We start from the raw sequence: 57,671 nt of genomic DNA on the forward strand, positions 1-57,671 counted from the left end.
CTTGCTCATCGTCTCGCCCCTTCCTGGCCTCATCATACCCTTTTACACCAAAGAGCCCACGCCTCCACGCCGTGGGCCCCTCCGCGCCAACGCGGCTTTGGGTGGGGGGAGAGGGATTCGAACCCCCGCAGCTTACGCACCTAGTTTACAGCCAGGCCCCTTTGGCCACTCGGGCATCCCCCCACTGTACGCTGAGAGAGCCGATGGTGGGACTCGAACCCACAACCCGCGGTTTACAAAACCGCTGCTCTGCCAATTGAGCTACACCGGCTTGCGCCACCGCGCCGGTTCCAGCCGCAATTTTACGTGTCACTTCTGCCCCTGTCAATCCACGCGAGCCACAAGCCAGCAGCAAGTACATACAGCCATACGACGATCCACACCGGGGGTTCGATCATCACCCCACTCACTCCGGGAATTCGGAGTAACCACTCAGCAACCAACACAATCCATCGACCCAAAGCCCACGCCGGAATGGCTAACACTGTACCCAGCGAACCCATCAACGCTGCCAAAAGCGCCAGCAACCCGGCGACCAACAACCATGGCATGACGGGCTCCACCAGTGCATTCGCGAGCGGTGCAACGAGTGAGAATGTTCCCAAGCGCAACAGGAGAAGCGGCGTTACGGCAAGTTGCACCGCCACCGGGACGAGCAGGAACTCCTTCCACTGCCTCTCCTTTGTCTCCCCAAGTCGCATCGCACTTAGCGTAAACGTCGCAATCGCTGAGAGCTGAAACGCCAGGGAATACGCCAACTCTGGACGAACGAGCAACAATCCCACCACTGCCCAGCCGAGCGCCGAAATCGGCTCCCGCGGCCAGCCGCGCCAGCGGGCAAGAAGATAGAGTGTCGCCATCGCCGCTGCTCGTTGCACCGGCGGCTCTAGTCCGGTTAGGACCGCATAACCCCACACGGCTGTCCCGATACCCACCCAACGTAGCCACACCCAAGGGCTTAGCCGCGCCACAACCCCTTCTACCACCGCCGTCACAACCGCAACGTTCCAACCGCTGACAGCGGTGACATGTGAGAGTCCTGACCGACGAAGCACATCTCGGGTTGAGGCTGCCAAACCCCTGTCGTCACCAGTCAAAATCCCTAGCGTGAGCGAGCCGCTCGGTTCTGGCACCACGCGAAGCACCGCGTCCCGCACCCAACGACGCAACGCCAAAAGAGGCCAAAACGCCCGTTCCTGCTCGGCCTCGAAGGCCTCAATCTCGTACTGCCCGACGACCCCTATCCCAGCTACAGTGCTCCGCCCCGGGTGATAGACGCCCTGCCAGACAACACGTTGACCAACCTCCACTGCTGTAGGATCGTCCACCGTAAGGCCTACAAGTTGTCCATCATCACGGAGAATGACGACCTCCGATGTTTCGGAGTTACCGTCAGCCACAGTGAGCACCACGCCACTCGTGCTGGTCCCTAACGTTGAGGGAACAAGGAGCACGTGATAGCGAACAACCCCTAACACCAACCCCAGGACGAGAACACTAGCCATCCGAACCAGATGCCAGCCGTGACGCCCGAGCAGCCAGCTACTCGCCACAAGACTCAACAAGAGCACAAGAGATTCCAACGGATTGTTCTGGTCCGCCAATACACCGAGTACAAATCCCAGCACAAGCCAAGCACCGGTCATTCGGTAGAACTCCCAACCGTGACCAGGTTGGCCCATTCGGCAACCATTCGTGCGGAGATTCCGGGTACCTCGGCGAGCTCTTCAATCGATCGAAACGGTCCATGCTCCTCGCGGTACGCCACAATACGCTGGGCGAGCGCTGGCCCTACTCCAGGCAAGCGCTCCAGCTCCGCGACGGTGGCGCGGTTCACGTCTATCGTCTCATCTTGAGGAACAGGGCCAGCCCGGCTCGGTATACCCTCACTCGCTGCACCCGGTGTCACCTGCACATCGGGCCCTTGTCGGACCGGCACCTCCACTGTCTGCCCGTCCCGCAAGCGCTCGGCCATCGGAATCTTCGCGAGATCCGCCTCGACACGTGGACCAGCGAGCTCAACGGCTTGGGCCACCCTTGCATCGCTCGGTACGGTATAGAGTCCGGGTCGCTCAACCGCTCCGGTGACATAGACGATGATGACCGACGGGGTTGATATCGGCTCGATGCGAAGAATGAGATCCTCCTCAGAAGACCAGTGACGCGCAATATTGAACCCGATCAGCATACCCAGCGCCGCCCCAACCAAAAGGCCAAAACGCGCCGGCATGTCGCGGAATCGCATCTTCGCCCTATCCTCAATGTGGTATTGTTGGACGGTATCCCTTTTACCCCTCCCTGTGATGCGGGGCGGGGTGTTCGGTATTGTCCTACAAGGCACTGCCGATTGCCGAGATGATCCAGACCGAATTCCTTGGGAAGCTCATTTCTGCTCCTTCCATAGTCAGCCTTACTTCCACCTTGCGGGTGCGCCGGTGTGTGGTAGCTGATACGGTTCCCCCTGCAGCTCGGCCAGCGCTCATCGCAGCATTGGCCGTGCGGAGCGGCGAGCCTCTACTCGTCGTCGTCCCGCGGCAAAATCATGCGGATGATCTCGCGTATGCCATCGCTCAGCTTCTTCCGGAGTTCCCCGTCATCTCCTGGCAGGCTCCTGAAACGCTCCCCTACGATATCTTCACCCAAGACCGTTCGCTGGCCGCTGAACGTACCTGGTTCCTTACCCAGCTACGCAACGCGAGGTCAGGGGTATTCATCGTTCCTGCCCGTGGTCTTACCCAGCTCCTTCCTCAACCAACAACCGTCGACGCTCGTAGCCTGACGCTGCAGGCCGGTCGAGAGCTCCAACCAATGCTTCTGCTGGAGTTTCTCACAGAATGTGGTTATGCCGCGGCTCCACTCGTGCAACATCCGGCCTCATACAGTCGGCGCGGCGGCATCATCGATTTCTGGCCTCCTGGTAGTGAGGCCGCAATCCGTGTCGAGTTCTTTGGTGACGAGATTGACGCCATTCGTCGTTTCGATCCTGCCACACAACGTACCACGGACCGACTGGAAACGATCACGGTCCTGCCCATCAGCGATGTACCAATCAGCACCTACCGCCTGGCAGCTGCAAAGCTCCGAGAACTTGACACATGCTCCCTCCGCCCGGAGGTCCTGACAGAATGGACTCGTCTACTCGAGCGACTCGAGCGCGGGGAACTTGTACCACCCCCAGAATTCGTTCTCCCATTTCTTCTCTCTGACGCGGCGTTACTTCTCGACTACCATGCCCCAGACCGGCCAGTCGTCATCCTTGATCCTGGTGCAGTCCAGCTCGCACTCGAGCAGTTCGAGCGACAAGCCGAGGAATTCCGTGACATTAGCGAGTTGAGTGGCGAACTTCCTCGTGGCATGCCCCGCCCATATCACGCCTCAGCGTTGATCCTGCACACACTCACCCATCATCCTGTCCTTTGGCTTGGGGCGACCAGTGAACCCAGCGGATGTTCAGCTGAGTCATCGGATCTCGGCTTTACCGCAGGAGTTCCGACCGTCACTGGTCGCCTTGACACGCTTCCAGCCCTCCTCGAGCCATATCGTGCGGAGGGCTATACGATCGGCATCGTGACGGAGCAACCCGACCGAATTCTCCAACGTCTGACCGAATGGGCACAAACCTCACGTCCTGAAGTGTCGGACACGGCAGTTACAGTTGCCCGTGGTCGCTTGCCGGGCGGATGGGCACACCGAGAGGCGAAGGTGTTGATCCTGACTGATCGTGAACTGTATGGGCTCACCCGCCTGCCGAGCCCGCGCCGTCGCGGTCACCGTCCGGCCTCGACTGACCTTCTGAGCAAACTCACCCCTGGCGTGTTTGTTGTTCACGTTGACCATGGGATTGCCCGATACGGCGGATTAGTCAGTCTGGTTATTAACGGTGTCCATCGCGAGTATCTTCTCTTGGAGTACGCCGACAACGATCGGCTCTATCTTCCGGTCGACCAGCTGGATCGGATCACACTCTACGAGGCATTTGATGTTGAGCCGAAGTTGACGCGCCTCGGATCTCCAGAGTGGGCACGCGTGAAACGGCGCGTCCACGAGGCCGTGCGGGAGCTCGCATTCGAACTGCTCCAGCTCTATGCGGCGCGCAAGGCGACGTCTGGTATCGCGTTCGGTCCAGATACTGCATGGGATCGAGAACTCGAGGAATCGTTTCCGTACGAGGAAACACCAGACCAGTGGCGAGCAATCCAAGAAGTCAAAGCGGATATGGAACGCCCGCGTCCGATGGACCGGCTACTGTGTGGCGATGTCGGATTTGGCAAAACCGAAGTGGCAATCCGCGCGGCATTCAAGGCGGTAAACAATGGATACCAAGTAGCGATCCTCGTGCCGACGACGGTGCTTGCTCTGCAGCACTACAACACCTTCCGCGAACGTCTTGCACCGTATCCGGTTCGAGTGGAAATGCTCTCCCGTCTGTGCACGAAGGTCGAGCAACGAGAGATCATCGCCGGTCTCCGGACGGGTTCAGTAGATATCGTTATTGGCACACATCGCCTGCTCCAACGTGACGTTGAGTTCAAGCGCCTCGGACTTGTGATCATCGATGAGGAACATCGTTTCGGCGTCGCCCAGAAAGAGCACTTCAAACGGTTGCGCACAAACGTCGACGTCCTCGCCATGACAGCAACGCCGATTCCCCGTACCCTGTATCTCGCGCTCTCGGGAGTGCGAGACCTCTCCATCATTGCGACACCGCCGATCGAGCGCACACCAGTGCGCACCTTTGTGACACCGGCTCGCGATGCCATCATCCGAGAAGCGATACTGCGCGAGCTCGCACGCGGTGGTCAGGTCTACGTCGTCCACAACCGGGTACAATCTATCAATGCGTTTGCGGACCGGCTCCGAGCACTTGTTCCTGAAGCCCGATTCGCTGTCGCGCACGGGCAAATGCCGGAAGCGGAACTGGAACGGATTATCTTGGCGTTCATCGAACGAGAATTCGATGTCCTCGTGTGCACTGCGATCATCGAATCTGGTGTCGATATTCCTTCGGTGAACACCATTATCATTGACCAAGCACACCAGTTAGGCTTGACACAGCTTTATCAGCTCCGAGGGCGAGTAGGACGTCGCCACCAGCGAGCCTATGCTTACCTCCTCTACGATGATCGCCGACCTCTCTCCAGCGAAGCTCAAGCACGTCTGGAGGCGATCCAGGAAGCGACCGAACTGGGCGCTGGGTTGCAGATCGCCCTTCGCGATCTTGAGATCCGAGGCGCTGGGAACATTCTCGGTCCCGAACAGAGTGGACACATTGCTGCCGTCGGGCTCGAACTTTATACGCAGCTCCTGGCGCGCGCTGTCCAGGAGGTTCGCGAGGGCCGGCCAATAGAAGACGCTCCCAGCGTGACAGTCGATCTGCCGGTCGAAGCCACAATCCCGACCGACTACTGTGGTGATGAGGCGGTCCGTATGAGTCTCTACCAGCGTTTCGCAGCCATCCGCTCCGCTGCACAGCTTGACGATCTGGTTCTCGAACTCCGCGATCGCTTTGGTCCGCTTCCGGAATCAGTCCAGCGCCTTGTTGATCTTGCCCACCTGCGTCTTTGGGCCAATCGCCTCGGACTGGCGTCGATCGTGGAGCGCGACGGCGAAGTGTTTATCCGACCAGTCGTAGGAACCCGGCTTGATCCCGAGCGCTTGCGACGGATGATCGGGCCAGGGATCTATATCACCCCGAACCAAGTACGGCTTGTGACATCGCGCTTGACGTGTACCCTTTGGGACGCTCTCCAATGCGTCTTGCAAGAAATCAAAACACGACGCGCTACCGTTCTCCTCGGCGCACCAGCGGCTCCTGCCTCTGCACCTGCCCGGTAACCGGGGGTCTTACGGTTCCGCCTCTAATGCTTCTAGGAGCTCCCAAGCGCGGGCACTGTCTCGCCGGCGAACGTAGAGCGCATGCTCGGCTGCAAAGGCTGACCAATATGCGTGGCCAAGCCCGAGCACCTTGACAAGCGCCGGAATACCCGCCTCTTCCAGCACGCCGCGCCAGAGTGCGGCCACCACCTCGTTCGGTGCCACCGCGAGCTCGACAAGCTCATCATCTCCACGTGATGTCGCCACGCTGCTCCCTACCCTCGAAGATAGACCACCGTTACCCCATGACCCCCTTCGTAGGGTCCAGCAAGTTCCCAGCGCTCGACTAACGGATGATTCCGAAGGAAGTCATGTATCGCCTGCCGTAGCGCGCCGGTTCCTTTGCCATGCACAATCCGCACCCACGGAAGTCCAGCCCGCACTGCCCGATCCAGGTATCGATCGAGCCGCACCAACGCTTCTTCTACACGCAGTCCGCGAAGGTGGAGTTCCGGTTCCACCGTCGGTGTTGTCTGTGTGACCATCGTATACGGGGGTTGCCATGTCGCCTCAACAGGACGCGCCCCAAGGCGGCGCACCGCTGACAGCGGTTGCCGAACGCGGAATTGTCCCACCCGGATCTCGACCTCATCACTTTCGGCGATAACCTCGACCACCTCACCCTCAAGCCCCAGAGTAGGAATCTCAACACGATCACCGACCGCGACAGCTGGGCCCGAGGGGCCATTTCGGCCAGCACCGAAGCTCCGGACGCGTCGTCGCGCCTCCTCGAGCGCGCGGAGACTGGACTCGACAACTTGCGGCGGAGGATACGTCGATGATTCGGCCAGCCGCTCAAGCTTCCGTACGAGTTCACGAGCCCGACGAAGTTCGCTCTCCACTTCAGCGCGCGCTGCAGTCAGCGCCTGCTGCTTTTCGAGTTCTGCTTCGGCCAGAAGCCGTTCAGCCTCCTTGCGAAGCGCTTCAGCATCCTGACGGGCACGGGCAGCTGCTGCCGCTTGCGCCTCAGCCTCTGCGAGCCGTCGCTGAATCTCAGCGATCAAGAGATCGAGCTGTGGACTTCCTGAGCCGAGCAGCTCGCGCGCCCGCTCGATGACCGTCTCCGGCAAACCGAGCCGATGAGCAATCTGGAGTGCATGGGAACGCCCAGGAAGCCCGATGATAAGGCGATAGGTTGGTGTCAACGTCACGGGATCGAACTCGACACTCGCGTTTTCCAGCCCCGGTGTCCCTGCTGCAAACGCTTTGAGCTCTGGATAGTGTGTTGTCACAACACCAAGCACCCCGATCGCAAGGAGGCGCTCGAGAATTGCGCGAGCAAGCGCGGCTCCTTCCTGTGGATCCGTCCCGGCCGCCAGTTCGTCTAACAAGACGAGACTTAACGCATCAGCCTGTTTCAAGGTCGCCACGATGCGCCGCAAATGCGACGAGAAGGTCGAGAGGTTCTGCTCGATACTCTGCTCGTCACCAATATCGACGAAGAGTGCTGGGAAGACACTCAGTCCGCTTCCTGGTGCCGCTGGAATGAAGAGACCCGCCTGCGCCATGAGGACGAGCAGCCCGACTGTCTTGAGAGCGACCGTCTTCCCACCAGTATTTGGCCCAGTGATGACCAGGATCCGATAGCGTTCGCCGAGCTCGATGTCGATCGGAACCGCCGTCCGCTGATCCAGCAACGGATGACGCGCCCGCCGCAAACGGATGCGCAGCCGCGGGTGTCCAGTAGCGTTGGCAGGCTCCGTTACCTCCACAAGTTCCGGTTCCGTCGCATTCAGGTCCAAAGCAAACCGCGCCTTTGCCAGTGCGAGATCGAGCGCCGCTCCTGCTTCGACCGTGCGCAGGAGGGACGCCGCCTCCTCCGCGACGCCACCACTCAGGACTCGTAGAATGCGCTCGATCTCATGCGCCTCAGCCGCTTGCAGCTCCCGCCAGCGATTATTGAGTTCGATCACCTCGAACGGCTCAACAAACAGCGTTTGGCCACTGCCCGACACGTCGTGTGTAATGCCTGGCACGGCCGAACGACGATCTGCTCGTACGGGGATTACATAACGCCCCTCCCGTACTGTGATATACGCCTCCTGTACTGCGTCCTGCCGCTCCGCGACCAGGCGCCGCAGCCGCTCCAGCAACCGATCGTGTGCATCCTTCAGCTGTCGTCGAATTGCAGCCAGCTCGGGGGAAGCGGTATCCAGGATCTCGCCGCGCGGGCCAATGCTGCGCGCAAGGTCGCTTCGAAGGGCTGGCAAGTCGGCCAGTGCATCCACAAACTCAGCCAGTGCTGGATACCGTTCTGCCCAGCGATCTGAACTTGCAAACTGACGACGCAGCGTTTGCGCCGCTTCAAGGGTATCCAGGATCGTCCGGAGGTCCGTTGGTGCCAGAGCCGCCCTACGCTGAGCTGCTTCCACGAGCGGGCGAAGATCACGAAATCCGCCGACCGTAAAGCCAGGGCGTTCGCTGAGCAACCGCACGGCCTCTCGTGTCACTTGGAGGAGATACCGCACCTGCTCTGGATCAGCCGTCGGCGTAAGCTCGAGAGCTCGCTCGCGAGCGACCGAGTAGTGGCAGTAGCTCGCCAGCATCGAGCGTATCTTGTCAAACTCAAGAAGACGCAGCAGATCACTTGTCATACTCGTCTCACGCTCCTCCGAGGAGAGAAGGCGGTTCTCCCGGAACCCAGTCAATGACAATACGCTGCACCCAGGGTTCCGCGTCGCTGATGAGCGGTATCAGACGGGCACGGTCCATCTCGGACCGCAGTCGTATCCCAAACGCGTCACGAGGGAGCTGACCAATGGTGTTGGTCATAATCATGACGACTGACACCGTGACCGCGCCAGCAAACACCATCGCGAGGAGCGCCTGTAGCAAGAGACTGATAGGCCCGCTCCCTCGTCCTTGCCAACGCCATGTCGCAACTGGTACGGTGCGGAGGGACCAAATGCTACCCCAGATGCCAAGCAACCCGACCGAAACGACGACCAGCAGGAGTGCCAAGAACTCGCTTGCCCAACGGGACATCGCCGGTATGAACTCGCGCAGTCCCCCCGCAAGTGGACGAGTAAAGAATGCTGCTGCCACCATCACACCAAACCAGGTTATAAGGGCAGCGAGTGCCCGTCCGATCCCACTGAGGAAGGCCAGTGTGTAGAGCGCTAGAAACAGCGTAAAGACGAAGAGATCAACGATAGCCATCAAACTCTTCCAGGATATCGCCGATCGCGCCACTTGACACGAACGGATGTTCGCACCTATACTGACACCGACGGTTCGACGACGGAAGGCGACGGGAACCGATGGGCAAGCGACTCACGAAGCGCCAGCAGGATATCCTCGAATTCATCCGAACCTTCGTGGACGAACGCGGCTATCCGCCGACGGTGCGCGAGATCCAAGCCGGTCTCGGCATCTCGTCCACCAGTGTTGTTGATTATAACCTGAATGTCCTCGAGTATCTCCGTTTCATCCGTCGGAACCGCAATATTTCACGCGGTATTGAGCTGCTTGAGCGACGGACGACGAAGCACGACGATGTTGTCCGCGTGCCACTCATCGGCACAATTGCTGCAGGTCAACCATTGCCGGTTCTCGAGCCAGTCGAAACCGAAACCGCGACCGAATTTGTTGAACTCGGCGCGGGCCTCGTGGGACATGCGACACGGGATCTTTATGCATTACGTGTCAAGGGCCTCTCCATGATTGACGCACTGATCGATGACGGCGATATCGTTGTCCTCCGCCGACAGGGGACCGCAGAAAACGGTGATACGGTCGCAGCATGGCTGAAGCGCGAGCAAGAAACGACGCTCAAACGCTTTTACCGTGAAGGCAACATCGTACGACTCCAGCCGGCCAATTCCGCGATGCAGCCCATCTATACGACCATCGACAACATTGAGATTCAAGGGAAACTCTTGCTCGTCATCCGACGGCTGGAGTAAAGAGGCATCCCCTGTCAGCCCCTCGGGCGAGGCCTGCTCCAATGCTGGGTCGCAAGAGATCGTACCAGCCTTCTCAAGTGTCTTTGCGTCGGATGTGGAAATCACCGCCGAGCAGCAAGAGCGGCAGCCGTCACGGTGAGTCTTGAGTCTCCCGTCCGTTTCCGTTCTGGGTCGCCCCTCCTGGAGATTTACTGCAGAAATTCTTCGTCATCCGCTGCTCGTCCGCACAGTCAGCGGTAGACGTCACACCGTGGCAGAGGGATTCCCGCAAAGCCGTGCGAGCACAATACCCTAGAGAGTTCGCTGATCAATCACCCAGCAGAGTACGCCCCTGCAGACGGCGACCAGCACAGCGAATACCGCCGGTATTGAGCTGTTGGTCATGAGCGATGTCATGAAGAGTTCGCATTGACCACCAAGAAGACTCTCATTAGAATGCGGGAGGAGAGGAGTTTCATGGCAGGCGGGGAAGGGAGAAGGGGCATGGATCTTGGTCGTGCATTTTCTTATGTCTTTCAAGATGCCCAGTGGGTGAAAAAAGGGCTCATCGCCCTCGTGATGGTAATTATCCCGGTTGTTGGCTGGCTAATCCTCTTTGGGTACATGCTCCGCATCATGCGACAGACTGCTCTTGGCGACGACGTACCGTTGCCGGAGTGGGATGACTTCGGCGGAGACTTTGTACGAGGCGTAAAAGGCTTCGCCATACAGATCATTTGGTCCATTCCAGTGTTGATTCTGACCTTTTGTGTGGGAGTCCTCAGTGGGGTTCTGGGCGCCGTCGCTGAACGCGGAAGAGAGGCAGAAACAATCAATCTCATTCTGAGTTTGTGTGGAAACTGTCTTACCTGGATATTCTCCCTCGCAGTCATGTTCGTCACACCAATCTACCTCACACGCTTCGCAGTGAGTGATCGCTTCAACGCAGCGTTCGAGCTATCTCAAATCATCACAGAAATTCGATCAAGTCTCAGCAGTCTTCTTATTGTCCTTTTAATGTCACTCGTGCTCGGCTTCTTGGCTTTCCTTGGTATCATCATGTGCTTTGTTGGAATTCTTGTGACATCCCTCTACGCTTGGTTTGTGCAAGCGCACCTCTACGGGCAGATCCGTCGGCGTCTGTCAGCTGATGGGGAAAGCATCGTTGCACCGTCACCGCTGATGCCAACGGCGTAATCCCTTCAGCACCGGTGATTCGGTCGTTTCAGCGCGTCATTCCACCGTCGGCTGAGCAAGCGATATACCCTTTGATCGAACCATACGATGATCCAGCGGGAATGTATCGCCCGACACGATACAGCGGGTCGCTCTACAACCTGATTGTGGACACGTCACGCAGTGCCGAGGGACCTCAAAATGGACATTGGGCGAGCCTTCACTGCACCTTTCCGGGATCGTGAATGGCCTGAAAAGGGAATCATTGCAGCTCTCCTGCTTCTTCTGCCACTGCTTGGGTATCTCATCGTCTTTGGCTGGGTTCTTCGGTACGCAACGGCTGTTCTTTCTGGCAATGACACAGAACTTCCCCCATGGAACCGGTGGGGACAGGATTTCCTGCTCGGCCTCAAAGCAACCCTCGTTGCCATCGTGTGGTTTGCCCCAGTCTACGCCATCCTCTTCTGTGGTGTCTTTGCGCTGCTTCCCGAGCTGCTCAACCAACGACGCCTTTCTCTGCCCTCATTAGGCATCTCGCTTGTCGCATTGCTTTGTCTCGTTCCTCTTCTCACTGCGATCGGTAGCATCGTTCTTCCTCTCCCGCTGACGCGTTTGGTCGTGAGCGGTCGTTTTGCCGATGCTCTTGCCCTTCGTTCGACTCTAAACGAACTTGGGAAAGCGATCAGTGATCCTATGGTCGTCTGGGTTGCGAGTTTCGGGTACGCCCTAGGGATCGCGGTCGCTGTACAATTCGCCTCCCAGGCGGCCATCCTCCTGTGCTTGCCTGGTATCGCTGCCAGCATCCTCATGACACTAGGCGCTCAGGTCCATTGGCTCCTCGTCACTGTTCACCTCTGGGCGCAAGTTCGATCACGCCTTGGGCAGTCCAGTGCATGATTCACTTCCGCATCGCTCCCTAGTTCATGCACGGACCTGCGCCGCTGAATCTCACCAGGGTTGCTACAAGTCGGCTCAAGAGGTATACTGCTGCTGGAGCGCGGGTGATTTCGAGGTGATGGGCAACGATGGAATTCAAGGACTACTACAAGATCCTCGGTGTTCCGCGCGATGCGGATCAAGAGACGATCCGAAAGGCCTACTTGCGCCTCGCGCGCAAGTATCATCCTGATGTCAACAAGTCGCCCGAGGCCGAGGAAAAGTTCAAGGAGATCAACGAGGCATACGAGGTTTTGCGGGACCCCGAAAAGCGTGCCAAGTACGATCGCTTCGGTGCTGATTGGGAACGCTACCAGCAAGCCGCCGGCGCACAGGGCGGAGCTGCCGACTTTGCTGAGTGGTTCTTTGGCGCCCGAGAGCGGGCACAGCAGCGTCGCCACCGACGTAGCAGTGACTTCTCGGACTTCTTTGACATGCTTTTTGGGGATCTGGGAGACCTTTTCACTACTGGTACAGAACGCGTTCGGACACGGGCTCGCCCAGAGCGCGGACAAGACTACGAGCATCCAATTGAAGTCACCCTCCGTGAGGCTTTCCGCGGTGCAACGCGGCGAATTGATGTGAAGATTGACGAGCGCTGCACAGCTTGCAATGGTACCGGTCTCAATGGGCGCGGCATCTGTCGCGTCTGTGGCGGAAGTGGATATGTCACGCGCACCAAGACACTGGAAGTGAAGATTCCAGCGGGTGTGCGGGAAGGGTCACGCATCCGCATCGCCGGGCAAGGGGCGCCAGGCCTCAATGGAGGGCCGCCAGGCGACCTCTATCTCCGGGTGCATCTCGTTCCTGATCCACAGTTCACCCTTGACGGTGATAATCTCCGCACCGAGGTCGAGGTGCCACTCTACACCGCGATTCTCGGTGGCGAGGTGACGATACCCGCACTTGATCGCCCTGTCGTCCTGCGGATCCCGCCCGGTACCCAAAATGGGCAGGTTTTCCGCTTGCGCGGAAAGGGGATGCCTTCCCTTCGTACCGGCGAACGTGGTGACCTCCTTGTCAAGGTGAAGGTTGTTCTGCCAACTGATCTCACGGAGGAGGAGCGCCGCTTATTCGAGCGGCTGCGTGACCTGCGAGAAGCGCGTATCCGCGCTTGAATGGGCCCGTAGTGCTATAGTTCACAGGGCAGCTTGCCCACGATTGGGAAGCACGACGAGGAGTTGGATCGATGCCAGTGACCATCGTGCTGGGTGGCCAGTGGGGTGACGAGGGTAAGGGGAAAATCACCGATGCTCTGGCCGCCACCGCTGATATCGTCATCCGCCCGAATGGTTCGACGAATGCCGGGCACACAGTCGTAACCGATGACGGTATCTTTAAGCTTCACGTGATCCCATCCGGAATCCTTTATCCACATTGCACCTGCATCATCGGTGCGGGCGTCGCTGTCTCTCCCCCCGACCTCCTTCGCGAGATTGCCGCGCTGCGCGAGCGCCATGCACGGCTCGGTCAGCTCTACTTGAGTGACCGGGCGCATGTGATCATGCCGTACCATCCACTTCTGGACCTGTACGAGGAGCAGCGTCGCGGTGCAGCAGGTATCGGAACGACGCTCCGGGGCAACGGTCCAGCCTTCACCGACAAGGTGGCACGACGTGGCATCCGCGTGGCCGATCTGCTTCCGGGATCCGAGGCACACTTACGGCAAAAGCTCGAGATGCTGCTTCCCGAGAAGAATACGCTCTTCGTGCATCTCTATCATCAACAGCCGCTGGATCTTGATGAACTCCTGAAGGAAGCACGCACCTGGGGTGAGGCACTCGCGCCGTTCGTCATTGCCGCCGAAGTCTTCGTGCAAGACGCGCTTGCTGCGGGCAAGCACGTCATTGTTGAAGCTGCGCAAGGCACCATGCTCGACCTCGACTACGGAACGTACCCCTACGTCACATCCAGCTCCCCAACGGCCGCAGGCGCTTGCCAAGGAGCTGGCATCGCCCCCACACAAGTCGAGCGAGTGGTCGGTGTCTTCAAGGCCTACACCACACGCGTCGGTGCGGGCCCGTTCCCAACAGAGCTGACCGACGAGACTGGTCAGCTGCTGCGTGAGCGAGGACGTGAGTACGGGACAACCACTGGTCGACCACGCCGCGTTGGTTGGTTCGATGCGGTCGCGGCCCGGTACACCGCGCGCTTAAATGGCATGACCGAAGCAGCTCTCACAAAGCTGGACATGCTCGATCCACTACCCGAAATTCGTGTCTGCGTTGGATACCGCCTCGGCGATCGAGAACTCACTGCCCCACCCGCCCAACTTGACCAATGCATGGCCGTCGAGCCGGTGTACGAGATCCTCCCCGGATGGCAGACAGACACGAGTCAGGCTGCATCGTTCGCCGATCTGCCACCTGCCGCCCAGCGGTACGTCGAAAGGATTGAAGAACTCATCGGGGTTCCGATCACGATGATCGGTATCGGCCCGGCGCGACGCCAGATCGTCTGGCGCCATGCCAGTGCGCTCGCCTGAAGCTGGTCGAGGAGTGGATGATGCTCGAGGCATGGCAGATCCAAGAAATCATTCCGCACCGTTATCCCTTCCTCCTTGTCGATCGGATCATTGAAGTGGAATGGGGCCAACGGGCTGTTGGCATTAAAAATGTCACGGTGAACGAACCGTTTTTCGTCGGTCACTTTCCCGGTAACCCAGTGATGCCGGGAGTACTGATCGTCGAAGCCCTGGCCCAGGTCGGAGCTGTCGCGCTCCTTGGTCATGAAGACTTCCGCGGAAAGATGGCGTTCTTCGCTGGTATCGACCGCGTCCGCTTCAAGCGCCCCGTCCGACCCGGCGACACACTCCGCCTCGAAGTCCAAATCGGGAAGCTCCGCCGGAACATCGGAACGGGGACCGGTCGCGCGACGGTCGACGGCGAACTCGCCGCCGAAGGTGAAATCCTGTTCGCGATCCTCGATCCTGACGCTGCTCGGACAGCGCGTTGAAGAATGCGACGCATCCTCGTCGTCAAACCCTGTTGCCTGGGTGACGCTCTCATGGCGACACCAGTTCTGCGTGCCCTGCGTACGACTTTCCCCGACGCAGAAATTGATGTCGTTGTGACCCGTTGGGCAGCACCCGCCTTTGACGGTCATCCAGCCATCCGTCGTCTCATCCCGTATCCAGAGCAGGCCACGTTGCCGCAAATTGCCCGGCTCGCCCACCAACTCGCGCGTGAGCGCTATGACTGGGGCCTCGGGCTCGATCGCTCTCCGCGTGTTGCGCTCCTTCTCTATCTGAGCCGTATTCCAAAGCGCGCTGGTGTCAACGTTGCCGGACGCGGGATTCTCTATACCCATCGCGTGCGCCCACGGCCGAGCCAGCACGAGACCGAGCTCTATCTGGCAGTCGCCGCGATGCTTGGCGTTTCCCCACAGGGACTCGAACCGGAATATGCCGTTCCGCCGGACGTATGCGCGAGTGTCGCAGAGCGACTTGGCTCCGTCACTCGTCCACTCGTCGTCATCCATCCAGGAGGAGCCGTGAACCCGGGCAGCACGCTCCTGGCGAAGCGCTGGCCACCCGAGCGCTTTGCTGCACTGGCAGATCGGTTGCATGCTGAGTTTGGTGCCACCATTCTGCTCGTCGGCAGTTCGAGTGATGCCGAGGCAGTAAGTGGGGTACTCCATGCAGCCAGGAGTCCTCTCCTCGATTGGTCGAACCGATTAACATGGACAGAACTCGCCGCGCTCCTCTCCCTGGCAGATCTTTTCGTCGGGAACGACAGCGGAATCGGTCACCTCGCTGCTGCAGTTGGGACCGCGACGGTGTCGATATTCGGGCCGACGAGTCCTCTCCTCTACCGGCCGCTTGGGCCCCGAAGCCTCGTCTGTGCCCCACCAGGGAGTTGGTCACTCCACGAGGCACGAGACTTGCGCCGCCCCTTTCCCATTCCAGACACACTGGATATTCGGCACGTGACGGTGAATGAGGTCGCACGCGCCTGTGCCGCACTTCTTGGCCCAGCGGGAGCATCAGATGTTCCGTGACCGAGCACGTACTGCCGTTCGATGGGTTGGGCAGGCAATTCCGGTGCCGATTTGCACACCCAGTGTACGGCGCGAAGTGATACTGGTTCGGCCAGATCACCTTGGAGATGCAATCCTGACCCTGCCTGCCCTGCAGCTGGTACGCCAGGTCGCACCGGGACTCACGACAACGTTGCTTGCTGGCCCCTGGACTGCAGAGCTGTTCACAATCACGCGTGTGGTCGACCGCGTTGTGCCAGTGGTGTTTCCCGGTTTTACGCGGCGACCATCGACCGACTTCACCCAGCCCTACCGAGTACTTGTCCATGAGGCTGCTCGGCTCCGTCGACATGCTCCACTTGCGATGGTCATCCTCCGTGACGACCACTGGTGGGGAGCATGGCTCGGCTACCTTGCAGGGATTCCGATTCGCGTTGGAGCCGATCATCCTACTCTGCGCCCATTTCTTACCCATCCGGTGCCCCTGAGGAGCGAGCACGTTGCTGCACGCAACATCGAGCTCGTCCGCGCGCTTTTACGCCTCTTTGGATATGATCTCCCGGAGTCCCCACCCAACCCGGACGATCATCCAATCGTTTGGCCTGTCGATCGAGCCGCAGAGAGCCGTGTGAGGGCACGTCTCGTCGCTCAGGGTATCCACGCTCCCTTCGCTGTCGTTCATCCAGGATCCGGTGCCGCTGCCAAATGCTGGCCTGAGCAGCGTTGGGCCGCCTTCATTGATGTACTGTCCGAGCTCGGTTTCGCAGTTCTCCTCACCGGCTCTCGGAGTGAACAACAGCTGTTAGAAGCTATCGCGAAGACAGCACGCGCCACCCCGGTGGTCCTGGCTGGTGATCTCTCGCTTGGAGAACTGGCCGAACTCCTACGCGCTGCGTCTCTGGTCGTTGGGCCGGACACAGGCCCCCTGCACCTGGCTGTCGCCGTCGGAGCACCGACCGTTCACCTCTTCGGCCCAACACGGCCCGAGCGATTTGGCCCATGGGGGCCTGCCTCTCGCCACCGTGTGGTCCGCTCGCCGCTCGAGTGCCCGCGCTGCGGAGACATTGGCCCCACTCGTCGGTGTGGTGTGGGCTGTATGATGGCATTGAGTGTCGAGCGTGTCGTGGCCATGGTGCAAGATTGCCTCTTGAAAGGCCTTTCTGGATGACAGAGTCAATTATCGGCATTGACGCCAGCCGCGTTCGGGCGGAGGGTATCACGGGGACTGAGCGCTACGCTAGCCGCGTGATTGAGCATCTCCTTCGGCGACCGGGTCCGTATCGCTTTCGGCTCTATCGAAACACTCGCGGTGAGTTTCCGTTCCCCATCGATCGCGCCGAAATCCGTGTCATTCCATTCCCACGACTCTGGACGCATGTCCGTCTTGCCTTCGAGCTTGTGCGTCGCCCGGTGGCACTTTTGTTCGTCCCGGCACATATTCTCCCACTTTGGTGTCCTGTTCCAGCAGTCATCACCGTACATGATCTTGGCTACCGCTACGAACCCCAAGCACATCCCCTCCGACAACGGCTCTATCTCGAACTAGGGACCTGGTGGAGTGTCCGTCGGGCCCGCCGGGTCATTGCGATCTCACGAGCAACCGCGAACGACCTCCTTCGGTTCTACCGCGCCGCACCAGAGCGCATCGCCGTGATTCCGCACGGTGTTGATCTGCAGTTCTTCCCTCGTTCACCGCAAGAATGTGCGGCTGTTCGTCACCGTTACGGCTTGCAGCGCCCCTATCTCTTGCACGTCGGGACCCTCCAGCCACGAAAAAACCTTGTGCGGCTCGTGCAGGCTTTCGAACTCCTTGCCCGGCATGATTCCGAACTCGAGCTCGTTCTTGTCGGCAAGCGTGGCTGGCTTGCAGAGCCAATAGAGCGAGCAATCACCGAGAGCCCGTTTCACGGGCGAATCCGCTGGCTTGGGCACGTAGACGATCGTGATTTGCCAGCCTTGTACAGCGCGGCGGAGGTTTTCGTCTTCCCGTCGCTCTACGAAGGTTTCGGTTTGCCAGTGCTCGAAGCCATGGCTTGTGGCATCCCGGTCGTCGCCAGCCAGCGGGGTGCACTCAAAGAGATCGCCGGACCGGCACTCGTGTGCGATCCGTTGGATCCTGGAAATATCGCCGAAGCGATCGCTGCAGCGCGCCAGCCCCACCAGAAAATCGCACTCAGCGAGTCTGGGCGAGCATACGCGGCCCAGTTCAGTTGGGAACGCACGGCAGAAAAGACGCTTGCTGTCCTAACGGCCGCTCTCGGAGCTCCTGATGCCAGCACGATTTCGACGTATCCTTGTCATAAAGATCGCTGATCTTGGCGACGCCGTCCTTACCCTTCCGGCACTGCGCGCCTTGCGCAGAGCCTACCCGGATACAAGCATTGATGTCTTGACTTCGCGAGTGGGGGCTGAACTCTATGCGCTTTGCCCAGCCATTGATCATGTGTACGTTCTGGAAAAGTCTCGGTTGCGTCGTGGGCAAGTCCACCACCTTCTTCACCTACTCATCACGCTCCGACGCCACCAGTATGATGCGGTCCTCCTCCTGCACCACCTGACAACGCAACCGGGACGCCTCCTCTACCGGATTCTTCTTGCTTCCACCGGCAGCCCCGTTCGCGCGGGGATTGACAATGGCACCGGTCACTTTCTAACCCATCGCGTCACCGATCGGGGATTTGGGGCAGTACCCGAATGGCGATACGCCCTGGAAATTGCACAGGCACTGGGAGCTTTAGAAGCACCTGATCCACCATTCCTGCAGGTTCCTGTGGAGGCTCGACGGCAGGCGCAGCGCCTCCTCAAATCTGCCTTTCGCCCATACGTGGTGATCCATCCGGGAGTTGGTCCCTTTGCACCTGCTCGCCGATGGCCAGCCGAGCGGTTCGCTGCTGTGGCCCGCGAACTCGCGCGCCACCAGTTGGGTATCGTGGTGACCGGTACTACTGCCGAAAAACCGGACGCAGCTCCCCTCCTCAACATCGAGGGCGTCCATGACCTGATCGGGCGCACGGACATCGCGACGCTGGCAGCAGTTCTGGAGCAAGCGAGCCTTGTCCTTGGGAGTGACTGTGGCGTAGTCCACCTTGCTGCGGCTCTTGGTCGCCCCACCCTGGCACTGTTTGGGCCGACCAATGTGGAAGCGTGGCGACCATTGGGATCGTCAATCGCCAACCCGCTTCAAGCGGCCCATGTCACCAGCCCCGTACTTGCGCTGACCGTGCAACTGCCTTGCTCGCCCTGTTGTTATGTTGGCTATCGGGTAGGGCGCCCGGAAGGCTGTAGCCTTCGGACATGCCTCACCCTGCTCACGCCTGAGCTGGTCACGGACGCGGCGCTGCGACTGCTTGACCACTGCTAAAGTCAGTGCAGCTTGGCCGGAGTCACCAGGGATGCCAAGAGTCGCATGACGCACTGGTAGTCCCGGCCTTCAACGTCTTGTGGAGGGTTCGCTCATGCGACCAGCCACGCCACAGGGGATTGGTGAGAGCCGAGCACATTTTGGCACGCGGAAGACGTTTGTCGCCTCGACCGCTCATCGTGCGATCACCCTGCTACTGCCCGGTTGCTTACGTTATGCCATTGACGGTCTCTTTTAGCACCTCTACAATCGCCGCAGGAGCTAGTGGCTCCTTCTTCTCTGTTGGTACCGGCCTTTTGAGGAGAGGAACGTACGCTGCCGTGGGAGATCGAAAGATTCGCGTCGCCATCATCGGTGTTGGAAATTGTGCTTCAGCGCTCGTCCAAGGTGTGCATTATTACCGCAATGCTGATCCCAACCAGTTCGTTCCTGGGCTAATGCATGTCGATCTGGGCGGCTATCACGTCGGCGACATCGAGTTCACCGCCGGGTTCGACATTGACATCAACAAAGTCGGAAAGGATCTCTCCGAGGCGATCTTCGCGCCGCCCAACAACACCTACAAGTTCACAGATGTTCCCTATCTTGGGGCGCCGGTCTATCGTGGCATGACCCATGACGGTCTTGGAAAATACCTTTCGCAGGTGATTACCAAAGCTCCCGGACCAACAGCAGACATCGTTGGTATTTTGAAAGAGACAAAGACGGACGTTGTCGTCAATTTCCTGCCGGTCGGTAGTGAGATGGCAACCAAATGGTATGTTGAACAGGTACTGGATGCAGGGTGCGCATTCGTGAACTGCATCCCGGTGTTTATCGCCCGGGAGGAGTATTGGCAGCGCCGCTTCCGCGAGCGTGGATTGCCGGTTATCGGAGACGACATTAAGAGCCAGGTCGGCGCAACGATTGTGCACCGTGTTCTCGCTCGGCTCTTCGCGGATCGCGGTGTGCGCATCGACCGGATGTACCAGATCAATTTCGGGGGCAATACGGACTTCTTGAACATGCTTGAGCGCGAACGACTTGAATCGAAGAAGATCTCGAAGACGAATGCCGTGACAAGTATCCTCGACTATCCGTTGCCGGAAGAAAACGTCCATGTCGGTCCGAGCGACTACATTCCATGGTTGAAGGACCGCAAGTGGTGCCACATTCGTATCGAAGGAACAACATTCGGTGATGTGCCGATCAATCTTGAATTAAAACTGGAGGTCTGGGACTCCCCAAACTCGGCTGGTGTCGTGATCGATGCGATCCGTTGTGCTAAGCTTGCGCTCGACGCCGGAATCAGTGGTGCACTGATCGGCCCCAGTGCGTACTTTATGAAGTCTCCGCCCGTCCAATATCGGGACGAGGAAGCGCGGGAGATGGTCGAAGCCTTCATCCGCGAGACGGTAGCACAGCGCGAGCGGCTGGCAGCGAGCGAAAGCACCTGAAACAATGGGCGTCTGCGAGGGTGACACCAGGGGCGGGCGCGTCATACGCCGGCCCCTCTTTTTCCTCCAGAATCGGCTCTCAGGCACGCCGAACCCCGATGTGCTCCGGGCTCTCCACCTCAACCTCTCTTACGTCCTCCATGAACCTTCGACAAGTCCTCTGGTGGATCGGTTCGCCCAATCTATCGTGGCCCAGCATCGTCGTGCAAAACACGCAACCGAGCGCATGGTTCGCTGGCGTGACGAGGAGTTCCTCCCACGGATCGTCTTTCGCGATGAAGCGGCCGTCTGGGCATTCCAACGTGACTGCGCCTCCACGGTCTTGACGATCGACATTGGGGCAACCGAACTCCTCGTGCGAACGTTACGCCTTCTCATGCCATCAAACCGGCCACCGCTTGCAGTTTGGCAGGTCGACCACCCCGGCAAAGAGAAGATCCCTACAGCCGTTCCACTCTTTCGCGGAACGGCGCTCCTCTTCCTCCCAAGTCACGCCTGCATACCGCGCTGGTTCGCTATACTGATCTTCCGTCCTGGCTGGCGGTCCGTGTTGCTGGATCTGATCCAACTCGCTGGTAATCACCCGGTGACGGCCCTCGCCAAAGCGATCGAGCACGTACTGCGTGACTACACAAATCAATGGTGGGGATGGCGAGCATGGTGGGACCAGCCAGCCGAGAAGGTATTACCCGAATTCCGGGAGGGTCAATGAGCCTTCTCTGGGCACTCCGTATTGGAGCACTCCTGACGCCGCTGGTTCCAGCACGCGTTGGTTACTGGCTTTGTCGGATCATCGGTGTCGCTGTCTTCCTTGGCCACCATCGGGCTCGTCGCCACGTCCTTGAGAACCTGCGGCACGTTTGTCCGCAGTGCTCCCACCGTTGGCGTGTTTGGCATGCGGCTCGGGTCTTCATCACAGCTGTCATGAACTACTACGACCTGGTACGCATCCGGTCGGTCGATCGCCATCGCTTGCGTGAGCTCATCGAAGTTCGCGGGTGGACACACGTCGAAGAAGCCTTATCTCGCGGCCGCGGTGTGATTGTCATCTCGGCACACCTAGGAAATTTCAACGTTGTAGCACAGTACCCGGCAGAACTCGGATTAGAAACGGCTATCGTCGTCGAACGGGTTCAGCCGCCGCAGCTCTTTGTCTCTCTCTGTCGCTTGCGGAGTGCAACTGGGGTTCGCGTCTTACCATCGGGCCCCGAAGCCGTTCCTGCAATTCTCCGCTTGCTCCGCCGCAACGGTATTCTGCTGGTTGCTGGCGACCGCGATGTGACTGGTCACAGTCGCCCCGTCCGCTTCTTCGATGCTCCGGCACCGTTACCGATCGGCCCGGTGGCACTGGCTCAGCGCACGGGTGCAACGCTCCTTCCTGCGTTTACCATCCGCTTAACACCTCGTCGCTCGCTTGTTGTTGTCGATCCGCCCTTGCAGCTCGTGCACACCGGCGATCCAGAGCGGGACCTTGTTGACAACCTTCAGCAGGTCGCACGTTGCTTAGAACGAATGATCCGCACCGATCCCGGACAATGGGCCGTGCTACAGCCTGTCTGGGCAGTCGAGACCCGCCGAACTCCGCTCGCTGAGGCCCTGGGCACGATACCTGCACCTGATCACCTGGTGTCGCCTCCTGTCGAAACGGACGGATCGACCAGGACAGCCCCGTCCCCTTCCGATCCCCCCAACACCCCACGTAATCGGCCTTTCCCAAAATAGGGGGGACTTTGCCTCCACACCCCTCATAGTCAAGCGAACATTCGCTCCAATCATCGGCGAATCCCAGCCATCTGGTAGGATTGGAGGGGAAAGCCAAGGGACGACGGAGCCATGAGCGAAAGTCAGATCGGGCGCGTGCAAATCGTCACAATTGAAGAAGAAATGAAGCGCTCATATCTTGATTACGCGATGAGCGTAATCGTGCAACGAGCGCTTCCTGATGTGCGCGATGGTCTGAAACCCGTCCAGCGCCGCATTCTGTACGGCATGCACGAGATGGGCCTGCGCCCGAATGCCAAGTACCGCAAGAGCGCTGGTATCGTTGGCGAGGTACTCAAGTCATACCACCCGCACGGTGACAGCGCTGTCTACGACGCGCTGGTGCGCATGGTTCAACCGTTCACCATGCGCTACCCGCTCATCGATGGGCAGGGAAACTTCGGCTCCATTGACGGTGATGGCGCAGCCGCAATGCGCTACACCGAAGCGCGCTTGGCTCCCATCGCAGAGGAACTGCTGGCCGATATCGAGAAGCAAACTGTCGACTTCGTTCCGAACTATGACGACAGCACGCGCGAACCGGCTGTGCTGCCTGCCAGGCTCCCGAATCTCTTGCTCAATGGTGCGAGCGGCATCGCCGTCGGGATGGCGACAAACATCCCACCACACAATCTCGGCGAGGTGGTCGATGCCCTCGTCTACCTGATTGATCATCCAGAAGCCACAGTCGAGGAGCTCGTTGAGCGACTTCCCGGCCCCGATTTCCCGACGGGCGGCATCATCCTCGGCCGCGAGGGCATTCTGGCAGCCTATGCGACTGGCCGCGGGCGCATCGTTGTCCGCGCCCGAGCGCACATTGAAGAACACGGACGCGGGCGCACGAGTATCATCGTCACCGAGCTGCCATACCAGGTCAATAAGGCTGCGTTGATCGAAAAGATAGCCGAGCTCGTCAAGGCAGGGCGACTGGAAGGCATTCATGATCTTCGGGACGAATCTGATCGCGACGGCATGCGCATCGTCATTGAACTGAAGCGTGATGCGCAGCCACGAGCCGTGTTGAACAATCTCTTTAAGCAGACACAGCTGCAGACCACCTTCGGTGTCAACATGCTGGCGCTGGTGGATGGAACCCTACCGCGGGTGCTGACCCTCAGGCGCATGTTGCAGCTCTATCTCGAGCATCGCCAACATGTGGTCCGCCGCCGCACAGAATTCGAACTGCGCCAAGCCGAGCGCCGTGCACATGTCCTGGAAGGGCTCAAAATTGCGTTGGATCACCTCGACGAAGTGATCGCGACAATCCGGAATGCTCGCTCAGCCGATGATGCACGGCAGCAGTTGATGAACCGCTTCAGCCTGACCGAGCTCCAGGCAAATGCGATTCTCGATATGCAGTTGCGGCGGCTGGCAGCGCTCGAACGCCAGAAGATCGAGGAGGAGTATCAGGAGCTCCTTACCCGAATCGCTGAATTGCGAGCCCTCCTCGCCGATCCGACGAAGATTCTCGCTGTGATTCGCCGCGAACTTCTGGAACTGAAGGAACAATACGGAGATCGCCGCCGTACACAGATTCAGGACGTCAGTGTCGAGCTCCGTGACGAAGACCTTGTGCCGAAAGTTGACATCCTTGTCACGCTCACCGCTCGTGGCTACATCAAGCGAAGCACCAACGGCCACTACCGCGTCCAGCACCGTGGCGGCCGAGGTGTGAATGGCATGACGGTGCGGGACGAAGACTATATCCAGCACGTGGTACTAACAAGCACGCACGATTCGTTGCTCTTCTTCACCAATCGCGGTCGAGTCTTCCAACTTCCGGCTTACGAGATTCCTGATGCGGGACGAACTGCCCGGGGTCTTCCCATCGTCAATTTCCTGAACCTTCAGCCTGGTGAAGAGGTAACGACTCTCTTACCAGTACGAGATTTTGGCGCAGCGACGTTCCTCTTCTTCTGCACCCGTCAGGGACGGGTCAAACGGGTTAGGCTCGACGAGTTTTCCAACGTTCGCGCGAGCGGGCTCATCGCGATGACGCTGGATGCAGGTGACGAGCTCGTCTGGGTACGACCCACGAGTGGATCCAACGAAGTGATCCTCGTGACAGCACTCGGGCAAGCAATCCGATTCCCTGAAGACGAGGTTCGCCCCGTTGGGCGACAAGCTGGGGGAGTTATCGGTATTCGCCTCGATACCAACGACTACGTTGTTGCTGCGGAGGTGGTCTCTCCGGACGCCGATCTCCTTATTGTCTCCCGCCACGGTTACGGGAAGCGAACGGCGCTCCAGGAATTTCGTGTCCAAGGCCGTGGCGGAAGTGGAGTCATCGCGATGAAGGTGACCGCTCGCACGGGACATGTCGCAGCAGCGACCGTCGCGCGTGAGGATGATACTGCGGTCCTCGTCAGCCGTCGGGGTCGACTCATTGTGATACCAGTCCGCCAGATCCCGCGTTTGGGGCGGAGCACTCAAGGCGTCGCTCTGATGCGCCTCCAAGACAACGACGAAATCGCTTCCATCGCGGTCGGACTGACGAGCGAAGCACTATCACCGACGCGGTCGGGTAAGGAAGACAGCGAATCGGATGGCCTGGAGGACTCGTAGCCACCATTGCCGAGCGGCAACGGAGAAAAGCGAGCAGGCGACGCCAACCTCAAGCACCCAGAGCACAGAAGCGAACAGCGGACGGTTCCAGAGGCTGGTAGCCCCAGTATTGATGAGTATGATCGTGCCATAGGCGAGCGTTCCCGCGGCAATCACCCAGCGGGCTGCTGCCGCGGGCGCAAGACGCGCAACAACTGTCACGAATGCCGCCGCGAGAAAACCACCACCGAGCGCAAGTGAGAGCGACCTGGTACTGCCATCCTGCGCGCTCGGCAACACGCTGCTGGGCACGACAAGGAGTGGCCAGAGAACCAGCGAGCGTGCGAGCGGGCTCCAAATGTCGCTATGTCGTTCGACGAGAGCAGCCCCCGCCATCATTGTGGCGGTGATCGCTATCCCGGTCTCGAGAGCGAGGAGAACTTCTCCTGTGGTCATCGTCGCACCGGACGATGCGACATACGCCTGCACGGCCGCAAACGGCGATACAAGGCCTATCGTCATTGCTTCGACCGCGCTTGCTCTTCGCAAACGCAAAGGCAACCGAAACCACGGCGAGGCGGCGAGTAAGCACACGCAAGCAACCCCGGTGACAAGCACGAGGAGCGTTAGCCGTTGCGGCCATGCAGCTGCCGCAAGGTAGAGGCTTGCCACCAAGAGGCGGGTGGCGATCAGCCACCCTACATCCAGGCGAAGACCAGCCGGCATCTGCCGCGCCGGCCGAGTCTGGCTGATCGCGGTCGAACTCCGCGGAGGTTCCCACCGTGCATCCTCGATCATCTCGTGTTGACTCATCCACCCCATGCACGCCGCCTTCATCCACGCTCAGTGTACGATTGCCGCGATACGGAGCGCAGGCACCGAGGAGGAGCAGAAGGTGGCCCGTGTCGGTATCTTTGGTGGAACATTCGATCCGATCCATCACGGTCACTTGATCGTTGCCGAGGTACTCATGGAGGAGCTTGGGCTTGAGCGCGTGCTCTTTCTTCCGGCCGGCCAACCACCCCACAAGATCGGCCGTGTTATCACGCCCGTTCCCCATCGTTTGGCAATGCTCGAGCTCGCGATTCAGGGGAATCCTCACTTCGCCATCTCGTACGTCGACGTCCAGCGACCCGGACCCTGTTACACCGCCGACAGCTTAGAGATCCTCCAGCGTCAGTATCCAGAAGATGAACTGGTTTTTCTCATGGGTGAGGATTCCCTGCACGATCTCCCAACCTGGCACGATCCAAATCGTGTTGCTGCTCAGGCGCTCCTTGGAGTCGCACTGCGGCCAGGCGTCCAGGTCGAACTCGAAACCGTCTTCCAGAAGGTCCCCGCAGCACGCGACCGCGTTATCCTGGTCCCTGTTCCGCTCATTCAAATCGCTGCAAGCGACATTCGCCGGCGGGTCGCTGAGGGACGAACTATCCGCTATCAAGTTCCTACGATCGTCGAGGAATACATTTATCGGCATCAGCTGTACCGCGTCCCTGCCCCCCTGACCGCTGAGGGGAGGAACCAGACTGCGGGAGTATAATCCCCGCGGCATCGCTCGGGCGCGGAGCGAGGAAGTGAGGGAAGCCGGTGCAAATCCGACCTTGGCAAACGCTGATCGTCATCATCCTCTTAAGTCTGGCTGCCATCTGGGTCGATCTTCCCGGACGCCCGCTGGATCCGTTTGGCTGGAAAGAGAACATTACCGTTCGTCAGGGACTTGACCTGCAAGGCGGCATCCAGCTCGTCCTCGAAGCACGTCCCCCTGCCGGCGTCCAGGTGACGCAGGAGGTTCTGCAGGGCACACGTGATACTATCGAGCGGCGAGTAAACGGTCTGGGAGTGAGCGAACCAGTCATTCAGACACGTGGCAATAACCAGATTCTTGTAGAACTTCCCGGTTTTCAAGACCCGGAGCGCGCCGTTCGCGTACTGCAACGGACCGCTCTTCTTGAGATCATCGACACCCAGGGTCAGTTCCTCCCGGTTGGCACCATTGTCAATACGAGCCTCGGACCAGCAACTGACCGAGACACTTCTCCCGCGACCCTCGAGGCTCCTCCCTCCGCGACTCCCGCACAGCAGACTCCGACTATAGAGACACCGACCGCCGGCAATGAGACACCTACGAGCGCGGAGCAAACTCCTGGCCCAGTGCAAGCGCAGACGACGCCATCCTCTGCTACGCCGATCCCCTCGGCTACCCCGACTCCCAGTGGCCCGGTCTACGAGACGATCGTGACCGGTGCCGATCTCAAGGATGCCTATCCAACGACCGACCAGTTCGGTAATCTCGTCGTCGGCTTTGAACTGAAACCTGAAGCAGCCGACAAGTTCTATCAATACACCAGTACGCACATCGGTCAGCCGATGTCGATTGTGGTGGACAAGGAAGTGATCAACACTGCCACGATCCGAGATGCGATCCGCGACCGCGGCATTATCCAAGGGCTCAGTGCCCAGGAAGTGCGCGATCTGGCACTGCAGCTCAAGTCAGGCGCGCTCGCTGTGCCGCTGGAAGTCGTGCAGAGTCGGACAGTCGGTCCCACGCTCGGTCAGGACTCCATTCAAAAGAGCATCATTGCCGGGCTTGTCGGACTAAGTCTGGTCGCGCTTTTCATGGTCCTGTACTACCGACTGCCTGGTGTCATCTCCGTGATCGCGCTCCTCCTCTACACGAGCTACGTTTTTGCGCTCTTCAAGCTCATTCCAGTCGTCCTGACCCTGCCAGGCATCGCCGGTTTTATCCTCTCGATCGGTATGGCCGTGGATGCGAACATCTTGATCTTCGCTCGTATTCGAGAGGAACTCCGGCTTGGCCGGCCGATTGCTCGTGCCATTGAGGAAGGCTTCAATCACGCCTGGCCATCGATCCGTGACTCGAATATCTCGACGATGATTTCCTGCATGATCCTCTTTTGGTTCGGCCGCTACGTGGGTGCGACGATTATTCAGGGCTTCGCGCTGACACTCTTCATCGGTGTTGCGGTTAGCATGTTTACCGCAATCGTCGTTACACGGACGCTGTTGCGCATCCTGCTGACTCGCCGCATCTTCCGTGACGTCCGGTGGTATGGAATCTCTCCATCCCAAGTCGCAACTGCACCAGCACCTGGTGATTGAGAGGAAACGGACTATGCTCGATCTCGTTGGGAAACGCTACTATTGGTTCCTTCTGTCGATCCTCGTCATCGTACCGGGAATGATTTCACTGGCAGTTCATGGCCTGCGACTGAGCATCGACTTTACCGGTGGCTCGCTCTGGGAACTCCAGATGAGCCGCCCTCTTCAGCCGGGCGAGGTTCGACAAGTGTTGGCCGAAAACGGTGTCGATGACGCCATTGTGCAGACGGCGGACAACAATGTCGTGTTAATCCGAATGCGCGAACTGAAAGAGGGTTCGCCTGAGAAGGATCGGTTGACCCAGGCCCTGCGAGACGCCTTCGGCGACTTTACTGAACTCCGGTTAGAGTCCGTCGGACCGACCCTGGGAACAGCCATCCGCAACCGCGCGATGATCGCTGTCGCCCTGACCACCATCGGCATACTCGCTTACATTGCCTGGGCTTTCCGTAATACGAACAACCCATTCCTCTACGGCATCGCAGCCATCATCGCCATGCTGCATGACGTTGCTGTTGTGGTGGGTATCTTCTCAATCCTTGGTTGGTTGCGTGGGGTTGAAGTGGATGCACTGTTCGTGACCGCGCTTCTCACCGTCATCGGGTTCTCGGTGCACGATACGATCGTTGTTTTCGACCGGATCCGTGAGAATCTGGCTCGCCGCGCGGCACCAACCTTCGAGCAGATTGTCAACTATAGCCTCGTGCAAACGCTTGTTCGCTCGCTGAATACGTCCCTGACAGTCGTCTTTACACTCTTGGCTTTGTACCTGCTCGGCGGTGAAACGATCCGAAACTTCGTCCTCGCCTTGTTGATCGGCATCGTCAGCGGAACCTATTCGTCAATCTTCAACGCCAGTCAGATCGTGGTCGTGTGGGAGAACCGGGAGCTCCATCGCCTGTTCGCACGCATTCGACGACAACACGCACCCGCCTGAGGAGCCGTGTTATGTCCACTCGGCTACGCATCGGCGTCATTGGTGGCGGAATCGCCGGGTTGACGGCTGCGTATCGGCTGGCCAGCCGAGGGCATGAAGTGATCCTCTGGGAACGTCAGCGCCAGCTCGGTGGCCAGGCAGCAGCTTTCCCGCTCCTCGGCACGGCACTCGAGTACTTCTATCATCACCTGTTCATGAGTGACCACGACATCGTAGCCCTGATGAAGGAACTCGGCATCGCCGATCGGCTGGTCTGGTTGCCCTCCCGTGTTGGATTCTATGCCGCTGGACGGATTTATCCTCTTTCGAGCGCTCTCGATGTTCTTCGTCTCGGAGTTGTCCCGCTCCACGATCGACTCCGCATCGGCCTCGTCACGTTTTACCTGCAGCACGTGCGCGATTGGCGACGTTTTGAAGAGATCACCGCCGAAGAATGGCTTCGGCGGTGGGTCGGTGCTCGTGCCTTTGACCGCGTCTGGGGGGCTCAACTCCGTGCCAAGTTCGGTCCACGTGCGAGTGATGTCGCGATGGTCTGGTTTTGGAACAAGATCTTTCTCCGCACCCAATCTCGTCGCTCATTGTTGGAGCGCGAGCGCCTGGGCTACATCATGGGCAGCTTCAATGCCCTTATCGATCGGCTGGCTGAAGCGATCCGCGAGCAGAGCGGCACCGTCCTTGCCGGCGTTGGAGTCGATGCAGTCGAACGAAGCGGGGACACATGGGTCGTTCGCGAGAGTACCGGCCGTGCCATGCCAGTTGATGTGATCGTCGCTACTGTCCCATCCCCGTTGATTGCAAAGCTCTTTCCGCAACTTCCTGAGATCTATCGGATGAAACTTTTAGGAACAGTCTACCAGGCAGCCGTCACCCTGCTTCTCCAAACCCATCGAGAGCTCAGCGATATATACTGGCTAAACATCGGTGATCCTGATCTCCCCTACACTGGCATCATTGAACATACGAACTTCGTGCCCGCGTCTTATTACCAGGGACGACACCTTATCTATGTCAGCAAATATGTCGAACAGACGCATCCGTACCTCGCGCTGCGCGACGACGAGGTTTTGGCTGCTGCGATCCAGCATCTTCCCAAGGTCAATCCTGCTTTCTCGGCTGACTGGATAGAAGACTATTGGGTCTTTCGCGAGCGAGCTGCTCAGCCGATCGTCACCGTCCGTTATCGTGCGCAAATCCCGGACCATCGGACCCCGTTGCCGGGAGTCTATGTGGCAAACACGGCTCAGATCTATCCTGAAGATCGTGGAACCAATTACAGTGTTCGTTTGGGAAATGTGGTCGCTGACCTCGTCTGCGATGACGTGAGAACGGGCCGCCTTGGTGTGGCTACATCGGCCGCACGCGATACAACCCCATGAGGCAACGACGGTTCATAACCGATACACAGTGAATCCATAAACACGAGCTTGACAACGGGGGTCGTCCTTGGGTATCGTGCGGGCTCGGGCTGCGTGAGCCTGCTGCCGAGAGGTGTCCATGGGAGGAAGCGGAACAAGAATGAAGTACGTCGTCACGCCGTCCGGCAAAAAACTGGTCACGCTGATTCCGGGTGACGGCATTGGGCCGGAGATCGTTGAGAGTGCCTGCCGAATCATCGAAGCAGTCGGTGCCCCTGTCGAGTGGGAGGTCCGGCGAGCTGGCGCAAGCATCTTCCGTGAAGGGATTGCGAGCGGCGTCCCTGACGACACCATTGAGTCCATTAAGCGGACACGTGTCGTACTGAAGGGGCCGCTCGAAACACCAGTGGGTTACGGTGAGAAGAGCGCCAATGTCACCTTGCGCAAGCTCTTCGAAGCGTTCGCGAACGTCCGCCCGGTTCGTGAGTTCCCGTCTATTCCCACCCCCTACCGGGGACGCAATATCGATCTTGTCGTTGTCCGAGAGAATATTGAAGACCTCTACGCTGCAATTGAATATCGGGAAACTCCTGGTGTGACAATCGCCCACAAGTTGATCTCATACAAGGGTAGTGAGAAGGTGATCCGCTTCGCCTTCGAACTCGCTCGATCGGAAAGTCGGAAGAAAGTCACCTGCGCGACGAAATCGAATATTCTGAAGCTGACGGAGGGTTGGTTCCAACACATCTTTGAGGAGATCGCCCGCGAGTACCCGGATATTGAAGCGAATCACCTCATCATCGATAACTGCGCGCACCAACTCGTCAAGGCACCCGAACAGTTCGAAGTGATCGTGACCACGAACCTCAACGGTGACATCATCTCTGATCTCGCGTCTGGACTCGTCGGGGGACTCGGCTTCGCCCCGTCAGGAAATTACGGTCATGAGGTTGCGATCTTCGAGCCAGTCCACGGCACTGCCCCAAAGTACGCCGGAAAGAATGTCATTAATCCAACAGCGATGATCCTCACTGCGGTAATGATGCTCCGTTACCTTGACGAGTTTGAGGCTGCTGAAACGATCGAACAGGCGCTCGTGGTGACACTCGAAGAGGGCAAGGCGCTCACTCGCGATGTCGTGGGAGATGAGCGGGCGGTTTCCACCACCGCGTTCACCGATGCAATCATTGCCAATCTTGGTCGCCGTTCAAAAACCTGGCACTCTCGACCACACAAAGAGATCCGCATTCCTCCCCAGCGCCCCGAGTTGGATCCCATTCGCCCGGGTCAGCGCCGGGTCGTTGGTCTCGACCTCATCATCGAGGGCACAGAACCACCGGAGGTTCTCGGCCCGAATCTGGAGGCACTCGTGGCTGATTTGCCACTGCGCCTCCACCTGATTTCCAGCCGCGGACTCCAAGTCTATCCGGATGTAGGCACTCGGATCGATTATGTCGACCACTGGCGCTGCCGTTTCCTTACTCGCGACGGCGACGTGACGACAAGGACGGTCACCGAGCTCCTCAGTCGCGTTAGTGCACGCTATCGCTGGAGCCGGGTTCAATTGCTCCATGAATTGGACGGCGAGCCGGGTTTCACGAGGGCACAGGGCGAAGACTGAATCACAGGAGTAAGAGCGATGCGTACGACGCCGAGCCAGCCGCTCGTCGGCATCATCATGGGCTCGCGCTCAGACTGGGAAACGATGAGTCATGCGGCGGAAACACTTGAAGCACTGGGCATCCCCTACGAAGTCCGTGTGGTTTCAGCACATCGCACGCCTGACCTGATGTTCGAGTATGCAGCGAGTGCCGAGCTTCGCGGTCTCGAGGTGATCATCGCTGGAGCCGGAGGTGCTGCGCATCTTCCGGGAATGACTGCGTCCAAGACCATCCTTCCAGTGTTAGGCGTACCGGTACAGAGTCAAGCACTGCATGGGCTGGATTCGCTGCTCTCGATCGTTCAAATGCCAGCCGGCGTACCGGTTGGCACGCTCGCGATTGGGCGCGCCGGAGCCATCAATGCAGCGCTCTTGGCAGCGGCGATTCTTGGAACGAAGTACCCGGAAATCCGCGAGGCGCTCCGTCGCTACCGTGAACAACAGACACAGTTTGTTCTTGAACGACCAGATCCGCGGCAGCCAGAATAGGAGGGCACGCTTGTTGATCGGAATCCTCGGAGGTGGTCAACTCGGGCGCATGCTCGCTCTTGCCGGCTATCCGCTCGGACTGCGGTTCCGAGGTCTCGATCCAAATGCGAATGCACCGCTGGGTCAGGTTGCCGAACTCGTCGTGGCTCCATACGACGATCGGCTCGCGCTGGAACGCTTTGCAGCAGGTCTGGACCTTGTTACCTACGAGTTCGAGAACGTTCCGGGATCGACGGCGGAATTCCTCGCTGCCCGCCTTTCTGTCTCACCACCCCCCGAGGCCCTGATTCGTTCCCAAGATCGGCTGGAAGAAAAGCGACTCTTCGAGGAATGTGGTATTCCGGTGCCACGGTATGCACCGGTCTCCGGCCCGGACGATTTCGCCCAGGCGCTGGACGCCGTCCCGCTCCCTGCACTGCTCAAAACGCGTCGCCTTGGCTATGACGGTCGAGGACAGGCGCAGATTCACACCGCAGAAGAGCTCGCTCTGGCTTGGGAACGCCTCGGCGGAGTACCGTGCTTGTTGGAAGAGTTTGTGCCATTCGAGTACGAAGTCTCGTTACTCGGCGTCCGCTCGCGCCGGGGCGAAATCACCTTCTACACCTTAGTCGAAAACCGTCACGTGGAAGGGATCTTGGCCATCTCTCGGGCTCCCGCTCCACGTGCAAGCACGGCACTGCAGACGTTAGCCCAGCAATATGTCGCAGCGATCCTGAACCGACTGGAGTATGTCGGGGTGTTGGCGGTTGAGTTCTTTGTTGTCGGCGATCGGCTGCTCGCCAATGAGATGGCTCCGCGTGTGCACAACAGCGGACACTGGACCATTGAGGGCGCAGAGACAAGTCAGTTTGAGCAGCATTTGCGTGCCATTCTCGGCTGGCCGCTCGGTTCGACTACACCCCGAGGTCACAGTGCAATGATCAACCTTCTTAGTGTCATCCCACCGATCGAGCCCATCCTTGGCTTGCCCAACACGCACGTCCATCTCTATGGCAAAGAACCCCGACCGCGGCGCAAGCTTGGCCACATTACTGTCCGTGCCGACTCCGCTCACGAACGAGACGAACTCCTCCGTCAGGTACTGGAGTTCGTCTCGTTCCCCTGACAAGCACTTCGAGGGTCGGGAGGAAATCACCAGCCCCGACCCTCCTTCCATGCACTCTCCGCCGTCACCGCGTCTTCCGCGGGTGTGATTACTGCCAGCGTGGCGTGCGGAGGACTGCCCCCTCGGACGCCGAACTCACGAGCGCCGCGTACCGGGCAAAGACGCCATTCGTGAAGCGTGGAGCTGGCGGCGACCAGCTTGCTCGCCGCTCGGCGAGTTCAGCATCCGATACCTCGAGATCAATGCGCCGGTTTTCCACATCGATGACGATCGTGTCCCCATCTCGCACGAAGGCAATGGGACCACCCACCGGGGCTTCTGGTGCCACATGCCCAACCATGAGACCCTTGGTGCCGCCAGAGAACCGCCCGTCGGTGACCAAGGCAACGTGTGGTCCGAGCCCTTCGCCGACAATCGCTGCAGTGATACCGAGCATTTCCCGCATGCCGGGACCGCCCTTTGGCCCCTCATATCGGATGACCACCACGTCTCCAGGTTTAATTTGCTGGTTCAGCACGGCTTGCATCGCCTGTTCTTCAGCATCGAAGACGCGCGCGGTACCGCGGAAATACATCTGCTCCGTTCCGGCGACCTTGAGGACCGCACCTTCCGGAGCCAGTGACCCTCGCAGAATCACAAGTCCACCGTGCGGCTTCAACGGATTGGACGGATGGTAGACGACTGGCTGGCCAGGCGCCTCCTGGGCATCCGCTACTGCCTCGGCGAGTGTCTCACCTGTAACAAGTCGCTGATTTCCATCGACAAGTCCAGCCTCGAGCAACCGCTTCACAACCAGCTTTGTACCCCCGGCCTTGTAGAGGCTCCATGCGACATACTTGCCCCAAGGCTTGAGATCAGCGATCACCGGTGTGCGCCGGCTAATCTCATCGAATTCGTCAATACTCAGCGGGATTCCGAGTTCGTGAGCAATCGCCATGAGATGGAGCACCGCATTTGTTGAGCCACCCGTCGCCGCCACCGCCGCGATCGCATTCCGGAGCGACGTCTTGGTGATGAAGTCACGCGGCATCCGGTTCGCTCGCACAACCTCCATGAAACGGCGACCGGCCTCACGCGTTGCTTCAGCCTTTTCCGGCGCCACCGCCGGAATCGCGTTGTAGCCCATCGGAGAAAGCCCTAGGACTTCTAAGGCCATTGCCATCGTGTTCGCCGTGTACTGGCCACCACAAGCACCGGGGCCCGGAATCGCTCGGCGCTCGATCTCCTGGAGCTCCTCGAGCGTAATCTTCCCAGCCGCGTATGCGCCGACCGCCTCGAAGACCTCAACGATCGTCAGCTCTCGGTCACGCCAATGGCCAGGCGCGATCGAGCCGCCGTACAGCACCATGCCCGGAACGCCAGCTCGGATCACCCCCATTGCTCCACCAGGGATCGTCTTATCGCAGGAGACGAGAGCGACGATCGCGTCGAACTGGTACCCAAACGCCATGAGCTCGATCGAGTCGGCGATTACCTCGCGGCTAATCAGCGAGGCTTTCATCGCCTCAGTCCCCATCGAGATCGCGTCGTTCACTGCAACTGTGTTGAACTCGACGGGCACCCCTCCCGCTTCACGGATCCCCTCCCGGAGGTGCTGCGCAAGTTCGCGCAAGTGATAGTTACATGGCATCGCGTCGGTCCACGTATTAGCGATAGCAACGATCGGCTTCTCGAAGTCCTCGTCGCGGAACCCGACAGCTCGTAGCATCGCGCGCGCTGGTGCGCGGTCGATCCCATGCGTGATCCGTTCGCTCCGCATCGTCCCTTCGACTCCTCTCCGGTCGTTCGTACGACGCTGGTTGGCATTGTACTGCTGGAGTCGCATTTTGTGCTGTTTGCCGCAAGCAGCTTCCGATGTCTACTATGAGCAGAGCAATCGTGTTTGTGCGCGGGAGGGAGAGGACAAGCAGTGGAGCAACAACCATCCGTTTGCCTGGTCGTTTTGGACGGCTGGGCCATCGGGCCCGACTATCCCGGTAACGCCATTCGCGCAGCACACACTCCGGTCATGGATCGCCTCCAAGCCACCTACCCTATGACGTCATTGCGCTGCTGGGGACTCGACGTCGGACTTCCTGACGACCAGATGGGGAATTCGGAAGTCGGTCACCTCAACCTCGGAGCGGGCCGAGTTGTCTACCAGCTCATCACCCGTATTGACCTTGCCATTGAGGATGGCTCCTTCTTCGAAAACCAAGCCTTCCTGAAGGCGATCGACCGAGCCTGCCAGCCAGGCAGAACTCTCCATCTGCTCGGGCTTATTGGGGACGGCGGCGTCCATAGCCACCAACGTCACCTCTATGCCTTGCTCGAGCTCGCAGCGCGCGCCGGCGTCCCTCGTGTCGCGGTGCATGCGTTCACCGATGGCCGTGACACCTCCCCGACCTCGGGTATCGAGCATCTGCGCGAACTCCTGAGCACGATGGAACGTCTCAAAACCGGCTTTATCGCCTCCATCAGTGGTCGCTATTACGCCATGGATCGGGACAAACGCTGGGATCGGACGCAGCAGGCCTACAACGCGATTGTGTGTGGGCAGGGCCGCACCGCTTTTAACCCTCTGCAAGCGATTGAACAAAGTTACGCCGCGGGGGTTACCGACGAATTCATTGTTCCCACCGTAATCGTCGACTCCACCGGACGCCCCCGAGCGACGGTCCAGGACGGCGACGCGGTCATCTTCTTCAATTTTCGCGCCGATCGAGCGCGACAGTTGACATCCGCCCTGACCGATCCGGATTTCCGTGCTTTCGAACGCTGCCGTTGGCCGCGCGATATCGTAATGGTCACCATGGCTGAGTACGAGCCGCATTTCCCAGTTCTGGTTGCCTTTGCACCGGATATCGTTCGGACACCGTTGGCGCGCGTCCTGTCAGAGGCTGGACTCCGACAGTTCCATACCGCAGAGACCGAGAAATATGCCCACGTGACGTACTTCTTCAATGGAGGGCGAGAAGAACCCTTCCCTGGCGAGGAACGTGTCTTGGTCCCATCGCCCAAAGTACCGACATATGACCTTAAGCCGGAGATGAGTGCCCCCGAAGTCACCGACGTGGCTGTGGAGGCGATCCGGAGCGGAAAGTATGCCTTTGTCCTCATCAACTATGCCAACCCAGACATGGTCGGGCATACCGGGGTCTTTGAGGCAGCAGTCAAAGCCGTCGAGTGTGTCGACCAGTGTGTTGGCCGGATCGAGGATGCAGTGCGATCAGTTGATGGATATCTCATCGTCACCGCCGACCATGGCAATGCTGACGAGATGCTGGTACCCGGAACGAACGAGGTGTGGACTGCACATACCAAGAATCCAGTTCCTTTCGTCCTCGTCGCACCTGAGCAGAGTCCTTATCGTCGCGTGACATTACGGAGCAGCGGTCGTCTCGCCGACGTCGCCCCAACGATTTTGCAACTCATGGGCCTTGAACAACCGGAGGAGATGACCGGGCAGAGCTTGATCCAACGGTAAGCTGGGTAACCGCTATCCATCGACTGACTCTGAAAGGCTGCTCCAAGCTCTCGAGGGCGTGGGATGCAACGAGTTACTGCTCTTCATCCACTGACCCCGAAAGGCCGTCGCAGGAACACGACGGTGGCTGCGACGGCCTGACAAGACTCATAAGTTACCGATCCGCCACGTAGCCATGAAGGGGAGCGGCGGCAGATCTCCTCGCCCTGCTCGCCGCTCCCACGTTGGCCCCACAGCGAGTTCCCCGACGTGGATCTGAGAGGGATCTTGCGGTCAGCAAAACCCGCTGAGTGGGCGACCCGACGCGCATTCCGCGGTCATGAGGCGGCCCGACTGTCATCCAAGCCGCCGCAAACGGGCCGGAAAACCGTTCCATCCAGCGTACGCTGCCGATGCACCGAGCTCCTCTTCAATCCGCAGAAGCTGGTTGTACTTTTCGACACGATCCATCCGAGCCGGCGCACCCGTCTTGATCTGTCCTGCATTCACCGCGACCGCAAGATCGGCGATAAAACTATCAGCAGTTTCCCCGCTCCGGTGCGAAATGATGGTCGCATACCCGTGCGAACGGGCCAGGCGGATTGTCTCCAGAGTCTCGCTTAACGTTCCAATCTGGTTCAGCTTCACCAAAACCGCATTCGCGACACCAAACGAGATACCATGGCGAACACGCTGCGGATTTGTGACAAACAGATCGTCCCCGACGAGTTGCACTCGACTCCCAAGACGCTGAGTGAGAATCCGCCAGTGATCCCAGTCGTCCTCGGCGAGCGCATCTTCGAGGGAAACAATCGGATAGCGCTCGACCCACTCACTCCAAAAGTCGATCATCTCGTCCGGCGACAACGTTCGTCCCTCACCAGGGAGCGTGTAGGCTCCATCCTGGTAAAGTTCGGTCATCGCTGGATCGAGTGCCAGAACGACGTCCTCACCCGGGCGAAAGCCCGCCCGCTCAATAGCGCTCAGGACAACCTCTACTGCCTGACGATTGCTCTCAAGGCGCGGCGCGTATCCTCCCTCATCTCCGACTGTTGTCGCAGCGCCTCGCTCAGCCAGTACCTTGCGGAGCGTATGATAGATCTCGGCTCCCCAGCGGATCGCCTCAGCGAACGAGGGGGCACCGACCGGAACGACCATAAACTCCTGCATGTCGACACCTGATCCCGCCGCGTGTTTGCCACCATTCAGAATGTTCAGCATCGGCGTTGGAAGGACATGAGCATCAGCGCCACCCAAGTAGCGGTAGAGCGGGAGTCCGAGCGCTGCTGCAGCGGCACGCGCAACCGCGAGCGAGACGCCGAGAACCGCATTCGCACCAAGACGCCCCTTGTTGGGTGTCCCGTCGAGTTCGATGAGTGTTCGGTCAATGGCGCGCTGATCGAGTGCGTCCATCCCACTGATTGCTTCAGCAATTGGACCGTTCACATGTCCAACCGCCTTGCGTACTCCTTTGCCCCCGTAACGCGTCTCGCCATCGCGCAGTTCCACCGCCTCGTGACGTCCGGTGGATGCCCCCGAAGGCACCGCTGCGCGCCCCACTGCCCCACAAGCCAAGCGAACCTCCACCTCAACTGTCGGGTTACCCCGGGAATCCAGGATCTCCCGCCCACGGACAGCAACGACCGTTGTCTCGCTCATCACTTGTCTCCCCCCTCAGGGTCACACTCTTGCAGCAACCCGCGGAAGTGTACTCACCAATTCCGAGTTTTGGGATCGCCCACAGCGTCGCGAGTGTCCTTGTACCTCAACGCAACCGAGCGAGAGGGTGCCGTTCAGGTTCTTGCTTGACACCTCCGATCGCGCATCCTTATGCTCAGGCCGCGTCCCGAAGGACGCGCCACCGAGGGTCGAACGAGAACGCCCCTATCGCAGGAGGCGAGTGAGTGAGCAGCGAACGAATCGAGGCACTCCTCCAACGAGCACTCGAGGAACTCCACGCCGCAACAACGCAGGACGCCCTGACAGAGTGGCATGCTCGATATCTCGGGCGGCGCGGTGACGTTACGGCTCTGCTTCGCCAGTTGGGTACACTCCCGCCGGAGGAGCGGCCCGCCTTTGGACGCGCCGCAAACGCGCTGAAGGAGGAGCTCCAGCGAGCCTACGAACAGCGAGAGCGAGAAATCCGCGAACTCGAACTCGCTGCGCGGATCGCATCCGAGGCAGTCGATGTGACACTTCCCGGACGTGTGCCGCCTATCGGTACACTCCACCCTGTGACACAGATGATCCGGGAAGTCACCGACATCTTCGCGCATCTCGGATTCCAAGTCGTCGAGGGTCCAGAGGTCGAATACGGATACTACGCGTTCGACGCTCTCAACATTCCACCGGAGCATCCTGCCCGAGACGTCTGGGATACGATTTTCATCGAATCCGACCAAAAGGAGATCGTTCTACGGCCACATACGTCGCCAATGCAGATCCGGGTCATGCAACGACGCCAGCCGCCCATCCGGGTGGTCGTTCCTGGACGCTGTTACCGATACGAAGCGGTCGACGCGACGCATGAATGGCATTTCCATCAAATCGAGGGGCTCGCAGTTGACGAGCACATCACAATGGCGGATCTCAAAGGCACCCTTGCTGAGTTCGCGCGTCAGCTTTTTGGGCGCGAACGTCGCGTTCGCTTCCGCTGTGATTTCTTCCCCTTCGTCGAGCCTGGGGTCGATTTCGCCATCGACTGCATGTTCTGTCGCGGGGAAGGTTGTCGTGTCTGCGGAAACAGCGGCTGGATTGAGATCCTCGGTGCGGGAATGGTGCATCCGCAAGTCTTGCGCAATGTGGGATATGACCCTGAGCGCTACTCTGGTTGGGCCTTTGGTATGGGCGTGGAGCGACTCGTCATGCTCAAGTACGGCGTCCCCGACATTCGCTATTTCTATCAAGGCGACCTACGTTTCCTCCAGCAGTTCGATCGAATACCGGTCTGAGCAACGAGCAACACGGAAGGTGGGCGAACACCGATGAAAGTGCCGATGCGGTGGCTGCGCGAACTCGTCACGACCGATCTCTCGGCCGACGAACTCGCGGAGCGACTGACACTGGCCGGACTCGAGGTCGAATCAATCGAGCGTATCGGGGCGCACTGGGACAACATCTATGTCGGCATGGTAGAGCGTATCGAGCCCCATCCCAATGCCGATCGGCTGGTTTTGGCTACGGTCAATGCCGGAGCACACCGTTTGACCGTTGTCACTGGCGCACCGAACATCGCGGTAGGGCAGAAGGTGGCATTGGCACTCGCCGGAGCCACACTTTATGATGGCCACAGCGCCGAACCGAAATTGACTACCCTCAAGCCGGCGACCATCCGTGGCGTGCGGTCGGAAGGCATGGTGTGCTCCGAGAAGGAACTTGGCCTGTCTGAAGAGCACGAGGGAATCATGGTTCTCGATCCCGATGCTCCCGTCGGTATGCCGCTTCGTGAATATCTGGGCGACGAGGTCCTCGAGCTCGCAATTACGCCCAACCGTGTCGACGCGTTCTCGATCGTGGGCGTGGCACGCGAGGTCGCTGCCCTGACCGGAGCCCCCTTCCAACTCCCGGCACTTGCCACACTCGAAGCTCCAGTTGATCCGATCCTCGGAACGATCGAGGCGACCGACCTCTGCGCCCGCTTCGTTGGTGTAGCACTCGAGGGTATCCGCGTCGAGCCCTCGCCGTGGTGGATCCGTCGGCGACTCCAGCTCGTCGGTATCCGACCGATAAACAACGTCGTTGATGTGACGAATTATGTGATGGTGGAATGGGGACAACCACAGCACGCCTTCGATCGGCAGCGCTTGCGCGAAGGGCGTATCGTCGTGCGGCGTGCCCGCCCAGGAGAGGAGATCGAAACGCTCGATCACATCCGACGCACACTGACGCCTGACACACTTGTCATTGCCGACGCCGAGCGACCAGTCGGCATTGCCGGCGTCATGGGGGGGCTCGACAGCGAGATCACTGAAGAGACGACAACTGTTCTTCTAGAAACTGCGAACTTTCACATGTTGAGTATCCGGCGGACCGCTCGCGCGCAGCGCCTTCGCACCGAGGCATCGGCACGCTTCGAGCGCGGACTCGATCCCAACCTCTGCTGGCTCGCAGCCCAACGCGCCGTGCGTCTGCTCACTGAGTTAATTCCCACCTGCCGTGTGGTTGCTTTTGTCGACCACTATCCGTCTCCTCGGTTGCCACGTCGTATCGAGCTGCCGCGCACTGAAATCCCGCGTTTGCTCGGCGTTGACTATCCTGATCACGAGGTGCTTCAGGTCTTCCAACGACTCGGCTTCGTGACCGAGACGCACCGGGAGGACGACCGATCGATCTGGATCGTCGAGGTACCGACCTATCGCAGCGACGTGACCATCCCTGCGGATCTTGTCGAGGAAGTCGCCCGGGTCATCGGGTATGACTCGTTGCCCGAACGTCTCCCGGTTGGACAGACCGTTCCGGTCGAGATCGATCCAGAATTGCGCCTCATTCGGCAGATTCAAAACGGCCTTGTTGCCGCTGGACTGCACGAGATCATCACCTATCCGATGGTTGATGACGAGACGCTCCTGGCACTCTCTCCAAGTGGGGGTTCGGTGCCAGAACGGCTTGGTTTCTACCAGCGACCGTGCCAGGAGTTCGTGCGGGCGCGTAACCCCATCCGTCCGGAGTGGTCGATCATGCGCCCATCCCTTATCCCGACCTTACTGCGAAACGCGGCGGAGCAACTCAAGTTCAACGATGCTGTGGCCGTCTTCGAAACTGGCAAGGTGTACCTGCCGCGCGGACGCGACGAGTTACCTGACGAGCGCCGCGCTGTCGGTTGTCTTCTCGCTGGCCTGCATGCACCGCGCGATCTGTACCACGAGGAGCGTCCTGTAGACTTTTTCGACCTCAAGGGTATCCTAGAGACACTTTTGCCACGCCTCGGTGCGCAGGATCTCGTCTTTCGCCCGATTGTCCATCCGACCCTCCAACCGGGTCGGAGCGCAGAACTGGTGTACCGCGGCATGCCCATCGGTATTCTTGGGGAAGTGCTCGTCACCATCGCCGAGCGGTTCGGTATCGCTCAGCACCACAGAGTGGTCATTTCCGAGTTCGATATTCCCTCGTTGATCGAACTCGGTCTGGAGCCGGTCACCATCCGTCCAATTTCTCGCCATCAACCGATTGAACAGGATTTCGCGATCGTCGTGGACGAGGCGACTCCAGCGGCTGACGTTGCTGCCGCCATTCGGGCTGGGGCTGGGCCACTCGCGGCGGCAATACGACTCTTCGATGTTTACCGCGGTCCGGCCATACCGCCCGGCAAGAAGAGCTTGGCCTTCCGTGTGATTCTCTCGGCACCTGACCGAGCACTCAGCGACACGGAACTGCAGCGTGTGCGCGAACGGATCGAGCAGCAAGTCCGTCGACGGGTCAAGGGAGAGTTCCGCCGGTGACATCGAACTCAACGCCTGAGAGTCTTCCTCCCCTTGAACGCCTGCGTGGAATGCAGGATGTGGGGCCAGCACTTTTCCGACGACGCCAGGCCGTTCTCCGGCGTATCCTTCGTATCCTCGAACGCCACGGGTACGCGGTGATTGAGACCCCGATCCTCGAACCGACCGAGCTTTTTCTCCGCAAGGCCGGCCCAGAACGTATTGCCCAACTCTACGCTTTTACCTTTCGGAATCGCGAAATGGCGTTGCGGCCAGAGCACACGGCGTCCGTTTTGCGCTATTACGTCGACGCCCGGCAGAATGATCCATTGCCGCTCCGTTTCGCTTATGCCGGGCCGGTATTCCGGTACGAGCGTCCCCAAGCGGGTCGCACACGCCAGTTCACTGAGGTGGGGTGCGAACTCCTCGGGGCCCCCGGTGCAAGTGGTGACGCTGAAGTGATCCATCTCGCGGTGGAGATTCTCCAGTCGCTCGGGATCGTCCCGCGGATCGTGCTCGGGCATGTCGGAATTGTTCTCGACTTTCTCCAGCGCTTACCGCTCCGCCAACGGGCGCGGGACTGGCTTCTCTGGACAATGGAACGGCTGCGCAAGGGACAAGACGTCGATCTCGAGGCGGAACTCCCTGCGCTCACCGGCAGTGCCCACGTCGCCCAGCTGACAAGGGAATTACGGGAGAAGCTACACCCCTTGCAGCCCGAGGAACTCGAGCGACTCGTCCTAACACTCCTCCAAGAAGTTGGCATGCAAACGTCTAATAGCTCCCGCACACCTGACGAGATCGTCCGTGGTGTCTTGGCAAAACTCGAGCGGAGCGCGGATCAGCAGGCACTCCGTCATGCCTTCGCTTTCGTCCGTGAACTTGCTTCCATTTCCGGCCCACCTGATGAGGTCCTGCCCGAGCTTCATCGGGTCATCGCACGCTACGAACTCGATGCAACCCCCTTGCGTCAGATCGATGATTTGCTCGAACTTCTTGCCGCGTACGGTGTCGCCTCGCAGCAGATCGTTCTCAACCCAGGCATGGCACGCGGTCTCCACTACTACACCGGCATCCTCTTTGAGGTTTATCCTGAGAACGATCTCGGCCGTCAGCTCTGCGGCGGTGGACGATATGACGATCTCGCTCAACTCTTAGGCGCACGGGCTCCTTTACCCGCGTGTGGTTTCTCCGGTGGGCTGGAACGTATCGCTGATCTGGCGTCCCTTCCGGACGTCCCGGCAGCACCGCGCCTGCTCGTGGCAGCGGCTCAGCCAGAGGCACTCGCACGAGCTGAACAGGTCGCGGAAGCACTGCGTGCACGAGGAGCCATTGTCGAACTCGACGTGCGGCAGCGTTCCGTCTCCGCGAATCGCCGCTACGCTCGTCGACGTGGATTCATCCAGTTGCTCGTCGTTGACGTTTCCGGCTCTGTCCTGCATTGGGACCTTCGGTCGAATGAGGAACGAGACACCGATGAGTGAACCGTTGCGGCTCGCTATTGCTTCTAAGGGTGCTTATGAGGAAGCGACCCTCCGCTTCTTGGAAGGTGCCGGGCTCAGTGTCTGGCGCCCCAACCCCCGCCAGTACGTCGGCCGATTGTCGGGTATTGATGGGATCGAGGTGCTGTTCCAGCGCACTGCTGACATCGTTCAGCAGGTTGCGACCGGCGGCGCTGACCTCGGCATCACCGGGTACGACCTCGTTGCCGAGTTGGCAGGAGATGATCCAGAGGTCCTCGTGGTCATGGAGGATCTCGGATTTCGCCGTTGCGAGCTGGTGTTGGCCGTGCCTGAGAGTTGGCTCGACGTGACGACGATCGCCGATCTCGCTGATCTTGCAGTCGAGTGGAAACGCCGTGGCCGCACGTTACGAGTTGCAACAAAGTTCCCGAATCTCACGAGGGAGTTCTTGCTTCGAAATGGCGTCCATTACTTTACGCTCGTTGAAGGGCATGGCGCACTAGAGGTCGCGCCAGCCCTCGGATATGCCGATCTCATTGCCGATCTGACCGAGACCGGTGTCACGCTCCGCGAGAACCGGCTCCGTGTTCTGGAAGGTGGCGTCATCCTCAGCGCTCAGGCGTGTCTCATCGCCAGCCGGAAATCGCTCTGCCACGCATCTGAGAAGCTCGAGCGCGCCCGCATCGTGATCGAGCTCATCGAGGCCCGCCTTCGGTCACGGCGTTATCGCCTCATCACGGCGAACATCCGCGGCCACGACGAAGAGGACGTCGTCCGCCATGTCACTGCTCATGTTGCGACCACTGGTGAACTCGGGCCGACGGTCGCCCGCGTCTACCCGAAATCGGGAGACACCCGCTCTGGATGGTATGAGGTCACGATCATCGTTCCTGCTCACCTCTTGCTGGAAGCGGTGGATCACTTGCGCCTGGCTGGCAGCACTGGCATCACCGTGACGTCGCCTGACTACGTGTTCGATTCCCGGTCGTTCGCGTTCGAGCGGCTTTGTCGAGCGCTGGAGGAGGGAGCATGACGGGAGTGATCCGGCTTTTTGAGGATCTCCATGCTGCGCGGGCCTTCTTGGGACGTCCGCGTCAGCTGCCAAGCGAGCTCCCTAATGCAGTACGCGAACGCATTCGCTCCGTGTTCGGTGCGGAGCTCTCACCGCTTCAGGTCGTCGAGCGGATCATCACAGCTGTGCGTGAAGAGGGGGACAATGCTCTGCGACGATTCACGCTCGCCTTCGACGGCATCCCAGTCGAGGACTTTCGTGTACCGGAGGATGAACTTGTCAGGGTCGCTGCCACGGTGCCTGCGGATGTGCTCACAGCACTGCGCTTTGCACGCGACCGTATCGAGCATTTCCACCAGCGGACACGTCGGCGTTCCTGGATCGAGTTCGATCGCGATGGTGCGTTTGGACAGCTCGTTCGCCCGGTCGATCGTGTTGGCATCTATGTTCCAGGTGGCCGAGCGCCGCTTCCTTCCTCGCTGCTTATGACTGCTATCCCGGCACAGCTCGCTGGCGTTCGTGAGCTCATCGTCTGCACCCCACCAGGACGGGATGGGCGGATCGCACCAATCGTCGCCGCGGCAGCACATCTCCTGGGCATTCGTTCCGTCTACAGACTCGGAGGTGCACAAGCAATCGCCGCGATGGCCTTCGGGACCGAGTCAATTCCCAAAGTTGACATCGTCGCTGGCCCAGGAAACCTCTTCGTTGTGCTCGCGAAGCGGCTCGTTTATGGCGAGGTCGGGATCGACCAGCTTCCCGGTCCCACAGAGACCCTGGTCATCGCTGATGACTCTGCCCATCCCGCACTCTGCGCAGCTGATCTCCTGGCGCAAGCCGAGCACGACCCGCTCGCCAGCGCTATTCTCATTACGACCAATCCCGGTCTCGCGCGCGCGACGATCGACGAAATTGAGCGGCAGCTCGCACGTCTCGAATCGGCAGACATCGCGCGGAGTGCGCTCGAACGCAACGGAGCGATCGTCATCGTCCCCGATTTGGAGCAGGCTTTCGAATTGGCAAACCTCTTTGCGCCGGAACATCTGTGTCTGTCAATACGGGACCCCTGGCGCTATCTCGATCGCGTCCGGAACGCTGGCGGCGTGTTCCTCGGTGAAACCTCACCCGAGGTGATCGGCGACTATACCGCTGGACCAAGCCACGTCATGCCGACAGGGGCAACCGCTCGGTTCGCCTCACCGGTGACGGTCGAGACGTTTCTCAAAGTCACGAGTGTGATCGCTGTCTCGCCTGAGGCCCTGGAGCGACTCGGTGTTCCCGCCATGCAGCTGGCTCAAGCTGAAGGCCTACCAGCACATGCCGCTGCGATCGAACAGCGGCTGGAGCGAGTACCGCCCCAATAATCGTCAAGATGGAGCCAGGTGGCGAAGCGCAGCGAGGATCCGCTGTTCAAGTGTTTCTGCAGCTCGGACGTCCGGCTGTACCGCAGCCATGCGCGCCTCCTGGGCGGTATAGCCGAGCGCTTGGAGTGCCGCCAGAAGCTCGCGGTCGAGCTCGTCCACTCCGCTCGATGGAACCGGTGACGGAAGTCGTCCACGGAGCTCCAACACGATCCGGCTTGCCGTTTTGCGTCCGACTCCGGGCGCACGTGCGAGTTGCTCTACCTGTTCCTCGCGGATCCACTCCGCAATCCGTTCCGGCGGCGCCAGAGACAAGACACTTAACGCTCCTCGTGGCCCCACCCCGCTCACCCCGAGCAACGAGAGAAAGAGTTCCAGCTCGGTTTCCGTCGCAAAACCGTAGAGAGCAAGTTCCTCTTCGCGAACCATCAGGTGAGTGAGCAGCGAGATGCATTCCCCAGGGTCACCAAGCTCCTGCAAGGTCGTCGCCGATGTCTGCACGCGAAAGATGACGCCTTGAACATCGACGAGCAGTTCACCCGGTCGTTTACTCACCAGTGTGCCGCGGAGGCCTCGAATCACGTGTCGCGCTCCTCGACGAGCGGCAACTGTACGCCGTAGATGCGCTGGGCATTCTCGCCCAGCACAGCTCTAAGCTCCGACTCGGTTAGACTCCCTTCACGCTGTACGCGCTCCAGGAAGCGTTTCTGCCGCAATACCGGATAGTCGCTCGCAAACAGCACACGCTGCTGACCCACAAGATCGACAACCAGGCGAAACACGCGAAACCGGTACAAGTACGTGCTCGCCGCAGAATCGTAGACGACGTTGTTTGTCGCCACTGCAACTTCAGGCATCAACTCATAGAAGGGGAGTCCACCGCCCCAATGTGCCGCCACCACTGTCACATCAGGAAAGCGCTCGAGGAATCGCACAAAACGCTGTGGCCATGCGGTTCCCTTGCCAGCATAGCGGTGGCCAAGCGGCTCGCTCACGTGCGCCATAATAGGACGGCGTGCGGAAATACAGGTTTCAACGAGGTCACTGAGTGCCCCAGGTTCATCCCAGGCGAACCCTTGAGCATCCGCATTGAGTTCTCCAACTCCGCTCGCACCGCGTTGGAAACAGCGCTCTGCTTCACTTGCTGCCTGCCGCTGATGCGGCACAACTGTTGCTAGCCATGCGATACGGCCAGCGCTCCGTTGTGCAGCCTCGGCCAGATACTCATTGTGATACGCGCAGAGTCCAGGGTCCGACCAGGGAAAGCCGGCGGCAATGGAGACTGTAATTCCAGCCTCGTCCATCGAAGCGACAAGATCCTCTGCCGTTGCGAGACGCGCGCGAGGATCCGAATACAGTTCGGCGAACCATCGATCTCGTTGGCAGAATTCAGCCCGTCGCTGGACGATTTCGGGTGGAAAGATGTGCACGTGAGCATCAATAACGGTTCTCATCCACCGTAACCCAGGCTCAGGATCACCCCGACGATTGCGATGAACAGGAGTAAGCCAATGACGATCAAGGCGACAATCCAACGACTGCCAGCCCCGTGACGTTCAGCCTCCGCTTCAACTGGGGTCGTCGCCGGCTTGAGCCACGCAACAATGGCGGAGGCGTTGTCCTGACTGCCCTGTTCGAGCGCGCGCTCGACCAACATCCGCGCTGCCCGCTCGGGTTCCGCAGACAGCGCGATCGCCGCGAGTTCCTCGTCACTCAGGACATCGTGAACACCATCCGACGTGAGGACAATGCGGTCGTCACTCATCAAACGGAGCTCGAAGACATCGACGTCCACTTTCGGGCGATAACCAAGTGCACGCGTGATGACATTCCGATAGGCACTCCCTCGCGCCTCTTCTTGTGTCAGCAGGCCTGCTTCTACCTGTTCAGCGACCAGCGAATGGTCGCGAGTAATCTGCGTTGGGCGACGAGCACGAATCAGATAGGCACGGCTATCACCAACATTTGCCACGGTCAGGTTCTCGCCGCGGACCACTGCCGCGACCAAGGTTGTCCCCATTAAGTTGGTCTCACCGTGTGGCTCCCATTCGCGGAAGATCCGCCCGTTCGCCAAACGAAACGCCTCCTCGAGCCGTTTCGCGACCTCAGTGGGCGGAACGGGTGACGCAAAGAAGTGCTCACGGAGTGTTTCCACGGCCATCTGCGCAGCAACTTCTCCTCCCCGATAGCCACCCATCCCATCGGCGACAGCGAAGAGAACGCCGTTCTCTTGCGCCTCCGGACTGGTTGGCTCGACCACGAGGACCGCATCTTCGTTCTGCTCTCGAACGGGACCAGGATCGGTTGCAGCCCCGACAAGGAACGTTGTCTCACGAACTCGCGCACGGGCAACCACGGCCTCAGGCCACCTTCCTCTCGTCCTTAGGCCCAAGTATGAGCCCTCGCGTCTCCTCCCGCAACACGCCGCTTGCGACTGTGCACACTGCACCGATTCCTTGGGAACCGACCACTCATCTTCTGTCACGATGCTGTAACACGCGGAGCCGCCAAACAGACTACTCTAGAGACAGCGGGAGATTCCCCGTGGGAGGGAGTGTCCAGATGGAAACCCGGTGGCAATCGCACCAGCGCACTGAGGAGTGGCGCGAGGACATTGTTGGTCCGTGGATGCTCCGATTCTACGTCATTCAACCTGCTCCCAGCCAGTGGGTCGCAGTCGGCTTGGTGGCGACAACACAGGGGTATGTGTTTCTTACGGGTTGCGGCCAGAGCGCGTCGGATGCCCTGTCCGAGCTACGTCACCGTCTCCTCCAGCGATTCTCATCCGACGTGGTGCGGGATCAGCGCGTCACTCTGGTCGGTTGTGCTGCTTAATCGCTCGGGGGACGCCGAGACGAATACAGCTCCTTACCCTCCCGATGCTTCGCGCCAGATGCGACACCGGTTGGCCTCGACGAGTAACTTGGTCTGGTAGAGGCCTAGACCGAGTCCGGATTTCCCCTGAGAACGCCCACGTTGGAACGGCTGGAAGAGACGTGAATGGAGTTCGGACTCAACGCCTAGTCCCATATCACGGATCTGGATACGAACCTCAGAACCTTCCCGATACGTCCCGATCTCGATCCGCTCCCCGCGAAGGCTGCATTTGGCAGCGTTGTGGATGATGCTCAGCAAGGCTTACACCACGTACAAGGGGACGATGCCGACCGCCAAATCAGGAGGGAGCTGAACTTCCAGTCGCAACGGCCCAAGCTCCTCGCCGAGTTCGCGCAACATCGCGGACACACGTTCGGTAATCGGAGTGGAACCTCTTCTCTGCTGTGTACCTGCCTTCTGCAATTCCGCCAGCTGGAGCAGGCGCTCGAGCATGTCCCGCAAGGAACGGTCGGTAGTCAGGAGAGCTCGTAGAAGTGTGGAGCGTTTCTTCACACTCAGCGCTTCCCACTTCGTCACGAGAAGCTGGGCAATCTGTTGGACGACCGTAAAGTGGATACGCGGTTCATGCCAGACAAAGGATGACCGATTCCGGTTCCCGAACCGGTATCACGACCGCCTCTGGTACCTGAACAACAATTTACCAGAGACGGCACCACTCTTGATGATCTCGGTGACTTCCTCCCACTCCCTACCCCACCTGGTATGCGGCCATCGCTCTTTGATCGTGAGGAAGGACAGCGGACCAAGACGGTCCCGCAAGTGGGCCATCCCGGTACAATGCCTGCAGACCTTAAGCGGATACTGCTATGGGTTCGGCCAGCTGATATCCAAGTCCGGGTCTGGTCACAATGACCCGATGTGGCTCCTCATCTCGGAGCTTCGAACGTAGGCGACTGACCCACGTACGCAGATAGTACGTCTCGCGCACGAACTCCGGTCCCCACACGTGACTGAGCAGCTCGGCATGCCGCATGACACGGCCGGGATTTCGCGCGAGCTGCTCGAGGAGTGCCCATTCCGTTCGACTGAGGCGAACTTCTTGGCCATCGACGTAGACGCGCCGATTCTGGAGATCAATCGTCACGTGATCATAGTGGAGAACTGTTTGCCGTGGTATGTTGCGGCATGCCCGACGAAGAACCGCAGCAATTCGGGCGAGAAGTTCGTCGAGATGAAACGGCTTCGTCACATAATCGTCGGCCCCGAGTTCAAGTCCCAAGACTCGGTCCTCCGGGGCAGCCCGTGCACTGATCAAGATGATTGGAATCGTGCTTCGCGAGCGGATATCCTGCAGGACCTCAAATCCGCTGCGGTCCGGGAGGTTACTATCCAGAAGCACAAGATCGGGTTCATGCCGATCCAGCGCCTCGAGCGCACCTTTCGCGGTTCCTGCGACCACAACACTGTACCCTCGCAAGGTAAGCGCTGCGCGCAACAGTCGTTGGATTGACGGGTCGTCGTCGACAAGGAGTACCAACCGCTTCTCCATGGATAGGCCCTCACAGAACGGTACGCACGCGCACCGCCGACTTCTCTTCGTCGACCTGACCCACAGCACCTTCATAGTAGGAAAGTTCTTCTTCCTCGTCAAGAGTGTTGACCGCCCAGCATGATGGATCAGTCGAACAACCACCGCAAATGAGAGCACTCCACGAGCACGCGCCCACTCGCGCCGAAAACCAACCTGTATTTCTGCAACTGAACCACGCCGGTTCGTGCAACGGAATCGTGCGCCTCTCGCGTCGCTACCGTGCCCAACTGGACCTTGGGCACGCTCGGCCAACCAGTGAAAGCAAGAAGGCCTCTTCACCGGGCAGAGACCGGGGCGCGTGTTCTCGCCCGACACCAAACAGATCCTCGGTGATTACGCGCGAATATCATCTCTTGTCTTGGGCGCGACTGTTGGCCATACTGAGAATGAGTAGGAGCTGAGAGTTGTGTCCGAGGACCCAAATGCGCTCAAGCTGCCAAATGAGGCGCAAATTGCCTTACGCTTGGCGGGCGCCCGGGAGCAACTGACGCTTGTCGTCGACGCACTGCGAACACACCGGCCTTCGCTCGCCGAGTCAGGGACCTGCGCAGTCATTGACCAGGCACTGAAGACGCTCACTGCAGCCTTGCATGGCTTCAATCTGCTCCTCCCGCAGCCTCTCCCCGCGGAACGAGTCAGCTGGCGTAACCTGCGCGCTCGGTTTGTCGCAGTTCAAGCTGAGAGCGCAGTCCTCGACTTGGTCGAGGAACATTTGCGTCCTCATGTCGGCTGGCTTTGGTGGCTCGACCGCAAAGAGCACGCGAGCGCGTTCGCGCCTCTCCTCCGCGTCGACAGCGAAACGAGTTCCGTTGCAATTTGGCGAGATCCTTTGAATCCGACAGCTGGTGTGGAAGAAGGCACTCCCGATGAGTACCTTGCCAGTGTTTTGGATCGCATCGAGGAGTTGACTCGGGAGATCGCCCGTCTTGCTCGCAAAGACGTGGAAACGTTTCGGAAAGCCGCCCGCCGTCAACCAGGACGGATGCTCTAATTGCTCAGGGGTGAAACAAGTGCGGTCTGGAGCCGATCCACCGCGCCAGATCGGTGGGAAGGCGCGTTTCCATAGCGCTCAATGCTGGGACTGCTTGCATCTGGACGCGCGTCCTACGCACAAGTGGACAATTTCAGCCAACCATTTATCCTTTACGAGAGACGGCTCGCCCAACGGTGACCGGGGAGGTTCCCGTGATCGTCGCTCCCACGGAACGCACATGTTGTCACTGCCGGCTGTTGGGCAAATCCATGTCTCGTTCATCTTCCAGCCCACTCAACGCTTGACACGAGGCGACTCCTCTGGTAGGCTGCGAGAGGGACAAAGAGCAGTCCCGGGTGGAGTTCCATGAAACCGAGGCGGCGGTCACAAGGTTTGAGAGACAGCAACCAGCGACCAGCTAGTATTGAGGGTGTGTTCGCCACCTCAGCCTGGACGTGCTTCCTCAGCCTCGTAGTAGTAATTCTCATCCTTACGGGCCTGCCGCTGGTGGGAGGCTGAGCGAGCGCGGACCAAGACAGTGAACAAAGACGAAGCGCATCGCGAGCCTCCCCAGCGGGAGGCTCGCGATATATCCAGGGGTCACGAAGGGAGGTCAGGCGCAATGGCAATTGAGACACGTGAGCGACAGCAGGTCAGGGAAGAACCGCAGCGCGAACCACAGCTCGGAGCGCACCTCGTGATGCAGGCCCTGGTGCGTGAAGGGGTGGAGGTCATTTTTGGCTATCCCGGCGGTGCCATTCTCCCTGTGTATGACGCGTTACCTTACTACCCAATTCATCATGTCCTGGTTCGACACGAGCAGTCCGCTGCGTTCGCCGCCGACGGTTATGCGCGAGCGACCGGTAAGGTGGGAGTTTGCATGGCCACCTCCGGCCCTGGGGCGACAAATTTGGTCACAGGGATCGCCAATGCCATGATGGACTCAATCCCCATCGTCGCCATTACCGGCCAGGTCCCGCAAAGCGTGATTGGGATGGATGCCTTCCAGGAAACAGACATTACCGGTATCACTTTGCCGATCACCAAATACAACATGGTGATCCGCAGCGTGGAGGAGATCGGCCCTGCAATTCAGAAGGCGTTCTACCTTGCTCGCTCTGGTCGCCCAGGACCTGTACTCATCGACATCCCCAAAGACGTCCAGCTCGCCAAGGGTTACCTTGCTCCACGCCAGGAACTTCATCTCCCTGGCTATCGCCCCACGATCGTGCCGCATCGACGGCAAATCCGACGCGCGGCCGAACTGATTCGCCAAGCCAAGCGTCCCCTCATCTTGGCTGGTCACGGCATCCTCGTGAGCGGAGCGACAGAGGAACTTGTGCGCTTTGCCGAACGCACGCAGATTCCGGTCGGCCTCACACTCCTGGGCATTAGTGGCTTCCCAGCTTCTCACCCGCTGTGCCTCGGAATGGTTGGGATGCATGGGCATGCCCACGCGAATCGCGCCATCCACGAGGCAGACCTGATCATCGGGATCGGGATGCGCTTTGACGATCGAGTGACAGGCCGACCCAGCGAGTTCGCGCCCAATGCGAAGATCATTCACATCGATATCGATCCGGCAGAGATCGGCAAGGTGCTTAAGACAGAAGTGCCGGTTGTCGGCGATGCACGCGAAGCGCTGCGCCTCCTGCTCGAAGAACTTGAACCGCTGGAGCATGACGACTGGCTGAGCCTGATCCGAAGCTGGTACCGGCCAATCCGCACCGAGCCATCAGGACCGAATGGCATCCTCCAGCCGCAGTACGTCATCGCGCGGCTCCACGCACTCACGGAGGGGAGAGCGATCGTCACGACTGATGTGGGCCAGCATCAAATGTGGACGGCCCAGCTGTACAAGTGCGACATCCCGCAGCAGTGGATCAGTTCCGGCGGTCTGGGTGCCATGGGGTTCGGCGTCCCCTCCGCAATGGGAGCCGCGATCGGGCGCCCTGAGGCCGAGGTGTGGGCGGTCGTCGGCGACGGTGGTGTGCAAATGACCTTGAACGAGTTCGCGACGATTGTCGACGAACAACTCAACGTCAAAGTGGCGATCATCAACAATGGCTACCTCGGCATGGTCCGGCAGTGGCAGCAGCTCTTCCACAACCGAAACTATTCGGAGACGCCGATCTCGAGCCCGGACTACGTCCTGCTGGGTCAGGCCTACCGGATGGCAGCACGGCGGGTCACACGCCCGGGCGAGGTCGACGAGGCCATCCTCTGGGCCCGTTCTTTCCGCGGACCCGCACTCATCGAGTTCGTTGTGAATCAGGAAGAGAACGTGTTCCCGATGATCCCGTCCGGTGGAACGTTCCGGGACATGATTGACGAGTACCAGGTTGAGGGGGAATGGTGAGCGTGCGAAGTCATACACTCGTCGTGCTAGTCGAAGACAAGCCAGGAGTGATGAATCGGATCGTCAGTCTCTTCCGCCAGCGCGGTTTTAACATCGATTCGATCGCAGTTGGCCATTCGGAAACGCCTGGCCTCTCGCGCATCACACTCGTGGCGCAGGGTGACGACCGGAAGATCGAACAACTTGTCAAGCAATTATATAAAATTCTTGAGGTGATCAAGATCACAGATGTGACTGACGAGAATCTCATCCAGCGCGAGCTTGCGCTCATCAAGGTGGCGGCAACTGATCGGAATCGAAGTGACATCATGCGGTTGGTCACCGATGTCTATCAGGCACGCATCGTCGATGCAACCCCAGATTCGCTCATCATTGAGGTGACGGGACCGCCAGACAAAATTGATTCCTTGATCACGATGGTCCGCTCCTACGGAATTAAGGAATTGGCACGCTCCGGCGTCATTGCGATGGCACGCGGTACGCGTGCAGTTGCGACGGTTCCGCAGCCCGTTGTAGCATGAAACGCGTGTACGGAGAACGGATTCGAACGGAGGGTATGACAACCGATGGCGACGATCTATTACGACAAAGATGCCGATCTGCAGTTCCTGGCCGGCAAAACGGTGGCGATTCTCGGCTACGGGAGCCAGGGGCATGCCCATGCCCAGAATCTTCGTGATAGCGGTGTGCAGGTCGTTGTGGGTCTCCACGAGGGCAGCCGCAGCCGGGAACGAGCCCAAGCCGACGGCTTTGAAGTCTTGACACCGCGTGAAGCAGCAGCCCGCGCAGACATCATCTCCATGCTCATGCCGGACCACGTCCAGAAAGGCGTGTACGAGGAGAGCGTCGCTCCTGAACTCCGGCCAGGGAAGCTTCTTATGTTCGCCCACGGCTTCAATATCCACTATGGACGGATCGTTCCTCCGGCTGATGTCGACGTCACCATGGTAGCGCCCAAGAGTCCAGGGCACATCTTGCGTGATCTCTTCGTCCAGGGGATCGGTGTCCCGGCACTCTTGGCAGTGCATCAGGACGCGAGTGGCCAAGCCAAACAGATCGCGTTGGCCTACGCGAAGGGACTCGGGTGCACGAAGGCGGGAGTGATTGAGACGACATTCAAGGAGGAAACCGAGACCGACCTCTTCGGCGAACAAGCCGTGCTCTGCGGAGGTGTGAGCCATCTCATCCAGGCCGGTTTCGAGACGCTGGTCGAGGCCGGTTATCAGCCTGAGATCGCTTATTTCGAAGTGCTGAACGAACTCAAGCTGATCGTCGACCTGATCTACGAAGGCGGTCTCAAGTTCATGCGCTACTCCGTGAGTGATACCGCCGAGTACGGCGACTACGTGAGTGGTCCAAAGATTATCGACGATCACGTCCGGGAAACCATGCACCAGATCCTTCAGGACATCCAGACTGGTCGCTTTGCGCAGCAGTGGATCGCGGAAAATGAGGCCGGCCGGCCGAACTTCTACCGACTCCGCCAGGAACACCTTCAGCATCCGATTGAGGAGGTCGGCGAGCGTCTCCGCGCCATGATGCCCTGGCTCAAGCAACGCCAGATCCCATCTTGACGCGGGAGGGGTTCAAGAGTGCTCCGGGAAAATCCCCGGAGCACTCTTTTTGCGGCACCGATAGGTCCTCTCTGCTATACTGCTGGTGTTGTAGATGTGTGGCGCAGGGAGCGCACAGCGATCGGGGGATTCGCGAAGCGATGGCGTTGTATAAGGCGCAAAAGGCCGCGATCATCGAGCAATTCCGCCAGCACGAACAGGACACCGGATCCACAGAGATCCAGGTGGCCCTGCTGACGGAACGCATCAACATTCTCACAGAACACCTGCGCGAGCATAAGCACGACTACCATTCGCGCCGTGGTCTGATGAAGCTTGTCGGGCAGCGGCGAAGGCTGCTGCGTTATCTGAAGCGGACCGATGCCCAGCGATACCAAGCACTCATCCAACGACTCGGGCTCCGCGGATAACCGCGGTGCCGATCATGATCGTCCCGGCGTTGTCAGCACTCGCCGGGTCGATCAGCATACCCAGCATCAGTCCTTTCGCGCCTCGATCGCATGGCCCAGGGGAGGAGTACCCTGGGCCGTTTCAGTGTATGGATTGAGCCACTGTTGAGGCGAGCACACTCAAGAAACGGAGGAGTGACGGAGCCATGCCACCGATCATCCACGAGCGCTCCATCGAAATCGCAGGACGCATCCTCAGCATCGAAACCGGTCGTGTTGCTGAACAGGCCGATGGTGCGGTGCTGGTTCGCTACGGCGAAACGGTGGTACTGACGACGGTCGTCGGTGCCAAGCAGCCAGTCGAGGGAATCGATTTCTTTCCACTTACTGTCGAGTACGAGGAAAAGATGTACGCAGCCGGGAAGATCCCCGGAGGCTTCTTCCGCCGTGAGGGACGACCATCGGAATCTGCAATCCTCGCTGCTCGGTTGACTGACCGGCCTATCCGGCCTCTCTTCCCTAAGGGCTACCGTAATGAAGTCCAGGTGATTTCGACAGTTCTCTCCGCAGATCAGGAGAACGAGCCAGATGTCCTTTCGATCATCGGTGCATCAGCTGCGCTGACACTCTCTGACATCCCATGGTACGGCCCCGTCGGCGCAGTACGCATTGGCGAGCTCAATGGTGAACTTGTCATCAACCCGACAAGTCACCAACTGCTTGAAAGCACTATGGAGATTGTGGTGGCTGGCACCGCCGATGCAATCCTCATGGTGGAGGGTCGGGCAGACGAGATCTCTGAGGATCGGTTCATCGAAGCAGTGGTCGCTGCCCATGAAGAGATCAAGCGCATCGTCGCAATGCAACTTGAACTCCAGGCGATTGCCGGAAAAACCAAGCGTGAGTTCATGCCTCCACAGGAGAACCTGGAACTCAAGCGGCAGATCGCGGACTACCTCGGCGACCGGTTGCGCGAAGCAGTATTCAACCCTGATAAGACACTGCGCCTACAAGCGACAGCAGCCTTGCGTGAAGAGGTGGTTGCCCACTTCGCTCCGGCCGAAGTGCAGCTCCAGAATTTCATCGCTCCCGCACAGCCAACGGCGAAGGAAGTTGGCGAACTCTTCGATGCACTGGTGAAGGACCTCGTTCGCCGCACGATCCTGGAGCGCGGCGAACGTCCGGACGGTCGCCGACCGGACGAAATCCGCGAAATCTGGATCCAGGTAGGGGTTTTGCCTCGACCGCACGGCTCGGCTATTTTCACGCGCGGACAGACACAAGTGCTTTCCGTCTGTACGCTTGGGACGAAGGAAGAAGAACAGTTCCTCGACACCTTGGGTATCGAAGAGACCAAGCGATATATGCACCACTATAACTTCCCGCCCTTCAGCACCGGTGAGATCCGCCGGCTGCGCGGGCCAAGTCGACGTGACATCGGCCACGGTGCACTCGCCGAGCGAGCGTTGCTTGCTGTCTTGCCGAGCGAGGAAGACTTCCCCTACACAATGCGCCTCGTATCTGAGGTACTCAGCTCAAACGGCTCAACGTCGATGGCAAGCGTCTGCGGTTCGAGCTTGGCCCTTATGGATGCCGGTGTGCCAATTCGCAAACCGGTCGCTGGTGTCGCAAT

General features: G+C 59.5%; 49 protein-coding genes and 2 tRNA genes (1 of these 51 running past the window's edge). 36 read left to right on the forward strand and 15 right to left on the reverse strand.

Translation table 11 applies throughout. The annotated features are described in order from the left end of the window. Window positions 1-102: 102 nt before the first annotated feature. The 4 genes from NET03_RS11210 to NET03_RS11225 all read right to left on the reverse strand — a co-directional run bounded on the left by NET03_RS11210 (window position 103) and on the right by NET03_RS11225 (window position 2,245). Window positions 103-183 (reverse strand) — tRNA-Tyr (locus tag NET03_RS11210). A gap of 15 nt (window positions 184-198) precedes the next feature. Then, a tRNA-Thr gene (locus tag NET03_RS11215) sits at window positions 199-271 on the reverse strand. 31 nt (window positions 272-302) lie between these two features. Continuing rightward, window positions 303-1,646 carry a ComEC/Rec2 family competence protein gene (locus NET03_RS11220; protein ID WP_252129016.1) on the reverse strand — a complete coding sequence of 448 codons (1,344 nt, stop codon included), beginning with the start codon at window positions 1,644-1,646 and terminating at the stop codon, window positions 303-305. Continuing rightward, window positions 1,643-2,245, reverse strand: coding sequence for a ComEA family DNA-binding protein (locus NET03_RS11225; RefSeq protein ID WP_252129017.1), 603 nt, complete (start codon window positions 2,243-2,245; stop codon window positions 1,643-1,645). Before NET03_RS11225 ends, NET03_RS11220 begins: the two co-directional genes overlap by 4 nt. Window positions 2,246-2,325: 80 nt before the next feature. On the opposite strand from NET03_RS11225, the gene mfd reads away from it, so the two are divergent. Further along, window positions 2,326-5,835: a transcription-repair coupling factor gene (mfd, locus tag NET03_RS11230; RefSeq protein WP_252129018.1), complete on the forward strand. Its 3,510-nt coding sequence runs from the start codon at window positions 2,326-2,328 to the stop codon at window positions 5,833-5,835. A gap of 9 nt (window positions 5,836-5,844) precedes the next feature. Here mfd and NET03_RS11235 read toward each other — a convergent pair whose 3' ends face one another. From NET03_RS11235 to NET03_RS11245, 3 genes are read right to left on the reverse strand one after another with little or no spacing between them, the layout of a single operon-like run. Next, complete coding sequence (locus tag NET03_RS11235) at window positions 5,845-6,081, reverse strand: hypothetical protein (RefSeq protein ID WP_252129019.1); 237 nt, start codon at window positions 6,079-6,081, stop codon at window positions 5,845-5,847. 8 nt (window positions 6,082-6,089) lie between these two features. Continuing rightward, on the reverse strand, window positions 6,090-8,468 hold the full coding sequence (locus NET03_RS11240) for an endonuclease MutS2 (protein WP_252129020.1): 2,379 nt from the start codon (window positions 8,466-8,468) through the stop codon (window positions 6,090-6,092). A gap of 7 nt (window positions 8,469-8,475) precedes the next feature. Beyond that, window positions 8,476-9,033 carry a hypothetical protein gene (locus NET03_RS11245; protein ID WP_252129021.1) on the reverse strand — a complete coding sequence of 186 codons (558 nt, stop codon included), beginning with the start codon at window positions 9,031-9,033 and terminating at the stop codon, window positions 8,476-8,478. 101 nt (window positions 9,034-9,134) lie between these two features. Between NET03_RS11245 and lexA the strand changes: the two genes are divergently transcribed. The 15 genes from lexA (at window position 9,135) to gyrA (ending at window position 24,971) form a co-directional block, all read left to right on the forward strand. Then, window positions 9,135-9,779 carry a transcriptional repressor LexA gene (lexA, locus tag NET03_RS11250; protein ID WP_252129022.1) on the forward strand — a complete coding sequence of 215 codons (645 nt, stop codon included), beginning with the start codon at window positions 9,135-9,137 and terminating at the stop codon, window positions 9,777-9,779. Window positions 9,780-10,262: 483 nt separating this feature from the next. Beyond that, on the forward strand, window positions 10,263-10,955 hold the full coding sequence (locus NET03_RS11255) for a DUF4013 domain-containing protein (protein WP_252129023.1): 693 nt from the start codon (window positions 10,263-10,265) through the stop codon (window positions 10,953-10,955). A gap of 180 nt (window positions 10,956-11,135) precedes the next feature. Next, window positions 11,136-11,831: a DUF4013 domain-containing protein gene (locus tag NET03_RS11260; protein ID WP_252129024.1), complete on the forward strand. Its 696-nt coding sequence runs from the start codon at window positions 11,136-11,138 to the stop codon at window positions 11,829-11,831. Window positions 11,832-11,959: 128 nt separating this feature from the next. Next, window positions 11,960-12,988, forward strand: coding sequence for a DnaJ C-terminal domain-containing protein (locus tag NET03_RS11265; protein WP_252129025.1), 1,029 nt, complete (start codon window positions 11,960-11,962; stop codon window positions 12,986-12,988). 71 nt (window positions 12,989-13,059) lie between these two features. Beyond that, the gene (locus NET03_RS11270; protein ID WP_252129026.1) at window positions 13,060-14,355 is read left to right on the forward strand and encodes an adenylosuccinate synthase; all 1,296 of its coding nucleotides are present in this window, start codon (window positions 13,060-13,062) and stop codon (window positions 14,353-14,355) included. Between the two features lie 20 nt (window positions 14,356-14,375). Next, window positions 14,376-14,825 (forward strand): 3-hydroxyacyl-ACP dehydratase FabZ, encoded by a 450-nt coding sequence (gene fabZ, locus NET03_RS11275; protein WP_252129027.1) that lies wholly within the window; start codon window positions 14,376-14,378, stop codon window positions 14,823-14,825. A gap of 3 nt (window positions 14,826-14,828) precedes the next feature. Continuing rightward, complete coding sequence (gene waaF / locus NET03_RS11280; protein WP_286207431.1) at window positions 14,829-15,869, forward strand: lipopolysaccharide heptosyltransferase II; 1,041 nt, start codon at window positions 14,829-14,831, stop codon at window positions 15,867-15,869. After that, on the forward strand, window positions 15,859-17,016 hold the full coding sequence (locus NET03_RS11285) for a glycosyltransferase family 9 protein (RefSeq protein WP_252129029.1): 1,158 nt from the start codon (window positions 15,859-15,861) through the stop codon (window positions 17,014-17,016). Before waaF ends, NET03_RS11285 begins: the two co-directional genes overlap by 11 nt. Continuing rightward, window positions 17,013-18,161, forward strand: a complete 1,149-nt coding sequence (locus tag NET03_RS11290) for a glycosyltransferase family 4 protein (protein ID WP_252129030.1) — start codon at window positions 17,013-17,015, stop codon at window positions 18,159-18,161. Before NET03_RS11285 ends, NET03_RS11290 begins: the two co-directional genes overlap by 4 nt. Beyond that, the gene (locus tag NET03_RS11295; RefSeq protein WP_252129031.1) at window positions 18,118-19,209 is read left to right on the forward strand and encodes a glycosyltransferase family 9 protein; all 1,092 of its coding nucleotides are present in this window, start codon (window positions 18,118-18,120) and stop codon (window positions 19,207-19,209) included. Before NET03_RS11290 ends, NET03_RS11295 begins: the two co-directional genes overlap by 44 nt. Window positions 19,210-19,303: 94 nt before the next feature. Further along, complete coding sequence (locus NET03_RS11300) at window positions 19,304-19,447, forward strand: hypothetical protein (protein ID WP_252129032.1); 144 nt, start codon at window positions 19,304-19,306, stop codon at window positions 19,445-19,447. Between the two features lie 82 nt (window positions 19,448-19,529). After that, entirely contained in the window at window positions 19,530-20,645 is a 1,116-nt protein-coding gene (locus NET03_RS13870) for an inositol-3-phosphate synthase (protein ID WP_252129033.1), read from the forward strand. Between the two features lie 226 nt (window positions 20,646-20,871). After that, the gene (locus NET03_RS11310) at window positions 20,872-21,357 is read left to right on the forward strand and encodes a hypothetical protein (protein ID WP_252129034.1); all 486 of its coding nucleotides are present in this window, start codon (window positions 20,872-20,874) and stop codon (window positions 21,355-21,357) included. Continuing rightward, window positions 21,354-22,367 carry a lysophospholipid acyltransferase family protein gene (locus NET03_RS11315; RefSeq protein ID WP_252129035.1) on the forward strand — a complete coding sequence of 338 codons (1,014 nt, stop codon included), beginning with the start codon at window positions 21,354-21,356 and terminating at the stop codon, window positions 22,365-22,367. Before NET03_RS11310 ends, NET03_RS11315 begins: the two co-directional genes overlap by 4 nt. 111 nt (window positions 22,368-22,478) lie before the next feature. Further along, window positions 22,479-24,971: a DNA gyrase subunit A gene (gyrA, locus tag NET03_RS11320; protein ID WP_252129036.1), complete on the forward strand. Its 2,493-nt coding sequence runs from the start codon at window positions 22,479-22,481 to the stop codon at window positions 24,969-24,971. Here gyrA and NET03_RS11325 read toward each other — a convergent pair. Further along, window positions 24,915-25,772, reverse strand: coding sequence for a hypothetical protein (locus tag NET03_RS11325; protein ID WP_252129037.1), 858 nt, complete (start codon window positions 25,770-25,772; stop codon window positions 24,915-24,917). The genes gyrA and NET03_RS11325 overlap by 57 nt on opposite strands. Window positions 25,773-25,845: 73 nt before the next feature. Here NET03_RS11325 and nadD point away from each other — a divergent pair, with 73 nt between their 5' ends. The 7 genes from nadD to NET03_RS11360 all read left to right on the forward strand — a co-directional run bounded on the left by nadD (window position 25,846) and on the right by NET03_RS11360 (window position 33,616). After that, window positions 25,846-26,490, forward strand: a complete 645-nt coding sequence (gene nadD / locus NET03_RS11330) for a nicotinate-nucleotide adenylyltransferase (protein ID WP_252129038.1) — start codon at window positions 25,846-25,848, stop codon at window positions 26,488-26,490. Between the two features lie 47 nt (window positions 26,491-26,537). Continuing rightward, complete coding sequence (gene secD, locus NET03_RS11335; RefSeq protein ID WP_252129039.1) at window positions 26,538-28,070, forward strand: protein translocase subunit SecD; 1,533 nt, start codon at window positions 26,538-26,540, stop codon at window positions 28,068-28,070. Between the two features lie 13 nt (window positions 28,071-28,083). Further along, entirely contained in the window at window positions 28,084-29,007 is a 924-nt protein-coding gene (gene secF, locus NET03_RS11340) for a protein translocase subunit SecF (RefSeq protein WP_252129040.1), read from the forward strand. Between the two features lie 11 nt (window positions 29,008-29,018). Continuing rightward, window positions 29,019-30,383: an NAD(P)/FAD-dependent oxidoreductase gene (locus tag NET03_RS11345; RefSeq protein ID WP_252129041.1), complete on the forward strand. Its 1,365-nt coding sequence runs from the start codon at window positions 29,019-29,021 to the stop codon at window positions 30,381-30,383. Between the two features lie 139 nt (window positions 30,384-30,522). Next, window positions 30,523-31,983: an NADP-dependent isocitrate dehydrogenase gene (locus tag NET03_RS11350; RefSeq protein ID WP_252129042.1), complete on the forward strand. Its 1,461-nt coding sequence runs from the start codon at window positions 30,523-30,525 to the stop codon at window positions 31,981-31,983. Between the two features lie 18 nt (window positions 31,984-32,001). Beyond that, window positions 32,002-32,511 carry a 5-(carboxyamino)imidazole ribonucleotide mutase gene (purE, locus tag NET03_RS11355; RefSeq protein WP_252129043.1) on the forward strand — a complete coding sequence of 170 codons (510 nt, stop codon included), beginning with the start codon at window positions 32,002-32,004 and terminating at the stop codon, window positions 32,509-32,511. Window positions 32,512-32,521: 10 nt separating this feature from the next. Beyond that, on the forward strand, window positions 32,522-33,616 hold the full coding sequence (locus NET03_RS11360; protein WP_252129044.1) for a 5-(carboxyamino)imidazole ribonucleotide synthase: 1,095 nt from the start codon (window positions 32,522-32,524) through the stop codon (window positions 33,614-33,616). 88 nt (window positions 33,617-33,704) lie between these two features. On the opposite strand, the gene ilvD is transcribed toward NET03_RS11360, so the two are convergent. Then, window positions 33,705-35,375: a dihydroxy-acid dehydratase gene (ilvD, locus tag NET03_RS11365; RefSeq protein ID WP_252129045.1), complete on the reverse strand. Its 1,671-nt coding sequence runs from the start codon at window positions 35,373-35,375 to the stop codon at window positions 33,705-33,707. Between the two features lie 150 nt (window positions 35,376-35,525). Here ilvD and gpmI point away from each other — a divergent pair, with 150 nt between their 5' ends. Then, window positions 35,526-37,082 (forward strand): 2,3-bisphosphoglycerate-independent phosphoglycerate mutase, encoded by a 1,557-nt coding sequence (gene gpmI, locus NET03_RS11370; protein ID WP_252129046.1) that lies wholly within the window; start codon window positions 35,526-35,528, stop codon window positions 37,080-37,082. A gap of 336 nt (window positions 37,083-37,418) precedes the next feature. Here the strand turns inward: gpmI and eno are convergent, their stop codons facing one another. Then, window positions 37,419-38,720, reverse strand: a complete 1,302-nt coding sequence (gene eno, locus NET03_RS11375) for a phosphopyruvate hydratase (protein WP_252129047.1) — start codon at window positions 38,718-38,720, stop codon at window positions 37,419-37,421. Window positions 38,721-38,965: 245 nt separating this feature from the next. Here eno and pheS point away from each other — a divergent pair, with 245 nt between their 5' ends. From pheS to hisD, 5 genes are read left to right on the forward strand one after another with little or no spacing between them, the layout of a single operon-like run. After that, window positions 38,966-40,012, forward strand: a complete 1,047-nt coding sequence (gene pheS / locus NET03_RS11380; protein ID WP_252129048.1) for a phenylalanine--tRNA ligase subunit alpha — start codon at window positions 38,966-38,968, stop codon at window positions 40,010-40,012. 33 nt (window positions 40,013-40,045) lie between these two features. Next, window positions 40,046-42,499, forward strand: a complete 2,454-nt coding sequence (gene pheT, locus NET03_RS11385; RefSeq protein WP_252129049.1) for a phenylalanine--tRNA ligase subunit beta — start codon at window positions 40,046-40,048, stop codon at window positions 42,497-42,499. Then, entirely contained in the window at window positions 42,496-43,962 is a 1,467-nt protein-coding gene (locus NET03_RS11390) for a histidine--tRNA ligase (protein WP_252129050.1), read from the forward strand. The genes pheT and NET03_RS11390 overlap by 4 nt, the downstream gene beginning before the upstream one ends. Continuing rightward, window positions 43,955-44,974 carry an ATP phosphoribosyltransferase gene (hisG, locus tag NET03_RS11395; RefSeq protein WP_252129051.1) on the forward strand — a complete coding sequence of 340 codons (1,020 nt, stop codon included), beginning with the start codon at window positions 43,955-43,957 and terminating at the stop codon, window positions 44,972-44,974. The genes NET03_RS11390 and hisG overlap by 8 nt, the downstream gene beginning before the upstream one ends. Then, window positions 44,971-46,317: a histidinol dehydrogenase gene (gene hisD / locus NET03_RS11400; protein WP_252129052.1), complete on the forward strand. Its 1,347-nt coding sequence runs from the start codon at window positions 44,971-44,973 to the stop codon at window positions 46,315-46,317. Before hisG ends, hisD begins: the two co-directional genes overlap by 4 nt. Before the next feature lie 3 nt (window positions 46,318-46,320). Here hisD and ruvA read toward each other — a convergent pair whose 3' ends face one another. The 3 genes from ruvA to NET03_RS11415 are packed head-to-tail and all read right to left on the reverse strand — an operon-like array spanning window position 46,321 to window position 48,670. Beyond that, window positions 46,321-46,896 carry a Holliday junction branch migration protein RuvA gene (ruvA, locus tag NET03_RS11405; protein ID WP_252129053.1) on the reverse strand — a complete coding sequence of 192 codons (576 nt, stop codon included), beginning with the start codon at window positions 46,894-46,896 and terminating at the stop codon, window positions 46,321-46,323. Next, window positions 46,893-47,768 carry an amidohydrolase family protein gene (locus NET03_RS11410; RefSeq protein ID WP_252129054.1) on the reverse strand — a complete coding sequence of 292 codons (876 nt, stop codon included), beginning with the start codon at window positions 47,766-47,768 and terminating at the stop codon, window positions 46,893-46,895. The genes ruvA and NET03_RS11410 overlap by 4 nt, the downstream gene beginning before the upstream one ends. Further along, window positions 47,765-48,670 (reverse strand): Stp1/IreP family PP2C-type Ser/Thr phosphatase, encoded by a 906-nt coding sequence (locus NET03_RS11415; protein WP_252129055.1) that lies wholly within the window; start codon window positions 48,668-48,670, stop codon window positions 47,765-47,767. The genes NET03_RS11410 and NET03_RS11415 overlap by 4 nt, the downstream gene beginning before the upstream one ends. A 206-nt stretch (window positions 48,671-48,876) precedes the next feature. On the opposite strand from NET03_RS11415, the gene NET03_RS11420 reads away from it, so the two are divergent. Further along, complete coding sequence (locus NET03_RS11420; protein WP_252129056.1) at window positions 48,877-49,149, forward strand: hypothetical protein; 273 nt, start codon at window positions 48,877-48,879, stop codon at window positions 49,147-49,149. Window positions 49,150-49,182: 33 nt separating this feature from the next. On the opposite strand, the gene NET03_RS11425 is transcribed toward NET03_RS11420, so the two are convergent. Then, window positions 49,183-49,449, reverse strand: coding sequence for a sensor histidine kinase (locus NET03_RS11425; RefSeq protein WP_252129057.1), 267 nt, complete (start codon window positions 49,447-49,449; stop codon window positions 49,183-49,185). 553 nt (window positions 49,450-50,002) lie between these two features. Continuing rightward, window positions 50,003-50,701, reverse strand: coding sequence for a response regulator transcription factor (locus NET03_RS11430; RefSeq protein ID WP_252129058.1), 699 nt, complete (start codon window positions 50,699-50,701; stop codon window positions 50,003-50,005). A 448-nt stretch (window positions 50,702-51,149) separates the two neighbouring features. Between NET03_RS11430 and NET03_RS11435 the strand changes: the two genes are divergently transcribed. From NET03_RS11435 to pnp, 6 genes are all read left to right on the forward strand, one after another. After that, entirely contained in the window at window positions 51,150-51,734 is a 585-nt protein-coding gene (locus NET03_RS11435; RefSeq protein WP_252129059.1) for a hypothetical protein, read from the forward strand. A 604-nt stretch (window positions 51,735-52,338) separates the two neighbouring features. Then, entirely contained in the window at window positions 52,339-54,075 is a 1,737-nt protein-coding gene (gene ilvB / locus NET03_RS11440; RefSeq protein ID WP_252129060.1) for a biosynthetic-type acetolactate synthase large subunit, read from the forward strand. Further along, the gene (gene ilvN / locus NET03_RS11445) at window positions 54,069-54,596 is read left to right on the forward strand and encodes an acetolactate synthase small subunit (protein WP_252129061.1); all 528 of its coding nucleotides are present in this window, start codon (window positions 54,069-54,071) and stop codon (window positions 54,594-54,596) included. Before ilvB ends, ilvN begins: the two co-directional genes overlap by 7 nt. 45 nt (window positions 54,597-54,641) lie before the next feature. Beyond that, entirely contained in the window at window positions 54,642-55,649 is a 1,008-nt protein-coding gene (gene ilvC, locus NET03_RS11450) for a ketol-acid reductoisomerase (protein ID WP_252129062.1), read from the forward strand. 140 nt (window positions 55,650-55,789) lie between these two features. Beyond that, window positions 55,790-56,059, forward strand: a complete 270-nt coding sequence (rpsO, locus tag NET03_RS11455; protein WP_252129115.1) for a 30S ribosomal protein S15 — start codon at window positions 55,790-55,792, stop codon at window positions 56,057-56,059. A 185-nt stretch (window positions 56,060-56,244) separates the two neighbouring features. Next, on the forward strand, window positions 56,245-57,671 hold the 5' portion of the coding sequence (pnp, locus tag NET03_RS11460) for a polyribonucleotide nucleotidyltransferase (protein WP_252129063.1). It continues 940 nt past the right edge of the window; the window shows 1,427 of its 2,367 coding nt (coding positions 1-1,427); it begins with the start codon at window positions 56,245-56,247; the stop codon falls past the right edge of the window.

The sequence above is a fragment of the Thermomicrobium sp. CFH 73360 genome, from assembly GCF_023806465.1.
Taxonomy (GTDB): Bacteria; Chloroflexota; Chloroflexia; order Thermomicrobiales; family Thermomicrobiaceae; genus Thermomicrobium.

Coding starts and splice junctions, on each gene's coding strand:
- NET03_RS11220 (WP_252129016.1), bottom strand. CDS start 1,646: ATGACCGGTGCTTGGCTTGTGCTGGGATTTGTACTCGGTGTATTGGCG.
- NET03_RS11225 (WP_252129017.1), bottom strand. CDS start 2,245: ATGCGATTCCGCGACATGCCGGCGCGTTTTGGCCTTTTGGTTGGGGCG.
- NET03_RS11240 (WP_252129020.1), bottom strand. CDS start 8,468: ATGACAAGTGATCTGCTGCGTCTTCTTGAGTTTGACAAGATACGCTCG.
- NET03_RS11245 (WP_252129021.1), bottom strand. CDS start 9,033: ATGGCTATCGTTGATCTCTTCGTCTTTACGCTGTTTCTAGCGCTCTAC.
- lexA (WP_252129022.1), top strand. CDS start 9,135: ATGGGCAAGCGACTCACGAAGCGCCAGCAGGATATCCTCGAATTCATC.
- NET03_RS11255 (WP_252129023.1), top strand. CDS start 10,263: ATGGATCTTGGTCGTGCATTTTCTTATGTCTTTCAAGATGCCCAGTGG.
- NET03_RS11260 (WP_252129024.1), top strand. CDS start 11,136: ATGGACATTGGGCGAGCCTTCACTGCACCTTTCCGGGATCGTGAATGG.
- NET03_RS11265 (WP_252129025.1), top strand. CDS start 11,960: ATGGAATTCAAGGACTACTACAAGATCCTCGGTGTTCCGCGCGATGCG.
- NET03_RS11270 (WP_252129026.1), top strand. CDS start 13,060: ATGCCAGTGACCATCGTGCTGGGTGGCCAGTGGGGTGACGAGGGTAAG.
- fabZ (WP_252129027.1), top strand. CDS start 14,376: ATGCTCGAGGCATGGCAGATCCAAGAAATCATTCCGCACCGTTATCCC.
- waaF (WP_286207431.1), top strand. CDS start 14,829: ATGCGACGCATCCTCGTCGTCAAACCCTGTTGCCTGGGTGACGCTCTC.
- NET03_RS11285 (WP_252129029.1), top strand. CDS start 15,859: ATGTTCCGTGACCGAGCACGTACTGCCGTTCGATGGGTTGGGCAGGCA.
- NET03_RS11290 (WP_252129030.1), top strand. CDS start 17,013: ATGACAGAGTCAATTATCGGCATTGACGCCAGCCGCGTTCGGGCGGAG.
- NET03_RS11295 (WP_252129031.1), top strand. CDS start 18,118: ATGCCAGCACGATTTCGACGTATCCTTGTCATAAAGATCGCTGATCTT.
- NET03_RS11300 (WP_252129032.1), top strand. CDS start 19,304: ATGCGACCAGCCACGCCACAGGGGATTGGTGAGAGCCGAGCACATTTT.
- NET03_RS11310 (WP_252129034.1), top strand. CDS start 20,872: ATGGTTCGCTGGCGTGACGAGGAGTTCCTCCCACGGATCGTCTTTCGC.
- NET03_RS11315 (WP_252129035.1), top strand. CDS start 21,354: ATGAGCCTTCTCTGGGCACTCCGTATTGGAGCACTCCTGACGCCGCTG.
- gyrA (WP_252129036.1), top strand. CDS start 22,479: ATGAGCGAAAGTCAGATCGGGCGCGTGCAAATCGTCACAATTGAAGAA.
- NET03_RS11325 (WP_252129037.1), bottom strand. CDS start 25,772: ATGGGGTGGATGAGTCAACACGAGATGATCGAGGATGCACGGTGGGAA.
- secF (WP_252129040.1), top strand. CDS start 28,084: ATGCTCGATCTCGTTGGGAAACGCTACTATTGGTTCCTTCTGTCGATC.
- NET03_RS11345 (WP_252129041.1), top strand. CDS start 29,019: ATGTCCACTCGGCTACGCATCGGCGTCATTGGTGGCGGAATCGCCGGG.
- NET03_RS11350 (WP_252129042.1), top strand. CDS start 30,523: ATGAAGTACGTCGTCACGCCGTCCGGCAAAAAACTGGTCACGCTGATT.
- purE (WP_252129043.1), top strand. CDS start 32,002: ATGCGTACGACGCCGAGCCAGCCGCTCGTCGGCATCATCATGGGCTCG.
- ilvD (WP_252129045.1), bottom strand. CDS start 35,375: ATGCGGAGCGAACGGATCACGCATGGGATCGACCGCGCACCAGCGCGC.
- eno (WP_252129047.1), bottom strand. CDS start 38,720: ATGAGCGAGACAACGGTCGTTGCTGTCCGTGGGCGGGAGATCCTGGAT.
- pheT (WP_252129049.1), top strand. CDS start 40,046: ATGAAAGTGCCGATGCGGTGGCTGCGCGAACTCGTCACGACCGATCTC.
- hisG (WP_252129051.1), top strand. CDS start 43,955: ATGAGTGAACCGTTGCGGCTCGCTATTGCTTCTAAGGGTGCTTATGAG.
- hisD (WP_252129052.1), top strand. CDS start 44,971: ATGACGGGAGTGATCCGGCTTTTTGAGGATCTCCATGCTGCGCGGGCC.
- NET03_RS11410 (WP_252129054.1), bottom strand. CDS start 47,768: ATGAGAACCGTTATTGATGCTCACGTGCACATCTTTCCACCCGAAATC.
- NET03_RS11420 (WP_252129056.1), top strand. CDS start 48,877: ATGGAAACCCGGTGGCAATCGCACCAGCGCACTGAGGAGTGGCGCGAG.
- NET03_RS11430 (WP_252129058.1), bottom strand. CDS start 50,701: ATGGAGAAGCGGTTGGTACTCCTTGTCGACGACGACCCGTCAATCCAA.
- ilvB (WP_252129060.1), top strand. CDS start 52,339: ATGGCAATTGAGACACGTGAGCGACAGCAGGTCAGGGAAGAACCGCAG.
- ilvN (WP_252129061.1), top strand. CDS start 54,069: ATGGTGAGCGTGCGAAGTCATACACTCGTCGTGCTAGTCGAAGACAAG.
- ilvC (WP_252129062.1), top strand. CDS start 54,642: ATGGCGACGATCTATTACGACAAAGATGCCGATCTGCAGTTCCTGGCC.
- rpsO (WP_252129115.1), top strand. CDS start 55,790: ATGGCGTTGTATAAGGCGCAAAAGGCCGCGATCATCGAGCAATTCCGC.